Annotated in this window: 49 protein-coding genes and 3 pseudogenes (1 of these 52 cut by a window edge); 27 read left to right on the plus strand and 25 right to left on the minus strand. The window is 71.1% G+C overall.

Features of this window, described 5'->3' with window-relative positions:
• Positions 1–288 precede the first annotated feature (288 nt).
• The 3 genes from modB to ACYVMZ_RS34260 all read right to left on the minus strand — a co-directional run bounded on the left by modB (position 289) and on the right by ACYVMZ_RS34260 (position 2,526).
• Positions 289–1,134, minus strand: a complete 846-nt coding sequence (gene modB / locus ACYVMZ_RS34250; RefSeq protein WP_461086744.1) for a molybdate ABC transporter permease subunit — start codon at positions 1,132–1,134, stop codon at positions 289–291.
• Complete coding sequence (gene modA / locus ACYVMZ_RS34255) at positions 1,131–1,940, minus strand: molybdate ABC transporter substrate-binding protein (protein WP_461086746.1); 810 nt, start codon at positions 1,938–1,940, stop codon at positions 1,131–1,133. The genes modB and modA overlap by 4 nt, the downstream gene beginning before the upstream one ends.
• 190 nt (positions 1,941–2,130) lie before the next feature.
• Entirely contained in the window at positions 2,131–2,526 is a 396-nt protein-coding gene (locus tag ACYVMZ_RS34260) for a TOBE domain-containing protein (RefSeq protein ID WP_461086748.1), read from the minus strand.
• A 145-nt stretch (positions 2,527–2,671) separates the two neighbouring features.
• On the opposite strand from ACYVMZ_RS34260, the gene ACYVMZ_RS34265 reads away from it, so the two are divergent.
• Positions 2,672–3,274, plus strand: coding sequence for a DUF1707 SHOCT-like domain-containing protein (locus ACYVMZ_RS34265; RefSeq protein WP_461086750.1), 603 nt, complete (start codon positions 2,672–2,674; stop codon positions 3,272–3,274).
• Positions 3,275–3,368: 94 nt separating this feature from the next.
• Here ACYVMZ_RS34265 and ACYVMZ_RS34270 read toward each other — a convergent pair whose 3' ends face one another.
• Complete coding sequence (locus ACYVMZ_RS34270) at positions 3,369–5,321, minus strand: APC family permease (RefSeq protein ID WP_461086752.1); 1,953 nt, start codon at positions 5,319–5,321, stop codon at positions 3,369–3,371.
• Positions 5,322–5,763: 442 nt separating this feature from the next.
• On the opposite strand from ACYVMZ_RS34270, the gene ACYVMZ_RS34275 reads away from it, so the two are divergent.
• The 5 genes and pseudogenes from ACYVMZ_RS34275 to ACYVMZ_RS34295 all read left to right on the plus strand — a co-directional run bounded on the left by ACYVMZ_RS34275 (position 5,764) and on the right by ACYVMZ_RS34295 (position 11,771).
• Entirely contained in the window at positions 5,764–7,278 is a 1,515-nt protein-coding gene (locus ACYVMZ_RS34275; protein WP_461086754.1) for a glycoside hydrolase family 43 protein, read from the plus strand.
• A 217-nt stretch (positions 7,279–7,495) separates the two neighbouring features.
• A pseudogene (locus ACYVMZ_RS34280) lies at positions 7,496–8,787 on the plus strand (extracellular solute-binding protein).
• A gap of 6 nt (positions 8,788–8,793) precedes the next feature.
• Positions 8,794–9,792 (plus strand): carbohydrate ABC transporter permease, encoded by a 999-nt coding sequence (locus ACYVMZ_RS34285; protein ID WP_461086756.1) that lies wholly within the window; start codon positions 8,794–8,796, stop codon positions 9,790–9,792.
• A gap of 98 nt (positions 9,793–9,890) precedes the next feature.
• Positions 9,891–10,655 (plus strand): carbohydrate ABC transporter permease, encoded by a 765-nt coding sequence (locus tag ACYVMZ_RS34290; RefSeq protein WP_461086848.1) that lies wholly within the window; start codon positions 9,891–9,893, stop codon positions 10,653–10,655.
• A gap of 54 nt (positions 10,656–10,709) precedes the next feature.
• Positions 10,710–11,771 carry an endo-1,4-beta-xylanase gene (locus ACYVMZ_RS34295; RefSeq protein WP_461086758.1) on the plus strand — a complete coding sequence of 354 codons (1,062 nt, stop codon included), beginning with the start codon at positions 10,710–10,712 and terminating at the stop codon, positions 11,769–11,771.
• A gap of 10 nt (positions 11,772–11,781) precedes the next feature.
• On the opposite strand, the gene ACYVMZ_RS34300 is transcribed toward ACYVMZ_RS34295, so the two are convergent.
• The 3 genes from ACYVMZ_RS34300 to ACYVMZ_RS34310 all read right to left on the minus strand — a co-directional run bounded on the left by ACYVMZ_RS34300 (position 11,782) and on the right by ACYVMZ_RS34310 (position 14,296).
• Positions 11,782–12,831, minus strand: coding sequence for a LacI family DNA-binding transcriptional regulator (locus tag ACYVMZ_RS34300; RefSeq protein WP_461086760.1), 1,050 nt, complete (start codon positions 12,829–12,831; stop codon positions 11,782–11,784).
• A gap of 212 nt (positions 12,832–13,043) precedes the next feature.
• The gene (locus ACYVMZ_RS34305) at positions 13,044–13,250 is read right to left on the minus strand and encodes a DUF5999 family protein (protein WP_461086762.1); all 207 of its coding nucleotides are present in this window, start codon (positions 13,248–13,250) and stop codon (positions 13,044–13,046) included.
• Between the two features lie 458 nt (positions 13,251–13,708).
• Entirely contained in the window at positions 13,709–14,296 is a 588-nt protein-coding gene (locus tag ACYVMZ_RS34310; RefSeq protein ID WP_461086764.1) for a hypothetical protein, read from the minus strand.
• 551 nt (positions 14,297–14,847) lie between these two features.
• Here ACYVMZ_RS34310 and ACYVMZ_RS34315 point away from each other — a divergent pair.
• Positions 14,848–16,365, plus strand: a complete 1,518-nt coding sequence (locus ACYVMZ_RS34315) for a glutamate-cysteine ligase family protein (RefSeq protein WP_461086766.1) — start codon at positions 14,848–14,850, stop codon at positions 16,363–16,365.
• A 68-nt stretch (positions 16,366–16,433) separates the two neighbouring features.
• Positions 16,434–17,246, plus strand: a complete 813-nt coding sequence (locus ACYVMZ_RS34320) for a CPBP family intramembrane glutamic endopeptidase (protein ID WP_461086768.1) — start codon at positions 16,434–16,436, stop codon at positions 17,244–17,246.
• A gap of 83 nt (positions 17,247–17,329) precedes the next feature.
• On the opposite strand, the gene ACYVMZ_RS34325 is transcribed toward ACYVMZ_RS34320, so the two are convergent.
• Positions 17,330–18,148, minus strand: a complete 819-nt coding sequence (locus tag ACYVMZ_RS34325) for a PhzF family phenazine biosynthesis protein (protein ID WP_461086770.1) — start codon at positions 18,146–18,148, stop codon at positions 17,330–17,332.
• A gap of 161 nt (positions 18,149–18,309) precedes the next feature.
• Positions 18,310–19,089 carry an SDR family NAD(P)-dependent oxidoreductase gene (locus tag ACYVMZ_RS34330; RefSeq protein ID WP_461086772.1) on the minus strand — a complete coding sequence of 260 codons (780 nt, stop codon included), beginning with the start codon at positions 19,087–19,089 and terminating at the stop codon, positions 18,310–18,312.
• Positions 19,090–19,157: 68 nt separating this feature from the next.
• Between ACYVMZ_RS34330 and ACYVMZ_RS34335 the strand changes: the two are divergent.
• From ACYVMZ_RS34335 to ACYVMZ_RS34345, 3 genes and pseudogenes are all read left to right on the plus strand, one after another.
• Positions 19,158–19,369, plus strand: a pseudogene (locus tag ACYVMZ_RS34335) (integrase); the annotation flags it as partial.
• Between the two features lie 106 nt (positions 19,370–19,475).
• A complete protein-coding gene (locus ACYVMZ_RS34340; protein WP_461086774.1) occupies positions 19,476–20,144 on the plus strand; it encodes a HEAT repeat domain-containing protein in 669 nt (222 codons plus the stop codon).
• Positions 20,145–20,150: 6 nt separating this feature from the next.
• Positions 20,151–21,155, plus strand: a complete 1,005-nt coding sequence (locus tag ACYVMZ_RS34345) for a HEAT repeat domain-containing protein (RefSeq protein ID WP_461086776.1) — start codon at positions 20,151–20,153, stop codon at positions 21,153–21,155.
• Between the two features lie 233 nt (positions 21,156–21,388).
• Here the strand turns inward: ACYVMZ_RS34345 and ACYVMZ_RS34350 are convergent, their stop codons facing one another.
• Complete coding sequence (locus ACYVMZ_RS34350) at positions 21,389–21,817, minus strand: VOC family protein (RefSeq protein WP_461086778.1); 429 nt, start codon at positions 21,815–21,817, stop codon at positions 21,389–21,391.
• A gap of 273 nt (positions 21,818–22,090) precedes the next feature.
• Between ACYVMZ_RS34350 and ACYVMZ_RS34355 the strand changes: the two genes are divergently transcribed.
• From ACYVMZ_RS34355 to ACYVMZ_RS34370, 4 genes are all read left to right on the plus strand, one after another.
• Positions 22,091–22,705, plus strand: a complete 615-nt coding sequence (locus tag ACYVMZ_RS34355; RefSeq protein ID WP_461086780.1) for a PadR family transcriptional regulator — start codon at positions 22,091–22,093, stop codon at positions 22,703–22,705.
• 278 nt (positions 22,706–22,983) lie between these two features.
• Positions 22,984–23,535 (plus strand): Clp protease N-terminal domain-containing protein, encoded by a 552-nt coding sequence (locus tag ACYVMZ_RS34360; RefSeq protein ID WP_461086782.1) that lies wholly within the window; start codon positions 22,984–22,986, stop codon positions 23,533–23,535.
• An 81-nt stretch (positions 23,536–23,616) separates the two neighbouring features.
• Positions 23,617–24,621: an EamA family transporter gene (locus ACYVMZ_RS34365; RefSeq protein WP_461086784.1), complete on the plus strand. Its 1,005-nt coding sequence runs from the start codon at positions 23,617–23,619 to the stop codon at positions 24,619–24,621.
• A gap of 209 nt (positions 24,622–24,830) precedes the next feature.
• The gene (locus ACYVMZ_RS34370) at positions 24,831–25,781 is read left to right on the plus strand and encodes a DMT family transporter (protein WP_461086786.1); all 951 of its coding nucleotides are present in this window, start codon (positions 24,831–24,833) and stop codon (positions 25,779–25,781) included.
• A gap of 50 nt (positions 25,782–25,831) precedes the next feature.
• Here ACYVMZ_RS34370 and ACYVMZ_RS34375 read toward each other — a convergent pair whose 3' ends face one another.
• Both ACYVMZ_RS34375 and ACYVMZ_RS34380 read right to left on the minus strand, forming a co-directional pair.
• Positions 25,832–26,464: an FMN-binding negative transcriptional regulator gene (locus ACYVMZ_RS34375; RefSeq protein WP_461086788.1), complete on the minus strand. Its 633-nt coding sequence runs from the start codon at positions 26,462–26,464 to the stop codon at positions 25,832–25,834.
• Entirely contained in the window at positions 26,464–27,150 is a 687-nt protein-coding gene (locus ACYVMZ_RS34380; RefSeq protein ID WP_461086790.1) for a pyridoxamine 5'-phosphate oxidase family protein, read from the minus strand. Before ACYVMZ_RS34380 ends, ACYVMZ_RS34375 begins: the two co-directional genes overlap by 1 nt.
• Before the next feature lie 35 nt (positions 27,151–27,185).
• Here ACYVMZ_RS34380 and ACYVMZ_RS34385 point away from each other — a divergent pair, with 35 nt between their 5' ends.
• Entirely contained in the window at positions 27,186–28,517 is a 1,332-nt protein-coding gene (locus ACYVMZ_RS34385) for an aminotransferase class I/II-fold pyridoxal phosphate-dependent enzyme (protein WP_461086792.1), read from the plus strand.
• Between the two features lie 62 nt (positions 28,518–28,579).
• The gene (locus ACYVMZ_RS34390) at positions 28,580–28,912 is read left to right on the plus strand and encodes a glyoxalase superfamily protein (RefSeq protein ID WP_461086794.1); all 333 of its coding nucleotides are present in this window, start codon (positions 28,580–28,582) and stop codon (positions 28,910–28,912) included.
• A 30-nt stretch (positions 28,913–28,942) separates the two neighbouring features.
• Here ACYVMZ_RS34390 and ACYVMZ_RS34395 read toward each other — a convergent pair whose 3' ends face one another.
• The gene (locus ACYVMZ_RS34395) at positions 28,943–29,875 is read right to left on the minus strand and encodes a DMT family transporter (RefSeq protein ID WP_461086796.1); all 933 of its coding nucleotides are present in this window, start codon (positions 29,873–29,875) and stop codon (positions 28,943–28,945) included.
• A 74-nt stretch (positions 29,876–29,949) separates the two neighbouring features.
• On the opposite strand from ACYVMZ_RS34395, the gene ACYVMZ_RS34400 reads away from it, so the two are divergent.
• On the plus strand, positions 29,950–30,852 hold the full coding sequence (locus tag ACYVMZ_RS34400) for a LysR family transcriptional regulator (RefSeq protein ID WP_461086798.1): 903 nt from the start codon (positions 29,950–29,952) through the stop codon (positions 30,850–30,852).
• 2 nt (positions 30,853–30,854) lie between these two features.
• On the opposite strand, the gene ACYVMZ_RS34405 is transcribed toward ACYVMZ_RS34400, so the two are convergent.
• Positions 30,855–31,322 (minus strand): pyridoxamine 5'-phosphate oxidase family protein, encoded by a 468-nt coding sequence (locus tag ACYVMZ_RS34405; protein WP_461086849.1) that lies wholly within the window; start codon positions 31,320–31,322, stop codon positions 30,855–30,857.
• 177 nt (positions 31,323–31,499) lie between these two features.
• On the opposite strand from ACYVMZ_RS34405, the gene ACYVMZ_RS34410 reads away from it, so the two are divergent.
• The gene (locus ACYVMZ_RS34410; RefSeq protein WP_461086800.1) at positions 31,500–32,153 is read left to right on the plus strand and encodes a cysteine hydrolase family protein; all 654 of its coding nucleotides are present in this window, start codon (positions 31,500–31,502) and stop codon (positions 32,151–32,153) included.
• Here the strand turns inward: ACYVMZ_RS34410 and ACYVMZ_RS34415 are convergent.
• The 3 genes from ACYVMZ_RS34415 to ACYVMZ_RS34425 all read right to left on the minus strand — a co-directional run bounded on the left by ACYVMZ_RS34415 (position 32,140) and on the right by ACYVMZ_RS34425 (position 34,615).
• Positions 32,140–32,640, minus strand: a complete 501-nt coding sequence (locus ACYVMZ_RS34415; protein ID WP_461086802.1) for a Rieske (2Fe-2S) protein — start codon at positions 32,638–32,640, stop codon at positions 32,140–32,142. The genes ACYVMZ_RS34410 and ACYVMZ_RS34415 overlap by 14 nt on opposite strands.
• 404 nt (positions 32,641–33,044) lie before the next feature.
• Positions 33,045–33,668, minus strand: coding sequence for a TetR family transcriptional regulator (locus ACYVMZ_RS34420; protein ID WP_461086804.1), 624 nt, complete (start codon positions 33,666–33,668; stop codon positions 33,045–33,047).
• A 461-nt stretch (positions 33,669–34,129) separates the two neighbouring features.
• A complete protein-coding gene (locus tag ACYVMZ_RS34425) occupies positions 34,130–34,615 on the minus strand; it encodes an SDR family NAD(P)-dependent oxidoreductase (RefSeq protein ID WP_461086806.1) in 486 nt (161 codons plus the stop codon).
• Positions 34,616–34,752: 137 nt separating this feature from the next.
• Between ACYVMZ_RS34425 and ACYVMZ_RS34430 the strand changes: the two genes are divergently transcribed.
• Positions 34,753–35,727 carry a helix-turn-helix domain-containing protein gene (locus ACYVMZ_RS34430; RefSeq protein ID WP_461086808.1) on the plus strand — a complete coding sequence of 325 codons (975 nt, stop codon included), beginning with the start codon at positions 34,753–34,755 and terminating at the stop codon, positions 35,725–35,727.
• 52 nt (positions 35,728–35,779) lie between these two features.
• On the opposite strand, the gene ACYVMZ_RS34435 is transcribed toward ACYVMZ_RS34430, so the two are convergent.
• The 7 genes and pseudogenes from ACYVMZ_RS34435 to ACYVMZ_RS34465 form a co-directional block, all read right to left on the minus strand.
• Positions 35,780–36,934: an XdhC family protein gene (locus tag ACYVMZ_RS34435; RefSeq protein WP_461086810.1), complete on the minus strand. Its 1,155-nt coding sequence runs from the start codon at positions 36,932–36,934 to the stop codon at positions 35,780–35,782.
• Between the two features lie 135 nt (positions 36,935–37,069).
• Positions 37,070–39,313, minus strand: coding sequence for a xanthine dehydrogenase family protein molybdopterin-binding subunit (locus ACYVMZ_RS34440; RefSeq protein WP_461086812.1), 2,244 nt, complete (start codon positions 39,311–39,313; stop codon positions 37,070–37,072).
• A complete protein-coding gene (locus ACYVMZ_RS34445) occupies positions 39,310–40,290 on the minus strand; it encodes an FAD binding domain-containing protein (RefSeq protein ID WP_461086814.1) in 981 nt (326 codons plus the stop codon). The genes ACYVMZ_RS34440 and ACYVMZ_RS34445 overlap by 4 nt, the downstream gene beginning before the upstream one ends.
• Positions 40,291–40,302: 12 nt before the next feature.
• The gene (locus ACYVMZ_RS34450; protein ID WP_461086816.1) at positions 40,303–40,953 is read right to left on the minus strand and encodes a (2Fe-2S)-binding protein; all 651 of its coding nucleotides are present in this window, start codon (positions 40,951–40,953) and stop codon (positions 40,303–40,305) included.
• A gap of 218 nt (positions 40,954–41,171) precedes the next feature.
• A pseudogene (locus tag ACYVMZ_RS34455) lies at positions 41,172–41,261 on the minus strand (flavodoxin); the annotation flags it as partial.
• A 979-nt stretch (positions 41,262–42,240) separates the two neighbouring features.
• Positions 42,241–44,706, minus strand: coding sequence for a SpoIIE family protein phosphatase (locus ACYVMZ_RS34460; protein WP_461086818.1), 2,466 nt, complete (start codon positions 44,704–44,706; stop codon positions 42,241–42,243).
• A 73-nt stretch (positions 44,707–44,779) separates the two neighbouring features.
• Positions 44,780–49,051, minus strand: a complete 4,272-nt coding sequence (locus ACYVMZ_RS34465; protein WP_461086820.1) for a HAMP domain-containing protein — start codon at positions 49,049–49,051, stop codon at positions 44,780–44,782.
• 470 nt (positions 49,052–49,521) lie between these two features.
• Here ACYVMZ_RS34465 and ACYVMZ_RS34470 point away from each other — a divergent pair, with 470 nt between their 5' ends.
• Complete coding sequence (locus ACYVMZ_RS34470) at positions 49,522–50,277, plus strand: HipA family kinase (RefSeq protein WP_461086822.1); 756 nt, start codon at positions 49,522–49,524, stop codon at positions 50,275–50,277.
• Positions 50,274–50,690, plus strand: a complete 417-nt coding sequence (locus ACYVMZ_RS34475) for a DUF3037 domain-containing protein (protein ID WP_461086824.1) — start codon at positions 50,274–50,276, stop codon at positions 50,688–50,690. The genes ACYVMZ_RS34470 and ACYVMZ_RS34475 overlap by 4 nt, the downstream gene beginning before the upstream one ends.
• 63 nt (positions 50,691–50,753) lie before the next feature.
• Here the strand turns inward: ACYVMZ_RS34475 and ACYVMZ_RS34480 are convergent, their stop codons facing one another.
• Positions 50,754–51,257 carry an excalibur calcium-binding protein gene (locus ACYVMZ_RS34480; protein ID WP_461086826.1) on the minus strand — a complete coding sequence of 168 codons (504 nt, stop codon included), beginning with the start codon at positions 51,255–51,257 and terminating at the stop codon, positions 50,754–50,756.
• Positions 51,258–51,551: 294 nt separating this feature from the next.
• Between ACYVMZ_RS34480 and fabG the strand changes: the two genes are divergently transcribed.
• From fabG to ACYVMZ_RS34505, 5 genes are all read left to right on the plus strand, one after another.
• Positions 51,552–52,313, plus strand: a complete 762-nt coding sequence (fabG, locus tag ACYVMZ_RS34485; protein ID WP_461086828.1) for a 3-oxoacyl-ACP reductase FabG — start codon at positions 51,552–51,554, stop codon at positions 52,311–52,313.
• 11 nt (positions 52,314–52,324) lie between these two features.
• Positions 52,325–53,092 (plus strand): SDR family oxidoreductase, encoded by a 768-nt coding sequence (locus tag ACYVMZ_RS34490; RefSeq protein WP_461086829.1) that lies wholly within the window; start codon positions 52,325–52,327, stop codon positions 53,090–53,092.
• Between the two features lie 188 nt (positions 53,093–53,280).
• Entirely contained in the window at positions 53,281–54,867 is a 1,587-nt protein-coding gene (locus ACYVMZ_RS34495; protein WP_461086830.1) for an ABC transporter substrate-binding protein, read from the plus strand.
• A gap of 91 nt (positions 54,868–54,958) precedes the next feature.
• On the plus strand, positions 54,959–55,642 hold the full coding sequence (gene ung / locus ACYVMZ_RS34500) for a uracil-DNA glycosylase (protein WP_461086831.1): 684 nt from the start codon (positions 54,959–54,961) through the stop codon (positions 55,640–55,642).
• A 112-nt stretch (positions 55,643–55,754) separates the two neighbouring features.
• Positions 55,755–56,119 carry the 5' portion of a hypothetical protein gene (locus tag ACYVMZ_RS34505; RefSeq protein WP_461086832.1) on the plus strand. It continues 148 nt past the right edge of the window, so only the first 365 of its 513 coding nucleotides appear in the window; it begins with the start codon at positions 55,755–55,757; its stop codon lies off the right edge, out of view.

Below are 56,119 nucleotides of genomic sequence, written 5' to 3' on the forward strand. Positions count from 1 at the left end.
ACCACCCCCCAGGTCATCCGTTCGACAGGGGGGAACAGTCATGCCGGGCCCGGAGGCCAGCGGCCCTCTTGCAGGACCGCGAAGAACATAACGGGGGCTGTGGGTGAGGGTGGCGGTGAGGGTTTGGGTGCGGGTGCCGGTGCGTGTGCGGGTGAGTGGGGGGACCCGGCCTTCGGCCGGGTTTGGTTCCCACCTGCACCACCCGTGCGGCTTTCGTTGTCGGGTGCGGGTGGCCCCTGTGGGGGCTGAGCGCCGTCATGGCGGGTGCGGGGGTTCGAGGGTGCGGTGTCATGAGGGCCTCATCCAACGGTCCCGCAGCCCCGCCAGGACCGCGATCGACACCGCCAGCAGCACCAGGCTGAGGGCGATCGCCGCCGCCGGGTCGTTCTGCAGGGCCAGGTAGACCGCGAGCGGCATGGTCTGCGTACGGCCGGGGAAGTTGCCCGCGAAGGTGATCGTCGCGCCGAACTCCCCCAGGGCACGGGCCCAGGCCAGGACCGAGCCGGCCGCGATGCCCGGGGCGATCAGCGGTAGCGTCACCCGGCGGAACGCGGTGAAACGGGAGGCGCCCAGGGTGGTCGCCGCCTCCTCGAAGCGCGGGTCGGCGGCCCGCAGGGTGCCCTCCACGCTGATGACGAGGAACGGCATCGCCACGAACGTCTCGGCGAGGATGACACCCCACGTCGTGAAGGGCAGCGTGATCCCGAACCAGGAGTCCAGCCACCGCCCGACCACGCCGTTGCGGCCCAGGGCGAGCAACAGGGCCACACCGCCCACCACCGGCGGCAGCACCAGGGGCAACGTCACCAGGGCGCGGACGAGACCGCGGCCGGGGAACTCCGTGCGGGCCAGGAGCCAGGCCAGGGGAACGCCGATGACCAGGCTCAGCGCCGTCGCCGCCGTGGCGCAGACGAGCGACAGGCGCAGCGCCTGCCACACCTCCGCGCTGGTCAGCTGCTCGGGGAGGGTGCTCCACGGAGTCCTCACGAGCAGAGCGATCAAGGGCAGCAGGAGGAACGCCAGGCCGAGGAGGGCGGGCAGCAGCAGGGGGATGGGGACCAGGCGGGTTCCCCTGCCGGGGCGGGTGCGCCGGGGGCCGCCCGTCACGGTGTCGGTCTTGGCGGGCCGGGTCACGGCTTCAGGAACCCTGCCTCGGCCAGCACCTTCTGGCCCTCGGCGGACCTGACCAGGGCGATGAACGCCTTGGCCGCCGACGGGTTGGGAGCGTCCTTGAGGAGGGCGATCGGGTAGTCGTTGACGGCCTGGGCCGACTCGGGGAACTCCACGCCCTCCACCTTGTCACCCGCCGCCTTCACGTCGGTCTTGTACACGACGGCGGCGTCGGCCTCCCTGAGCTCGACCTTCGTCAGGGCGCTCTTGACGTCCTGCTCGTACGAGACCGGCGTGAGCCGGAGGCCGCTCGCCTTCAGGGCCTGCTGGGCCGCCGCGCCGCAGGGCACGGACCTGTCGCACAGCACGACCTTCAGGCCGGACTTCGTCAGGTCCTTCAGGGAGGTGATCCTGTGGGGGTTGCCGGGGAGGGTGGCGATCTCCAGCTGGTTGCGGACGAAGGTGGCGGGGCTGGTGGCGGTGTCGTCCTGGTCCGTCACGATCTTCATCGTCCTGGGGCTGGCGGCGGCGAAGACATCGGCCGGGGCACCGCCCGTGATGCCGGCGGCGAGGCTGTCGCTGCCGCCGAAGTTGAAGGTCACCTTCGTGCCCGGGTGCTTCTCCTCGAACCGCAGGCCCAAGGTCGTGAAGCTCTCCTCGAGGGAAGCGGCGGCGAAGACGGTGACCGTGCCCGAGACTTTCGACGACGAGGACGCCGAGGAGTCCGAGCCCGGGCCCGTGGAGGAGCAGGCGCTCACGGCCAGCAGCGCGGCGGCGGACGCGCCGGCGACCTGAAGGGCCCAGCGCGTCCGGTGCGCGGAACGGATCATCTCGGGGCCACTCCCTCTGTGTGCCGGAGGAAGAGTTCGCCGGACTCTTCCGATACGCCGATCATAGTGGCGCAGATGCGAGGCAGAAGTCTCCTGTCGCATCGCATGAGCCGGGGTGAGGGGGAGCAGGGGTGGGTATGTGCGTTTCTACGGGAGGAGGCGCGCAGGTGCGGTCGATGGGAGGAGCCGCTCAGGTGCGGTCGATGTGTACGTTCGTCGACTTCACGCGGGCGGTGGCCTCCATCCCCACTTCGAGGCCGAGCTCCTCGACGGCCTCACGGGTCAGCAGGGAGACGAGCCGGTGCGGGCCGGCCTGGATCTCGACCTGGGCGGCGACGTCACCGAGCTTGATGGCGGTGACGATGCCGGGAAAGGCGTTGCGGGCGGAGGTGTACGGGGTGTCCTGCTCGTCCGTGCCGGACCTGGCGAGTTCGACCGAGAAGGCGGCCAGGTCCCGGCCGTCGATGAGCCGCCGTCCGCTCGCGTCGCGGTGGGTGGCGATCCGGCCCGCGTCGGCCCAGCGGCGGGCGGTGTCCGGGCTCACGCCGAGCAGCCGCGCTGCCTGACCGATCGTGTAGGACTGCATGGCGGTCACGATAGGGCGGCGGGCGGGGAACGGTGGACGCGGGGTTGGCCGTTGGGTATAACGCGATATAGCGTTTGTTCGTCGAGCGGGTGGGTGTCGGTGCCGTGCCCGGGGAGATCGGGGTGAAGTGATGGTGGGGGAGCAAGTGCGCACCGATGGTCCGGCCGGGTTGCGGGCCTCGCACGCGGAGCGGGACCGGGTCGTGGACGTGCTGACGGTCGCCGCGGGGGACGGGAGGCTGACGCCCGAGGAGCTCGACGAGCGGGTGGAGGCCGCGCTGACCGCCCGCACGATGGGGGAGCTGGCCGCGCTGACGGCGGACCTGCCGACCGGGTCGGGCGACAGGTCCGTCGAGGCCAAGGACGTCGTCCGGATCGAGCAGGTGTGTGCCTCGACGCGGCGCGGCGAGGGCTGGGTGGTGCCCCGCAGCATGGAGATCCACTCGGAGTGGGGCGAGGTGACCCTCGACTTCACCCAGGCGGTGATCACGCACGACACCCTGCGCATCGACCTCGACATGCGCGGCGGTGTCCTGAGACTGGTGACCCGCCCGGAGGTCGTGGTGGACACCGACTCCCTCGCGGCCGACTACTCCACGATCAAGACCAGCAGGTTCACGACGCGTCGGTCCGTCATGACCGACGCACCTGTGGTCCTGCGGGTGGAGATCGCCGGTGCGATCAGCTTCGGGCAGGTCGTGGTGCGGCCGCCGCGGCGGGGGTTCGGCAGAAGGGCGTCCAGGGGCTGAGCACCTCGCGATCCAGCGGTGCGGGATCGACGGGAAGGCGCCCAGGAGCTGAGTGTCCGGTGACAGGGCTGCCCGAGGCCCGGCTCCTCCCGTCTCAGCCCACGTGCACCCTCGGCCGCCGCTGCCGGTCGGGTTCGGCTTCGCGCAGGACCTCCCGGGTCACGGGGGCGACCTCGCCCTGGCCGAAGAGGAAGAAGCGCAGGAAGTTGGCGAAGGGGTTGCCCTCGGTCCACTCGAAGTAGACGTGGGGGATGCGGCCGGTGGCGTCGCGGACGTGAAGGAGAAGGGCGGCCAGGGCGTTGGGGATGGAGGAGGACTCCAGCGTCAGGACGCGGTAGCGGTCGTGCAGGACTTCGCCGCGGACGGTCAGGCCGGCCTCGAACTCCGACGGGTCGGTGACGGTGACCTCCACGAAGACGAAGTCCTCCTGGACGGAGACGTCGTTGTCGTGGCGTATCTGCTCGATCTTGTCGCGGTACTCGGCCTTGTCGCGCCGATCGGGTTCGTTGGCGATGAAGCGGATCGTGCGGCTGGCCATGTCGCGGATGAAGCGTTCCGCCATCGGGTCCAGGGTGACGCTGGTGACGCGGAGCTCGAAGGCGCGGGCCAGCCGGGACACGAGGGAGAGCAGGATGATGCCGGCGATGAAGCAGGCGCCGATCTTCACACCGTCCGGGCGTTCGATGACATTGGCGACCGTGGTGTAGAGGAACACCGCCGAGATCACCGCGAAGACGAGCGTCCAGTTGCGCTGGCGGGCCTTGCGCGCGGCGATGGTCACCGCGATCGCGGCGGAGCTGATCAGCACCAGGACACCGGTGGCGTAGGCGCCGCCCTGGGCGTCGACGTCGGCGTCGAAGATCCAGGTGACCAGGAAGGCGACGAGCGTGAAGACGATGACCATCGGGCGTACGGCGCGGGCCCAGTGCGGGGCCATGCCGTAGCGGGGCAGGTAGCGCGGCATCAGGTTGAGCAGCCCGGCCATGGCGGAGGCGCCGGCGAACCACAGGATGCCGATGGTCGCCACGTCGTAGAGGGTGCCGAAGGCGCTGCCCAGGTAGTTGTGCGCCAGATAGGCCAGGGCGCGGCCGTTGGCCTGTCCGCCGTCCTCGAACTCCTTCTCCGGGATGAGCAGGGTGGTGATGAAGCTGGTGGTGATCAGGAAGACGCTCATGATCAGCGCGGCCGCCGTGAGCAGCTTCTTGGTGCCCCGGATCCGGCCCGCCGGGTCCTCCTCGGTGTCGGTGTCGTCGCCCTTGACGTGAGGCATGACGGCGACGCCGGTCTCGAAACCGGACAGGCCGAGCGCGAGCTTGGGAAAGACCAGCAGGGCCACGCCGACCATGGCCAGGACGTTGCCGTGCTCCGTGGTCAGGGCAATGGACCAGTCGGTGACCACATGGCCGGCGGTCATCACGTGCCACAGCCCGACGATGACGATGACGGCGTTCAGCGCCAGGTAGACGCCCACCAGCACCACCGCCACGCCGATGGCCTCCAGGAAGCCCTTGAGGAACACCGCGCCGAGCAGGGCGACCAGCAGCAGGGTGATGAGCATCCGCTGGTCGTGCAGCACGCTGTTCAGGTGGGGGTTCTCCACCAGGTGGGTGGAGGCGTCGGCGGCCGACAGGGTGATGGTGATCAGGAAGTCGGTGGCGGCGAAGCCGAGCAGGGTCAGGACGAACAGCTTGCCCTGCCAGAACGACAGCAGCCGTTCCAGCATGGCGATGGAGCCCTCGCCGTGGGGGCTCTCCTCGGCCACCCGGCGGTAGACGGGCAGGGCACCGGCCAGGGTGACGAGCACCAGCACGATGGTGGCGACGGGGGAGAGCAGCCCGGCCGCCAAGGCGGCGATGCCGGGCTGGTAGCCCAGGGTGGAGAAGTAGTCGACACCGGTCAGGCACATGACCCGGTACCAGGGCTGGCCCTGGTGCGGGGGTTCGGGTTCGGCGTGCGGCCCGGTGTGGCCGCCGCTCCTGCCCATGTCGGACAGGCCTTCCAGCATCCAGCTCCGCAGGCGACTGGGCGGTTGTTCGATGGTGGCCATACGAGGTGCTCTCCTGCGGTGCGGCTCAGCCCGGGGTGCTCGCCCCGACGCGGACGGCGGCGACCAGCGTAAGCAGAGAGTGACGTGCAGGCCCACGGATGAGCGGGCGGAGCGCGTCAAGCTTCCGTTAAGAGTGGGCGCGCGAATGCCCACAGCCCTCGAGGGAAGCGTCAGCGCATCGCAAAAGCGCAGCTGACGGGCGGGTGGAGGGCGGTCCCCGCCGGAGGGGACCGACGCGACCGGGTCGCACACGGGTGGACACCCTGCGTCACATACTGCAGACGGCGAGTCGGCATCGGCCCGGCCGCAGCACGAGGTACGCCGTCTTGTCCCTGAGTCGGGGGCCACCTAGAGTTCAGCGACGTAACGTTCGCCAGATCATCCGAAAGTTTCGCCTCGGCCGACACCGCCGAGGACGTGACGCTCGAAGGGACTGACGCACATGCGGACGTACGACAACCCCGTGATCGGCGGCTTCCATCCCGACCCCAGTGTCTGCCGGGTGGGCGAGGACCACTATCTGGTGTGCTCCAGCTTCGAGTACGTCCCCGGCGTCCCGCTCTTCCACAGCCGTGACCTCGTGCACTGGCGGCAGATCGGCAACGTCCTGGACCCGGGGCAGTTGGCGTTCCCGGACGACCTGCCGGCCTCCGCCGGCATCTACGCCCCCACCCTCCGGTACCACGACGGCCGCTTCTACATGATCACCACCACCGTGGGTGCGGGCGGCAACTTCCTCGTCACCAGCGACCGTCCCGAGGGGCCGTGGTCGGATCCGGTCTGGATCGACCTGCCCGGGATCGACCCCGATCTCGCCTGGGACGAGGACGGCTCCTGCTGGTGCGCCGTCTCGGGGGTACGCGTGGCGCGCATCGACACGGCGACGGGCAAGGTGCTCGAAGGCCCGTTGCCGGTGTGGTCGGGGACGGGAATGCAGCATCCGGAGGCCCCGCACCTGTACCGCGTCGGCGACTGGTGGTACCTGATGCTGGCGGAGGGCGGTACGGCCCACGGCCACAGCGTGTCGATCGCACGCGCCCGCTCCCCGCGGGGGCCGTTCGAACCCGCGCCGGCCAACCCGATACTGTCCCACCGCAGCACCGACCTGCCCATCCAGTGCACCGGCCACGCCGACCTGGTCCAGGCGGCCGACGGCACCTGGTGGATGCTCCTGCTCGGCACCCGCCCCCGCGGCTGGTTCCCGGGCTTCCACGTCCTCGGCCGCGAGACCTTCCTGACCCCGGTGGAGTGGGTGGACGGCTGGCCGCGCGTCGGCCCGGTGCGCGAATGGCATCCGGCGCCCGCGGCCTGGCACCCCGTCGAACCCGAGCCGGTGCGGGACGGCTTCGACACCGCGCACCTCGCGCCGTACTGGATCTCCCCGCGGCGCAGGCCCGAGGGCTCCTGGTCGCTGACCGACCGGCCCGGATGGCTGACGCTGACCGCGACGGGCGACAGCCTGGACCGGCCGGGCCACACCTTCGTCGGCCGCCGCCAGCGGCATCCGGACTGCCGGGTCACGGCCCGCCTGGAACCCGGAACGGCTCGCGCCGGACTCTCCGTGCGCATGGACGAAGCCCACCACTACGACCTGGAGGTCGCCGGGGGAGAGGCGAGCGTGATCGCCCGGATCGGCCCGGTGCGGCAGGTCCTCGCCCGGCGCCCGGTGCCGCCCGGACCGGTCACGCTGGTCGTCGAGGCCCGTACGGCGTCCGTCGTACCGCCCACGGTGTCCACCCCCGGCCAGGAGGCACCCGGCCTCCGGGCCGGCGGCCCCGACACGCTGGCCTTCTCGCTCGACGACGGCACCCCGCTGGCCGAACTCGACGGCCGCTACCTCTCCACCCAGGTCGCCGGCGGCTTCACCGGGCGGGTGATCGGCATGTACGTCACCGAGGGCAGCGCGGCGTTCGACTGGTTCGAGTACGTCCCCGGAGGCGTTGCCGCGTCCCGGTGACTTTCCGGAAGGCGCCGGAAAGTGTCGGTCCGCACGTCGGGGCGCCAAGCGCCCCGAACGCCGTGCGAGTCGGCGTCAGATTCACCGCGTACAAGGGGTTGCCACCGTTTGGCGGCTGTCTCTAGGGTGCGGCAACAACGCAGCTTTCTGGATCTATTCCGAAAGTTTCGAACCAGGGCGGACGTGAAAGCGCCGTCCCGTACCCAAGGAGCGCATGATGGGCGACCCGGCACTGTCCCGCCGCGGCTTCCTGGCGGCCTCCGCCGCGGCCGGTCTGGGCATGACGGCACTGAGCGGTTGCGGCGGAGACTCGGACGGAGGGTCGTCGGGGACGACCACGATCGAATGGTGGAACATCTCCACCACCGAGCCCGCCAAGACCGTCTGGGCGGGCCTCGCCCGCAAGTTCGAGGCGCAGAACCCCAAGGTCAAGATAAAGATCGTCCAGCTGGAGAACGACGCCTACAAGTCGAAGATGACGGCCCTGACCGCCTCCGGGAAGCTCCCGGACATCTTCCACACCTGGGGCGGCGGCGTGCTCAGGCAGCAGGTCGACGCCGGGCTCGTCGAGGACCTCACGGACCGGACCCAGGACTTCGCCGACGGCCTGCTGCCGGTCGCGAAGGAGCCGTACATCTTCGACGAGCAGGTGTACGGCATCCCGTTCGACATCGGCATGATCGGCTTCTGGTACAACAAGGCGCTCTTCAAGAAGGCCGGGATCAGCACGCCCCCGACCACCTGGGGCGGCTTCCTCGACGCCGTGGAGAAACTGAAGTCGGCCGGCGTCACCCCGCTCGCCCTGGCCGGCAAGGAGAAGTGGCCCGGCATGTACTACTGGGCCTACCTCGCGATGCGCACCGCCGGCGCCGACGCGCTGCAGAAGGCGTACGACGACAAGGACTTCACCGACGCCCCGTTCGTCGAGGCCGGACGGCACCTGAAGGAACTCGCAGACCTCCAGCCGTTCCAGAAGGGCTTCCTCGGCGCCGCCTACTCCACGCCCACCGGCCAGGCCGCCACCGTCGGCAACGGCAGGGCGGCGATGGAACTCATGGGCCAGTGGGCCCCGGTCGTCCAGGCCGACGCGGGCAAGGGCCTCGGCAAGGACCTCGGCTTCTTCCCGTTCCCCACGGTGGAGGGCGGCAAGGGCGCCCTGACCGAGGTGTTCGGCGGAGGCGGCGGGCACGCCCTGCGCCGGGGCGCCCCGCAGGCGGCCGTCGACTTCCTGAAGTTCTTCGCCTCGGAGGCCACCGACAAGGAACTGGTGAAGAAGACCGGTGTCATCCCGGTCGTCCCGGCTGCCGAGAGCGCCCTGACCGACCCAACCTCCAAGCGGTGCAGAAGCAGTTGAAGGCCGCCACCGGATTCCAGCTCTACCTCGACCAGGCGTACGCGCCCGCCGTCGGCCAGGAGGTCAACGACAGCGTCGCCGCGCTCATCGCCGGCTCGAAGTCCCCTGAGCAGGTCACCGAGTCGATCACGAAGACCGCGAAGGAAGAGCAGTAGCCGGCGATGACCTCCACGTTCCTGCCGGACAAGCGGACCGGCCCCGACGTCGGCCTGCCGCCCCCGTCCGCCGAGCGGGCCCGGGGACGCAGGCGCCGACGCACGCTCAACTGGCTCACCGCCGTCGGCTTCCAGCTGCCCGCCCTGGTGTTGTTCGGCGTGCTGGTGCTGCTGCCGATCCTGTTCGCCCTCTACGCCGCCTTCTTCCGCTGGGGCGGCTTCGGCATGCCCTCCGACTACGTCGGCGCCGACAACTTCACCCGGCTCTTCCAGGACCCGGTGTTTCTCGGCGACCTGTGGCGCTGCCTCGTCCTGGTCGTCCTGTCCCTGGCCATCCAGCTGCCGTTCGCGCTCGCCATGGCCGTCCTGCTCAACCAGCGGCTGCGCGGCCGGGCCGTGTACCGGATGCTGTTCTTCGCGCCGTACGTGCTGTCGGAGGCCATCACCGGTGTGCTGTTCAGCATGATCTTCGCGCCGGACGACGGCCTCGCCGACCAGATCCTGGGCAGTGTGGGCCTCGACGGGCTGGGCGGGGAGTGGTTCGCCGACCCGTCCATGGTCATGGCGACCCTGTTCCTGGTCATGATCTGGAAGTACTTCGGCTTCCACATGATGCTCTACCTGGCCGGACTCCAGTCGATTCCGCGGGAGTTGACGGAGGCCGCGCTCATCGACGGCGCCGGGCCCTGGCAGCGCTTCCGCAGCGTGACCCTGCCGCTGCTCGCGCCCACCCTGCGCATCAGCGTCTTCCTGTCCGTCATCGGGTCGATCCAGCTGTTCGACCTGGTGTGGGTGGTCACCCAGGGCGGGCCCGACCACCACTCCGAGACGATGGCCGTGACCATGTTCCAGTACGGCTTCAAGCGCTACCAGGTCGGCTACGCCAGCGCGATCAGCGTGGCCATGTTCGGCATCAGCCTCGTCTTCGCCCTCGCCTACCAGCGGTTCGTGCTCCGCCGCGACCTGCAGGGCGCCACCACGACGATGAGGGGGGACGGCAAGTGACGGTCAATTCCCGCAGGAACACCGGGAACACCGGGAAGACCCCCAAGACCGGGAAGACCCTGCCCCTGCACGTGATCCTCGTCCTCGTCGGCGCGGTGATGGCCGCGCCGCTGCTGTACGCCGTGCTGTCCGGCTTCAAGTCCACCGACGAGCTGTCCCGCAACCCGGTCGGTCTGCCCGAGTCGTGGGTGGCCTCCAACTACACCGGCATCCTCGGCTCCGGCGACTTCTGGCGGCTGGTCGGCAACAGCACGCTGATCGCGGTGGCCACGACCGTCCTCGTGGTCGCGGTGTCCGCGCTCGCCGCGTTCTCCTTCGCCCGGTTCGCCTTCCGCGGGCGGGAGGCGCTGTTCACGCTGTTCACGATGGGTTTGATGTTCCCCTTCGCGGTGGCCGCGCTGCCGCTGTTCCTGCTGCTGCGCTCCATGGGGCTGCTGGACAACCCGCTGGGCGTGATCCTGCCGCAGGCCGCCTTCGGACTGCCGATGACCATCATCATCCTGCGCGGCTTCTTCCGGGAGATCCCCGGGGAACTGGAGGAGGCGGCCACGCTCGACGGCTGCGGCCCGCTCGCCTTCTTCTGGCGGGTGCTGGTGCCCATGGCCCGGCCCGCGCTGGGCACGGTCTCGGTCCTGGCCGTCGTCACCAGCTGGAACAACTTCTTCCTGCCGCTGCTGGTGTTCACCGAGGACACGTGGTGGACCATCCCCATCGGCGTCCAGCAGTTTCAGGGCCAGTACGCCACGGAATACGCCCGCGTGTTCGCCTACCTGGTCCTGGCGATGGTCCCCGCCCTCGCCTTCTACTCGGTCGCCGAGCGCCAGCTCGTCGGCGGCCTCACCGCCGGCGCCACGAAGGGATGACACGCGCCCGCGGACGTACGGCTCACCCACCACCCAACCGTGAGGAGTCGCACCATGCGCAGTACGACCATCCGCTCCCGCACCCGGCTCAGACTGGCCGGGGCGCTGGCCGCCGTGCTGGTCGCCGCCGGTGTCGCCACCGGCCCGGCCGCCCAGGCGAAGGAGGACCCGCCCACCCTCGCCGACCTCGCCCAGCGCCACGGCCGCTACTTCGGCAGCGCCACCGACAACCCCGAACTCAGCGACGAGCCCTACAAGGCCATCCTCGGCAGCGAGTTCGACCAGATCACCCCCGGCAACGGCATGAAGTGGTACGCCACCGAGCCCCAGCAGGGCGTGTTCGACTTCTCCAAGGGCGACGAGATCGTCAACCTCGCCCGCGCCAACCACCAGAAGGTACGCGGCCACACCCTCGTCTGGCACAGCCAGCTGCCCGGCTGGCTCACGAGCCGTGAGTGGACGGCCGCCGAGCTGAGGGCCGTACTGAAGAAGCACGTCCAGACGGAGGTACGGCACTACCGGGGCAAGGTGTTCGCCTGGGACGTCGTCAACGAGGCGTTCAACGAGGACGGCACCTACCGGGAGAGCATCTTCTACAAGACGCTCGGCCCCGGTTACATCGCCGACGCGTTGCGCTGGGCGCACCAGGCCGACCCGCGCGTCAAGCTGTACCTCAACGACTACAACATCGAGGCGATCGGCCCGAAGAGCGACGCCTACTACCGGCTGGCCAAGGAGCTGAAGGCGAAGGGCGTGCCCCTGCACGGGATCGGCTTCCAGGCCCATCTCGCCCTGCAGTACGGCTATCCGGACACGCTGGAGGACAATCTGCGCCGTTTCTCCCGGCTGGGTCTCGACACCTCTCTGACCGAGGTCGACGTGCGCATGCAGTTGCCCGCGACCGAGGAGAAGCTGGCCCAGCAGGCCGAGTGGTACCGGGAGCTGACCGAGGCGTGTCTGGCCGTACGCCGGTGCGTGGGGATCACCCTCTGGGACTACACCGACAGGTACTCGTGGATCCCGGGGTTCTTCCCCGGCGAGGGCGCGGCGCTGCCGTGGGACGAGCAGTTGCGGCCCAAGCCGGCGTACTACGCGATCCGCGAGGCGTTGTCGTAACCGACCGTCCTCACACGGCCGCTGGTGGTGCGGTGCTCGCCCGCACCACCAGTTCGGTGCCGAGTTCCACCCGCGGCGAGTCCGGCTGCTCGTCGCGGGCCAGCCGCAGCACCGTGCGGACCGCGAGCTTGCCCATGTCGGTGAGCGGCTGGCGGACGGTGGTCAGGGGCGGAGCCGACCAGCGGACTTCCGGAAGGTCGTCGAAACCGACCACGCTCATGTCCTCCGGCACCCTCAGCCCCCGGCGGCGCAGCGCCTCGATCGCGCCGAGGGCCATCTGGTCGCTGGCCGCGAACACCGCGGTCGGCGGCTCGGGCAGGTCCAGTAGGGTGGTGCAGCCGGTGAAGCCGGACTCGGGGCGGAAGTCGCCGGGGACGATCAGGGATTCGTCGAGAGCGATGCCGGAGCCTTCCAGCGCCGCGCGGTAACCGTCGAGCCGGGCGCGCGAGCACAGCAGCCGGGGCGGACCGGCGATCAGGCCGATCCTGCGGTGGCCGAGGGACAGCAGATGCTCGGTGGCCGTCATGCCGCCCGACCAGTTCGCCGCGCCGATGGTGGGCACGTCCAGGGCCGGGGAGCCCGCCGGGTCGACGACCACCAGCGGCACGCCGAGGATCCGCAACTCCTCGTGCAGCGTCGGTTCCAGGGCCGAGGTGACGAGGATGACGCCGTCGGAGGCGCGGGCCCGCAGGTTGCGCATCCACTCGCGGGCGTCGCCGGAGCGCCCGTGGAGCGCCGACACCACGGTGCCGACCCCGGCCGCGTGCGCCACCTCCTCGACGCCGCGGATGATCTCCACCGCCCAGGGACTGTCGAGGTCGTTGAAGACCAGGTCGAGCAGGGCGGCGCGGGTGCCGGAGGCGGCGGGGCGTTTGTGGTAGCCGTGCCGCAGCAGCAGGTCCTCGACCCGGGCCCGGGTCTGGGGTGACACGTCGGAGCGGCCGTTGACGACCCGTGACACGGTCGGCACGGAGACCCCGGCCTGCCGGGCGATCTCCGTGATCGTGACCCTGCCCCGGTCCTCGGAAGCCGCCTCGGCGTCGGCCTCACGTGCTGCCACTTCCCCCACCTCCGTCGACGGGTACGGCGAAACTTCCAGGAGTCTTCCGGAAAACGGGCGTTCCCGGGAAGCCGTACGGGCACGCGCACCTCGCTCGCACGGAGGACCACGGTGAGTGACCGCTCCTGGACGCGCGTCGGGGCCGGTGCGCAGGGAGTCCTGCGGGCCGGCCCCTCATGTCTGGGCGGGGTGTCGCTCCGCCCGGTGGTGCCCTAGGCGGCGGTCATGACCCGGCTGCTGTCCAGCGGACGGTGCGGGGCGATGATCCGGCCGTCCGGCAGGAGCTCACCGGTGTCCTCGAAAAGGACCACGCCGTTGCACAGCAGGCTCCATCCCTGCTCCGGGTGGTGCGCCACGAGACGGGCGGATTCCCGGTCGGCGGAGTCGGCTGAAGGGCACGGTGGCTGATGCTGGCACATGGGTGGGATCTTTCGCTCTGTCGTGATGGGTGAGATGGCTGTCGTGTCTGTTCCGCGGCTCGGAGCCTCGTTCATGGCCGCCCCCCGTTGTGTAAGTGGTCGGAACCCAGTGTTGCCCCACGGGCGTCGATCCGCAGGGATTTCGCAGCACCGCTTCTCACAGGTTGATGACGCATCACCCGCGCGGACGGTTCATCCCAACTGGACTGTCCCTTTGGGTGGTTCGCGGTGGCCGGATGGGGCTAGTCCGGCCGGGGCGGCGGGTCTTGACGGCTCTTCCGAGCGGTTTCCGGCTCTTTCGAGCGGTTCTGCGGCTCGTAAGAGCGCCTAATTGCTCGTGTGAGTGAATAGGGAGAATAGGGAGTGGTCGAGGGGCGCCGGAAACAATGTCGTACCCCGTCGCCCGGGATTTCGGCGACGGGGTACGCGGGTCTTCCGGCTGCCGGGCTTGGCGCGCGTCAGGCGGGTGAGCCGAGCAGGGGGGTGGGGGGAGTTCCCCGGTGGGTCAGCACCGGGAGCAGTTCCTCGACCCGGTGCGGGCGGTGGGCCGCGATGCCGGGTGGCGCGGGCGCCAGCGGGACGAGCAGGTCGGTGGCGGCGGGATGGCCGGAGGCGGCGTCCGCGGTGCAGTCGCCGTGCAACCAGAGCGTCAGCATGTACAGGCCGGGTACCGACAGCAGGCGGGGCTGGTACGGCTGGGTCACCGACTCGGCCTGGCGCAGCGCCCGCTCGGTGGAGGCGATGTAGGGGCCCTCGAAGAAGTGCGAGAAGGCCCAGCCGTCGGGGGTCAGCATCGTCTCCGCCGCGGCCACCGCGCGGTCGCCGCAGCGGATCAGGAAGCGCCAGCCCGTCAGCCGGGTGGCGGCGACGCCCTCGGGGGTGATCCGGTCGAGGACGTGGACGGGCAGCGGGAGCTCGGGTGTGGCGGGTCCCTGGGCGCCGAGCAGGGAGGGAGTTCGGGCCTCGCGGACGGCGGTGGGGGAGGAGAGCGCAGTCAGGACGGAACGCAGTGCGGGCGCGGGAGCCGGGGGGACATGCAGCGGCATGGTGGGTCGCCTCTCATTCGAAGGCATGGTGGCGCGAGGGCGTGGCGGACGGCGCTGTCTGCTCGCGAGAGGTCAGAGAGGCGGGGGCCGGGGTCTGAGAACGAGAGGTGAGGGTGAGGTCTGCCGCACGACACCTCGTCGACAGGATCCGTGACCGTGGGCGCCAACCTTCTGCCTTGTTCGCGGAGTTTATACGACACGTGTTCAGCCTGTGTTTCATCTAGCCGTTTCCGGCGAGTAGAACAAGGGTACATTCGGTCGGAGATATGCGGGAATCATCCCGATTCCAGGCGGGGTGCGCGGCGATGACCTCGGAAAATGTGCGCGAAGCGGTCGGCCTATTCTCATCGGCGTTTTTCACGACTTCGCGGGCGCCCGAAACTGCGCAGTGCGCCATGCCCGGTGAATGTGCCACCGGTCACGATCGACCAGCGTAGCGTGCGGCGGGGCCGCGCGGGACGTTATCGATCGCTTCGGCTGGGCATCATCACTGCTGACCGGGACGCCCGTGGCCGGATCGTCGGCCCGCCCAACCGAGGAGGGATGCTGCGATGGGGGAGAAGGTCGTGGCAGGTCACTTCGACCTGTCCGATCGCCAGCTCTACCGCGACAAGCTCCGCCGGTGCCTGACGGGCCTGGAGCGGCTCCTGGCTCAGAAGCGGTTCGATCGCCCGAAGAACCTCATGGGGCTGGAGATCGAATTGAATCTCACGGGCGCCGACGGCATGCCGAAAATGTTGAACGCGCAAGTCCTCGAGCGCATCGCGAGCCGCGATTTCCAAACAGAACTCGCCATGTTCAATCTGGAAGTCAACATAGCCCCACACCGCCTGGGTGGGAGGGTATTCGACCGGCTCGCCGAGGAACTCCGCACCTCGCTGGCATATGCCGAGCGGAAAGCGGGAGAGGTCGACGCGGGAATCGTGATGATCGGTATTCTGCCGACGCTCGACCGTGACGACCTGGTCTCCTCCAACCTCTCCGACGTCGACCGCTACACGCTGCTCAACGACCAGATCGTGGCCGCCCGGGGCGAGGACTTCACGCTCGACATCGACGGGGTCGAGCACCTCACCTGCACGTCGAAGTCGATCGCGCCCGAGGCCGCCTGCACCTCCGTGCAACTGCACCTCCAGGTCACCCCGGCCCGCTTCGCCGACGTGTGGAACGCGGCCCAGGCGGTCGCCGCCGCCCAGATCGCCGTCGGCGCCAACTCGCCGTTCCTGTTCGGCCGGGAGCTGTGGCGCGAGTCCCGGCCGCCGCTGTTCCAGCAGTCCACCGACACCCGCCCGCCCGAACTCCAGGCGCAGGGTGTGCGGCCGCGCACCTGGTTCGGGGAGCGGTGGATTTCCTCGGCGTACGACCTGTTCGAGGAGAACCTGCGCTACTTCCCGGCGCTGCTGCCGATCCGCGACGACGAGGACCCCCTGGAGGTGCTGGACCAGGGCGGTATACCCAAGCTCGCCGAACTCGTCCTGCACAACGGCACGGTCTACCGCTGGAACCGCCCGGTCTACGGCATCGCCGACGGCGTCCCCCACCTGCGCGTCGAGAACCGGGTGCTGCCCGCCGGGCCCACCATCACCGACGTCATCGCCAACGCGGCCTTCTACTACGGCGTCGTCCGCGCCCTCGCCGAGGACGCCCGGCCGGTGTGGACCCGGCTGCCCTTCGAGGCGGCCGCCGCCAACTTCGACGCCGCCTGCAAGCACGGCATCGACGCCCGCCTCGTCTGGCCCCGGCGCGGCCGCTACGGCGGTACGGCCGAGGTCGACGCCGTCAGCCTGGTACGCGACGAACTGCTGCCGCTGGCCGAGGCCGGCCTGGACGCGTGGGGCGTCGAGCCCGCCGACCGGGACCTGTACCTGGGCGTCATCGAGGAGCGGTGCCGGCGCCGGGTGAACGGTGCGACCTGGCAGGCCGCGACCTTCCACCGGGCCCTGGAGCAGGGGCTCTCGCGTGAGGCGGCGCTGGCCGCGACGACCCGGCGCTACCGCGAGCTGATGCACAAGGGCGACCCGGTGCACACCTGGCCCGTGGGGCTGCCGGAGCCGGTGCCGCTGGGCTGACGCGCCGCCGGGGTGACATCCTGCTGCCCCCATACTGATCCGAACGGATCGGTGAAGTGGAGGCAGGTGTGCAGGCGGAGGCGGGCCCGGGGGCCGAATCGTTTCCCGAATCTTTCCCCCAGCAGCGGCTCTCGCGGCGGATGCTCCGCAACGAGACGCTGCTCGTGCTCGGGCTGTCGCTCGGCGCGAGCGGCGTGTCCGCGCTAATCAGCTTCATCGGATCGGTCACCAAACCGGGCGGCCTCAAGGACCAGGCCGCCACCCTCAACGCCTCCGCCGCGCCCGGCCGGCCCTGGCTGGACCTCGCCTGGCAGCTCTTCGGGATCGCCACGGCACTCGTGCCCGTGGCGCTCGTCGCCCACTTCCTGCTGCGCGAGCGCGAGAGCCTGCGCACCCTGGGCTTCGACCGCACCCGGCCCTGGCCGGACCTCGGCCGCGGCGCCGCGATCGCCGCGGTCATCGGCAGTACCGGCATCGCCTTCTACCTGGCCGCCCGCGGCCTCGGCTTCAACCTCACCGTGGTGCCCGAGGCACTGCCCGACGTGTGGTGGAAGTACCCCGTGCTGGTCATGTCGGCGATCCAGAACGCGGTCCTGGAGGAAGTGATCGTCGTCGGCTACCTGCTGCGCCGGCTCGGCCAGCTGGGCTGGACCCCGGGCACCGCGCTGGTGGCCAGCTCCGTGCTGCGCGGCTCGTACCACCTCTACCAGGGCATCGGCGGCTTCATCGGCAACGTGGTCATGGGCGTGGTCTTCGTCTACCTGTACCGGCGCTGGGGGCGGGTGGGCCCCCTGGTGGTGGCGCACTCGCTGCTCGACATCGGGGCGTTCGTGGGGTACGCGCTGCTGGCGGGCAAGGTGGGGTGGCTGCCGACGCCATGAGCGGCTGAGGGAGGGGCGTACGGGCTTTCCGTACGCCCCTTCTGTTCGTATGCGCCTTCCGTTCGTACGGTCCTGCCGTGCCGCTACGCCAGGAGCTCGCCCTCGATGACGGTGACGGCCCGTCCGCTCAGCAGGGTGCGGTCGCCGCGCAGCTGCGTGCGGACGCGGCCGGAGCGGGGTGAGGCCTGCAGGCCGGTGAGGTCGGGGCTGCCGAGGCGCTCGGCCCAGTAGGGGGCGAGGGCGGTGTGGGCGCTGCCGGTGACCGGGTCCTCGTCGATGCCGACGTTCGGGAAGAAGCAGCGGGAGACGTAGTCGTAGCCCCGGGCGGGGTCCTCGGCGCGGGCGGTGGCGATGATGCCGCGCTCGGAGTGGGCGGCGAGGGCCTTGAGGTCGGGGGCGAGGCCGTGCACCGTCTTCTCGTCGGCGACCTCCAGGAGCAGGTCGCCGATGTTCGGACCCGTGTCGAAGGCGGCGCGCGGCTCGGCGCCGAGGGCCTCGGTGACCCCGTCGGGGAGGTCGACCGGGGTGAGCGGGGCGGTCGGGAAGTCCAGTGTGATGGAGCCGTCCTCGGCGGGCGTGGCGATCAGGACGCCGCTGCGGGTGGCGAACCGCACCGGGCCCTGGTGGGCGCCGGTGGTGTGCAGGACATGGGCGGTGGCGAGGGTCGCGTGGCCGCACATCGCGACCTCCGTGGCGGGCGTGAACCAGCGCAGCGCCCAGTCGGCCTCGCCGCCCTCGGGCAGGGGGTGGGCGAAGGCCGTCTCGGCGTGGTTGACCTCCAGGGCGACGTTCTGGAGCCAGGTCTCGTCCGGGAAGGCGTCCGTGTCGTCCAGGAGCAGGACGCCGGCCGGGTTGCCGGCGAAGGGGCGGTCGGTGAAGGCGTCGACGATTCGAATCCGCATGCCCCGACGCTAGACGCTGTGCGAAGGCACAGCCCAAGGCCAATTCAGGAGTGCTGGACCGGTTTTCCCCCGCGGTCACGCCCGTCTCGGCGACGCCTTACGGTCGTTCGGGTTTCCGCGCCAGAGGGGTGCCGTCCTTCCTCTTCGCGCCCTCGTCGGGCTCAGTGAACGGAGAACCCGCCGTCGACGAAGATCGCCTGCCCGGTGATGTAGCCGGAGGCGCGGCCGGCCAGGAACACCGCCGCTCCGGCGAAGTCCTCGGCCAGACCGTTGCGCCCGATCATCGTGCGTGCGGCCAGCGCCGCCACCTTCTCCGGCTCGGACGACAACCGCCTGTTGAGCGGGGTCATGACGAAGCCGGGCACCAGCGTGTTGCAGGTGACGCCGTACGGCGACCAGGCCTCGGCCTGTGAGCGGGCCAGCGACTCCAGCGCGCCCTTGGAGACGCCGTAGGCGCCGCTCTGGACGAACGCCCGGTGTGCCTGCTGGGAGGTGATGTGGATGATCCGTCCGAAGCCCCGCTCGGCCATGCCGGGCCCGAACCGCTGGCCCAGCAGGTAGGGCGCCTCCAGGTTCACCGCCATCGTGGTGTCCCACACGTCCTCGCCCAGCTCGCTCAGTGGCGGGCGCAGGTTGATCCCGGCACTGTTGACGAGGATGTCGGGCTCGCCGAAGACCTCGGCCGCCTGCTCCGCCGCCGCGCGCACCCCGTCGCGGGTACTGAGGTCGGCGCTCACCCACGCCGCGCGGCATCCGTCCGCCGCCAGCTCGTCGACCGTGGCGGCCAGTTCCGGCTCTTTGCGCGCCACGATCACCACGCTCGCCCCCGCTCGCGCGAGAGCCCCGGCGATGGCCCGGCCGATGCCGGAGCTGCCGCCCGTCACCACGGCGACCCGGCCGTCCAGCGAGAACAGTTCGGAGAGGTAGCTCTGCGAGGTCATGTCCGCACCCTAGACGGGGCGTGGGCGGCGACAGCGCCCGGGAACGCCTCGCCGCGACCGGGGCGCCCACCGCGGCGGTGCTCAGGCCCTCGACGAAGTCAGCCGACGCGAGCGTGCCGCCGGTCCGCACGGCCGCACCGGAGCTGATGCGCCGGGCTGGGCCGATGCGCTGAAGATGTCTCGCTCGGTGCTGCCGCACCGGCCGTTGCTGACCCTCGACGAGCGTCTCGAACGCGCCGCCGCCCAGCCGGTGATCGTCCCGGAGATGATCGTCTGCGAGCTTCCGCCGCCCTCAAGGGCAGGGATGCCTGGCCATCTCTCGGCGTGGCTCCGCTTGACCTTGACACAGTGACAAGAGCTTCACTGTGGCCAAGGAGGTGGTCCCGATGGCCATGCCGAAACAGGACACGAACACGATGCGAGTTCTCCAGGGGCTGGAGAACAGCAGCTCGTCGGCCCGGCTGCGGGCAGCGCTGGCGGTCGGCACGACCCCGGATCCGCGGTTCATCGACAAGCTCATCGAACGATGCGCGATCGAGCCCGAATTCCACGTGCGCGAAATGCTTACGTGGGCACTCACCCGCCACTCATCATCAACGACGGTCCCACAGCTCATCGATGAACTCCGCTCGCAGCGTGCGCAGGCACGAAGCCAGGCGTTGCACACACTGTCCAAGATCGGGGATCGGCAAGCGTGGCCGGCGATCACACGGGCGCTTCTGGCCGACGCCGACGACGAGGTGGCGCGGAGCGCCTGGCGAGCAGCGGTCGTACTCGTGCCCGAAGGTGAAGAACCCCAGTTGGCCGGAGCGTTGGCGACACAGCTCGGGCGCGGCGAGCGTGAGACGCAGTTGAGCCTCAGCCGGGCGCTGATCGCGCTCGGTGAGGTGATCATGCCGACCCTGCGCGCCGCGATGACGGATCTCGACCCTCGCGTGCGTCAGCACGCGATCGCCACGGAACGGCTGTTGCGCAACCCGGAGGCCGGATTCGAGTTCGCGATCGAGGAGGCGAAGCGCATCGTAGCCCTCGGCACGACCCGCCAGGAGGGGTGATAGGCAGTGTTGATCGGTGATGTGGCACGACGGTCCGGGGTCAGCGCCCGCATGCTCAGGCATTACGAGTCGCTCGGCCTGGTGCGGCCAACGGGTCGTACCGACGCCGGTTATCGGGAGTACTCCAGCGAGGACATCCGGCGAATCTTCCATATCGAGAGCCTGCGGTCATTGGGGCTGTCGCTGCGTGAAGTCGGGCGCGCGCTGGATGATCCCGGCTTCCGGCCCTCGGAGCTCGTCGACGACCTCATCCGCCAGACACGAGAGCGCATCGCGCGTGAGACGGAACTGCTCACGCGACTCCGCCGGATCGGTGCCGCGGAACCTGCCGGCTGGGAGGAGGTGCTCCAGATCGTCGCACTCCTCCAGGCGTTGGGGTCACAGAGCGCTGGGACGCGCCAACGCGCGGCCTTGTCCTCAGCCGAAGAGGTTCCGGTGCCAGTGGAAGCACTGGTCGAGGCAGCGCTGAGCGAGACGGACCCGAACGTCGCTGGGGCCCTTCGATGGGCTTTGGCGCAATGGGGCGTTGGCGGATTGGCCCTGCTCGCGGAGGGCCTCGGCTCACCGGTGGCCGAGGTCCGGAAACGTGCCGCGCAGTCCATCGTCGAGATTCCGAACGGGGAGGCGACCGCACTGCTGCGGGACGCTCTCGCGAATCCCGACCTCGTGGTCCGCAGGTACGCAGCTCTGGCGCTCGGGGCACGTGGAGTAGCCGACGCGGTCCCGACGCTCATCGACATGGTCGTCGAGGAGGCGAATGACGTCGATGCGGCCGATGCGCTGAGCGTGCTGGCGAGTGATCCCGCGCTGGCGGAGCAGATCGCCACCAGGCTCGTTGACTGCCTCGCCCACGGCACCGTTGAATCGTCTGCACGTCGACGACTGACACAGGCGCTCGCGGATATCCCGGGAACCACATCGTCACGTGCCCTGGCGGATCTGTCTCATGACGAAGACCGTGCCGTTGCGCTCACTGCCGCATACATTCTCGGGATACGCAGCGCACGCTAACCGATCCTTTCTCTGGGGTGCTGTGTGCGTGGGGCCCAGTTGTTGCTGGTGAATCTTTCTGCGGCACCTGTTCTGCGGCTCTCGACCGGCGGGGCGGCGGCTGCGGTCGCCCTCGCGGCTTGCGCCTCCAGCACGGCGGCTGACTTCAGTGGATCGCGCCGGTGGTCTGCGGCGCGCCAGATTCAATGAGACGCAGACCATCACGCACGTCTCGAGGACACGTTCGCGGCCCCTCAGTCGATACAGAACTCGTTGCCCTCGATGTCCAGCATCGGGATGCACGAATCAGTGCCGTCATACAGCGTTCGCACGTGTACCGCGCCGAGCGGGACCAGTCGTGCGCATTCGGCCTCAAGCGCGGCGAGGCGCTCTTCACCCACGAGTCCGGTGCCGACCCGCACGTCAAGATGCACCCGGTTCTTGGCGGCCTTCCCTTCGGGGACACGCTGGAAGTACAGTCGCGGGCCCACACCTGAGGGATCAATGCAGGCGAACCATGAATCCCGCTGCTCGGGTGGCTGCGAGCGCTTGAAGTCGTCCCACGTGGCAAACCCCTCCGGTGGCGGCGGTACGACGTACCCCAACACCTCGCACCAGAAGCGAGCGAGGCGCTCAGGTTCTGCGCAGTCGAAGGTGACTTGGAACTTCTTGATCGAGGTCATCGGTCCAGCATATTGACGCGTGCTGTTCACCGAGATCCCGGGGTTTCATCGCCGTGCGGGTCGAGGTCTCGCGTGACATGAGAAGCCCTCCCACCCCGCCAACGGACCAGATCACCTGAGACGACGAGCGCGTCGTGCCAGATCACCTGGGACAGGGGCCAATGCGCATGAGACGGGACACCGGCCGCGCCGACAGACGCTTGCCGGTCGAACTGTTCCGATATATCGTTGAAGCATCGTGATGGATCAACGATGGAATGGAGAGTGGTTGTGATGCGTACCCACGGATTCGAGCACGGGCATCGGCAGGACGGCCCCCGGCGCGGCCGGGGCGGCTTCGACGGAGTGCGTGCGGCCTTCGGTCCCTTCGGGCCGGGCGGCCCCGGCTTCGGACCGGGTTTCGGTTCCGGTCCCTGGGGCGGCCGAGGGCGCGGCGGGCCCAGGGGGAGGGCGCGGCGCGGTGACGTACGAGCCTCGATCCTGGCCCTGCTCAAGGACCGGCCCATGCACGGCTACGAGATGATCCAGGAGATCGCCGAGCGCAGCGGCGGGGCGTGGAAGCCCAGCCCCGGCTCGGTGTACCCCACCCTTCAGCTGCTGGAGGACGAGGGCCTGATCGCCAGTGAGTCCGAGGGCGGCAAGAAGCTGTTCTCGCTCACCGAGGCGGGCCGTGCCGCCGCCGACGAGGGTCCCGAGGCGCCCTGGGAGGAGGCCTCGCGCGGGGTCGACTGGGAGGCCCTCGGCGAGATCCGCCAGGCCGGTTTCGGGCTGATGGAGGCCTTCGGGCAGGTCTGGAAGACCGGCAGCAAGGAGCAGCGGGACAAGGCGCTCGGCGTCATCAACGAAGCCCGCAAGAAGCTGTACCTGATCCTGGCCGACGAGGACTGAGGACCTCCCGGGCTTCCCGGCCGGTGGCAGGCGCCCCGTGGAGTGATCCACGGGGCGCCGTTGTGGTGAGCCGCCTCCGATGAACTGCCTGGGTGCGTACACGGCGCTTCGGTTGCCTCCGGGGCGCCGGGCAAGACGGCGCGCGCCCCTGCGGGAAAAACGACGGGATCTCCTCCGTAGGGAGGAGATTCCGGTCGGTCGGATCCACTCCCCGTGGGACGCGAAGATGCTTCCCGCCGGGGATGACCCGGCCTCGCGGGACTGATGGGGTAAGGGGCGTGCAACCCCGTATCCCCCGGCAGTCGGCCCACGAGCAGGGCATCCACCGCGCGGAGAACGATGCCAGGCTCAGCGCAGAGCTGGCAGCGGTGCTCGTCGGTGCCCGGCGCAGGGCGGTCAGGGACGGGGACCGCCAGATCGACACCGCTCATCTGCTGCACTCGCTCCTGGAGTCCGACCCCGAGGTGCGTGCCGTCTTCGGTGATCCGGCGCAGATCGCCCGGCTGCTCGGCTATCTCGTCCAGCGCAGTATCGGCTACGGCCTGCGCTGGCAGAGCGGCGTCGAGGACTCCCGGGCCGTTCCCGTCGTGACGGAGAGCGCCGGTTTCTCGCCGCTGGCCGCGGCCTCGAAGGAGTACGCCTGCGAGCGCGCGGCGCGGCGTGACGCGGGACCGGCCCGCGGTGTCGACCTGCTCGCGGCGATCGTCGTGGACCCGCAGGCGCGGGCCGTAGAGGTGCTGGAACACGCCGGCGTCGACGCGCGCGAGGTGTTCGCACGGCTCGCGGACTGGTCCGAGGAGTACGTCGGGGGCGGCGAGACCACGTACTGAGAAACCTGAGGAACGGTCTTGTGTTCACCTCGTGAGACAGGTGTCATAGGGGATGACGCTCCTGTCGTCGCCTGTCATCATGTGCCGGTGCGTACGTATGACAGCAGCCGGAGCGGCCATGGAAAGGGCGTCGGGCTCGGGCTCGCGCTCGCGTCCGCGGTCGCCTTCGGCGGATCCGGTGTGGCGGCCAAGCCGCTGATCGAGGCGGGCCTCGACCCGCTGCACGTGGTGTGGCTGCGCGTGGCGGGCGCGGCGCTGGTGATGCTGCCGCTGGCCGTGCGCCACCGCGCGCTGCTGCGCCGCCGCCCCGGGCTGCTCGCGGGGTTCGGGCTGCTGGCGGTGGCCGGGGTGCAGGCCTGCTACTTCGCCGCGATCTCCCGTATCCCGGTCGGTGTCGCCCTCCTCGTCGAGTACCTGGCGCCCGCGCTCGTCCTCGGCTGGGTCCGGTTCGTGCAGCGGCGGCCCGTGACACGCGCCGCCGCCCTCGGTGTGGTCCTGGCGGTCGGCGGACTCGCCTGCGTCGTCGAGGTCTGGTCGGGCCTGAGCTTCGACGCCCTCGGGCTGCTCCTCGCGCTCGGCGCCGCCTGCTGCCAGGTGGGCTACTTCGTCCTGTCCGACCAGGGCAGCGACGCCGGCGACGAGGCACCCGACCCGCTCGGCGTCATCGCGTACGGCCTGCTCGTCGGCGCCGCCGTGCTGACGGTCGTCGCCCGCCCCTGGGCCATGGAATGGTCCGTGCTCACGGACGACGCGTCCATGGACGGCACTCCCGTGGCCGCCGCCCTGCTCCTGGGCTGGATCGTCCTCGTGGCCACCGTCCTCGCCTACGTCACCGGAGTGCTGGCGGTGCGCCGGCTCTCGCCGCAGGTCGCGGGCGTCGTGGCCTGCCTCGAAGCCGTCATCGCGACCGTCCTGGCCTGGGTGCTGCTCGGCGAGCACCTGTCGGCGCCGCAGATCGTGGGCGGCGCCATCGTGCTGGTGGGGGCGTTCATCGCCCAGTCGTCCGCACCCGCCAAGGGCTCCGGTGGGCCGGTGGCCAGCGGCGGCCCGGAAAGGGAGTTGTCCACGCCCGGAACGGCCGCATAGGGTGCCGGTCATGCATTCGGACGCACGCGTTCTTCCGCCCCCGGCCGCCTGAGGCGGGCCCTCCGGAAACCACGCCCGGCACGTCGCCGGGCGGAACGGTGCTGCCCGCAGACGAAGTCCACGGACCCCGCTGAGCCGGGGCCCATCCCCGAACTTCTGCGCACCTCGCGGAGCTTCCCGCGTGGGTCGCGCGTCTGCGGAGAGAACACGTGTCGAATGCTGTCTCCGGCCTGCCCGTCGGGCGAGGCCTCCTCTATCTGATCGTCGCCGGTGCCGCCTGGGGCACCGCGGGCGCGGCCGCCTCCCTGGTCTACCGGGCCAGTGACATGGGGCCCGTCGCCCTGTCGTTCTGGCGCTGCGCGGCCGGGCTCGTGCTGCTGCTCGCCGCCCGACTGCTGCGTCCGCGCGGCAGGACCGCCGCTGCGGAGCCGCTGCGCCGCAGGGCGCTGCGGGCCGGGGTCACCGGTCTCGGTCTCGCGGTGTTCCAGACCGCCTACTTCGCCGCCGTGGAGTCCACCGGGCTCGCCGTCGCCACCGTCGTCACGCTGGGCGCCGGGCCCGTGCTCATCGCGCTCGGCGCGCGGCTGACCCTCGGGGAGCGGCTCGGCCGCGGCGGGGCCGCCGCCGTCGCCGGTGCGCTCGCCGGACTCGCCGTCCTGGTCCTCGGCGGCGGGGGAGCGACCGTACGGCCGTGGGGGGTCGGGCTCGCGCTGCTGTCGGCGGCCGGCTACAGCGTGATGACCCTGCTCACCCGCCGGTGGGGCCGCGACGGCGGGGCGGACGCCGCCGCCACGTCCGTCGGGGCGTTCGCCGTCACGAGCCTGTGCCTGCTGCCGTTCGCCCTGGCCGAGGGACTGGTGCCGCACACCACCGAACCGGTCCTGCTGCTGTGGCTGCTGGCGTATGTCGCCGCGATCCCCACGGCCCTCGCCTACGGCCTCTACTTCGCGGGCGCGGCCGTCGTACGGTCCGCCACCGTGTCCGTGATCATGCTGCTGGAACCGGTGAGCGCGGCCGTGCTCGCCGTGGTCCTGCTCGGCGAGCACCTCACGGCGGCCACCGTGGCCGGCACCCTGCTGATGCTCGGCTCGGTCGCGGGACTCGCGGTGGCGGAGGCGCGGGGTGCGCGGCCTCGGAAGGAGGAGCCGGTGTTGGTGTGATGCCCGGGCAGACCCCGTATCGGCGCAGTCGATGCGGGGTTGACGCCGGGTCAGGCTCCGCGTGCGCGCAGCAGGAGTTCACGCGCCGCCGCGTCGCGCGGACCGCCCCGCCCGGCCAGCCCGGCCGCGATCCGGTCCTGGACCTGGGCGGGCTTGCTGCCGGCGTACTTGAACTTCGCTCGTACGCCGGTGACTCGGAGCCGCAGCCCGCGGATCCCGGACAGCATCCTGCCGTACGGCGCCTGGCCCACCGCAGCCCGCGCGGAGCCGCCCTCCGGCTGGAAGTGGCCGACCTGGCGGTTGAGGAGCGCGGCCTTCTCGGCCGGATCGTCCACGACATGGGCGGTGCAACGGAGTTGGACGGCCGCGTAGAAGCTGGTCGGGACGCCGTGCTCGGCCGGGACGTCCGGCGCGGCCTGCCACGGGCCGGGGACGTACACGTAGTCGTCGACCACGCTCAGCAGCACCTCCGGGTTCGCCTCCAGGGCGGGCCACAGCGGGTTGGGCCGGGCGAGGTGGGTGACGGCCTCGCCGCGCTCGGCGTCGTACGCGAAGTGCAGGGGCTGGACGTGGGGCGGCTCGCCCGGTGGGCCGTTGACGGCGAGCTGCCCGAAGTCGTGGCCGGCCAGCCACTGTTGCCACTCGGCGTCGTCGCGGGGCGCGTCCCAGGGGTGGATCAGCATCACAGGGCCGTCAGGTAGCCGGGCAGTTCGGTGCCGGGCGCGAGCGCGGAGTCGGCGAGCGGGGTGTCGTAACCCTTGCGCAGCGGCAGGAGACCGGCCCAGTGGGGGAGGGCGAGGTCCTCCGGCTCGTCGTTGACGCCGCCGGCGCGGACCTTGGCGGAGACCTCGTTCAGGTCGAGGCGGATCACGGCGGTGGCGGCCAGCTCCTTCTTGTCGGCCGGCCGGCAGTCGCGGGAGCGGCCCGGGACGACGTGGTCGACCAGCGCGTCCAGGGCCTCCTTCTTCTCCTGCGGGTCGGTCACCTGGTGGGCGGTGCCGTGCACCACCACGGAGCGGTAGTTGATCGAGTGGTGGAAGGCCGAGCGGGCCAGGACCAGCGCGTCCACGTGGGTGACCGTCAGGCAGACCGGGAGGCCGGGGTCGGCCTGGCCCGCCGCGCGCAGCGGGCGTGAACCCGTCGAGCCGTGCACGTAGAGCCGCTCACCGACCCGGCCGTACAACGTGGGCAGCACCACCGGCGCGCCGTCGCGCACGAAGCCGAGATGGCAGACGTAGCCCTCGTCGAGTATCGCGTGCACCAGTTCCCTGTCGTACGAGGCCCGCTCCGGGGAGCGCGTGGGGACGGTGCGGTCGGTCGGGGTGTAGGCGGCGGCGGGCTGCGGCGGCGTCTGCGCGGTTCCCTGCATTGCGCTCTCCATTGCACTAGTGCATACTGGGCTTTGTGCTAGGAGACTATCCGATCCAGGGTCGGCGTGCAGCGGAGATTTCCGCGAGCGTCGAGCGCGCGGTGGGGTCCGGCGAGCTGCGGCCGGGCCAACTGCTCCCACCCATGCGGGAGTTGGCGGCCCATCTCGGCGTGAATCCCAACACCGTGGCGGCCGCGTACCGGACCCTGCGCGAGCGCGGGGTCATCGAGACCGCCGGGCGACGGGGCAGCCGGGTGCGGTCCGCGCCGGCCACCACCGGGCGGGACCACATCCGGGTGGACGTGCCCGAGGGCGTGCGGGACGTGTCGAGCGGCAATCCGGACCCGGCGCTGCTGCCCTCGCTGGCGCCGGCCTTCGCGGCGGCGGCCGAGGAGGGCGATCGGGATCCGGTGCTGTACGGAGAGGCTCCCGTGGAACCGGAGCTGGCGCGGCTCGCCCGGGCCGATCTCGCCGCCGACGGGGTACCCGAAGGGCCGCTCGCCGTGGTCTGCGGATCGCTCGACGGCGTGGAGCGGGTGCTCGCGGTCCATCTCAAGCCCGGGGACACCGTCGCCGTCGAGGACCCCGGCTGGGGCAGGACCCTCGACCTCGTTCCGGCGCTCGGCCTGCGTACCGTCCCCGTCGGCGTCGACGACGAGGGGCCGCGCGCCGACGACGTGCGCCGCGCCCTGGAGGGCGGTGCCCGTGCGCTGATCGTCACGGACCGGGCGCAGAACCCGACGGGCGCCGCCGTGAGCGCCACGCGTGCGCGTGCCCTGCGGTCCGTGCTGCGGGAGCATCCGGAGACCCTGCTCGTCGAGGACGACCACGGCCACGGGATCGTCGAGCTCCCCCTGCACCCGCTCGCCGGAACCACCCGGCACTGGGCCTTCGTGCGCTCGGTCGCCAAGGCCTACGGCCCCGATCTGCGGCTCGCCGTGCTCACCGGCGACGCCGTCACCGTCGACCGGGTGCGCGGGCGGCAGCGGCTCGGGCCCGGCTGGGTGAGCCGGCTGACGCAGCGCGCCGTGGTGCGGCTGTGGGTCGACGGCGCCGTGGACGGGCGGGCGGTCGCGGCGGCGTACGGGCGGCGCCGGGACGCGCTGATCGACGCGCTCGCCCGGCGGGGGGTCCAGGCGCACGGGCGCAGCGGCATGAACGTGTGGGTGCCCGTACCCGACGAGACCGGCGCCGTCGCCCGGCTGCTGCACGCGGGCTGGGCCGTCGCACCGGGCGCCCGCTTCCGCATGAGCGCGCCGCCCGGCATCCGGGTCACCGTCTCGACGCTCACCGAGCAGGAGACCGGCCCGCTGGCGGACGCGATCGCCGCGGCCGTGGGACCGGCGCCGGCACGGGCGTACGTCTGAAATCGGCGGGATCCGCAACAGGCCCGTCCGATGCGGGAATCGGCGTCTGGGAACATGCCGCCATGGATGAAGAAGTGATCCCGGTGCTGCGCGTGGCCGACGCCTCGGCGGCCGTCCACTGGTACGAGCGACTCGGTTTCGCGAAGCAGTGGGAGCACCGCTTCGAGCCGGACCTGCCGGCCTTCGTCGAGGTCGCGCGCGGGCGGGTACGGCTGTTCCTGTCGGAGCACACCGGGGACGCCCGGCCGGACACGCTGGTGTACCTGCGGGTGGCCGATGTCGACGCCGTCGCCGCCGAGTTCGGCGTGCCGGTCCAGGACGCCCCCTGGGCACGGGAGATCGAGCTGCGCGACCCCGACGGCAACCGGCTGAGGATCGGCACGCCGACCCAGTGACCCCTCCGGGGTGGGCTCGCACCGGGCGGATCAGCGCTTTTGCCGCGCCTGCGTCAGCGCCGCCCCCGCCAGGACGATCACCGCACCGACCGGCGTCGACCAGGTCAGCGACTCGCCGAGGAGCGCGACGCCCGCGGCCGTGGCGATGACGGGGATGAAGTACGTGACCATCTGGGCCGTCGTCGGACCGACCTCGGCGACCAGGCCGTACTGGAGGAGCACGGCCAGCCCGGTGCCCAGCGCCCCCAGGGCCGCGACCGCCAGCAGCGGCACGACGGGGAAGCCGGTCGGCAGCGCCGTGAACAGCGGGGTGACGACGGCCAGTTGGACGGTGGCGAGGAGCAACTGCGCGCCGGTCATGGACAGGTTCGAATGGCCGGTGCCGGCCAGGGTGCGCCGGACGTAGATCCAGCCGATGGGGTAGCTGAGCGAGGCCAGCAGCGCCATCGCCGTGCCCGTGGCGTCCAGGCCGTCAAAGCCCTGCCAGGCGCCCAGCACGGTGAGCACCCCGAGGAAGCCCAGGCCGAGCCCCGCGACGCGCAGCCGGGTCGGGCGGTCCTCGGACAGGGCGACCAGCGACAGCGCCATGCCCCACAGCGGTGAGGTCGCGTTGCAGATGCCCGCCAGTGTGGACGGGATGGTCAGCTCGGCGTACGCGAACAGCGAGAACGGCAGGGCGTTGAGCAGGAACGCGGCCACCGTCAGATGCGCCCAGGTACGGGCGCCGCGCGGCAGCCGCTCCCGCCGCACCGCCATCGCGGCGGCGAGCACCGCCGTGCCGAACACCAGCCGGCCCAGCGTGACTTGGAAGGGGGCGTAGCCGTGCGTGCCGACCTTGATGAGGAGGAAGCTGAAGCCCCAGATCAGGGACAGGACGCCGAAACGGAGCCGCCAGTGGAGGCGGGGACGGGGACGGGCGGAGATGCGGGCCCGGTCGCGGGTGGTGGCGGTGACGGTGGTCATGGACGCCACGATGCTGAAGACGATCTCGTAGCACAATCGAGATTTCGCGTGCGCTATCTCGTAGCATTGCTTACATGTTGAACCTGGAGCGCCTGCGCACCCTCGACGCCCTCGCCCGGCACGGCTCGGTCAGCGGTGCGGCCCAGGCGCTGCACATCACGACGTCGGCGGTCTCGCAGCAGATGTCCAAGCTGGAGCGGGAGGTCGGCCAGCAGCTCCTCGCCAAGAACGGCCGGGGCGTGCGGCTCACGGACGCCGGACGGCTGCTGTCCGAGCACGCGGCGCGCATCCTGTCGCAGGTCGAACTCGCCCAGTCCGACCTGGAGGCGCATCGGGGGCAGGTGGTGGGCGAGCTGCGGCTGACCGGGTTCCCGACGGCCGTGCGGGGTCTGTTCCCGGTGGTGCTGAGCAGGTTGCGGGCCGACCATCCCACACTGCGGGTGCGCTCCTGGGAGCTGGAGCCCGAGTTCGGGGTCAGTGCGGTGCTGCGGGGCGACGCCGACCTCGCCGTCGTCCTGGACTGGTACAACAAGCCCCTGCCCATGCCCGAAGGGCTGGCCAAGGCCGCGATCCTGGACGACCCCGTGGACGTCGCGCTGCCCGAGGGACACCCCCTCGCCGACCGGGACGAGGTCGGCCTGGAGGACCTCGCGGAGGCCGAGTGGGTCTCCTGGAACGAGGGCGAGTTCTGCCACGAGTGGCTGCTGTACACGCTGCGCGGCAAAGGCATCGAGCCCCGCATCGCCCACCGCGCGGGCGAGCACCACACTCAGCTCGCCCTGGTCGCCGCGGGCCTGGGCGTGTGCATCGCGCCCCGGCTCGGGCGCGGTCCCCTGTCGGCGGGAGTCCGGCCCGTGCCGGTCCGGCACGGCGTCCACCGGTACGTGTACGCCGTGTGGCGCGCGGACGCCGACCGCCGCCCGTCGATCCGGGCGGCGGTCAAGGCGCTGCGAGCCGCCGGGGAGAAGATCGGCTGACGCTAGGCAGACCCCAGCTTGCGGAAGTCCCAGGAGACGACCTTCTCCGGCGTCAGCCGCAGCCAGGCGTGCCGGCCGTCGTGCGGCATCTCCTCCAGGCCGAAGTTCTTGCGGGCGAACAGCGTCTCGGGGACGTCGAGTTCGGCGCGCAGCTCGCCGGTGCGGGGAATCTCCCCCACGAACTCGACGCGGCCGGACAGCTCCACGCCGCGCAGCTCGTCGTACTCCTCGCCGGTGTCGACCACGATCGCCACCCGCGGGTCGCGGCGCAGATCCGCCCAGCGCTTGCTGCGCACGACGGAGTACAGCCACATCGAGGTGCCGTCCCAGGCGAACCAGAGCGTGCTCACGTGCGGGGCGCCGTCCGCCGACACCGTGGCGACCCGGCAGGTGCGCTGCGTGGTGAGGAACTCGTCCAGCTCACCGGGCGTCATCATGATCTTCCGGCCCCGGCGCTGAGTGACGGTCATGCGGCCCCCCTCTGTCACGGTCATGCGGCCCCTCCATCTCCCACGTCGTGCCAGAGGAGAATCTCCGTGGATTCCCTGATCCTCTGACACCGCGTCAGAAAAGGATGGGTCGTCTTCCCTCCGCACGCAACGGTGGCTACGCTCGCCCGCTCCAGCCGTCGCCGATCAGGGGGTGCCGTGCCGTCGTACGAAGAGCTCAGCGAACTCCTCGACCCGCGCACCACCGTGCTGCTCACCGTCGAGTGCCAGGAGGGCGTCGTCGGAACGGACAGCGCCCTGCCCGAACTCGCCAAGGCCGCACGCTCCTCGGGCGCCCTCGCCCGCATCGCCCGGCTGGTGGCCGCCGCGCACGAGAGCGGGATCCAGGTGATCCACGCCCTCGCCGAACGCCGCCCCGACGGCCGGGGCGCCAGCCGCAACGCCCGGCTGTTCCGCGCCGCCGAACGGCTGGCCGTCCAGCAGTTCGCGGGCACCACCGCCGTCCGCGTGGCCGCCCCGATCGAGGTCACCGAGGAGGACCTCGTCGTACGACGGCTGCACGGGCTGTCACCGATCCACGGCACCGAGGTCGACGCACTGCTGCGCAATCTCGGCTGCCGCACGCTGGTCCTGACCGGTGTCTCGGCCAACGTGGCGATCCCCAACGCCGTGTTCGACGCCGTGAACCTCGGCTACACCGTCGTCGTCCCGGCGGACGCCATCGCGGGGGTGCCCTCCGACTACACCCCCGCGATGATCCGCCACACCCTCGCACTGGTCGCCACGGTCGCGACCACCGACGAGGTGCTGGCCTGCCTCCGGCGTGCGCCTGGAGCGGTCAGGCGAGCGTGATCGAGTCCCCGCTGACGGTGATCTGCCTCTCCGGCAGCGGCTTGGTCGCGGGGCCGCTCTTCACACTGCCGTCGGTGATCGAGAAGTTGCTATTGTGACAGGGGCAGTTGATGACGCCGTTCGCGATGCTCTTCACCGCGCACCCCTGATGGGTGCAGGTGGCCGAGAAGGCCTTGAACTCGCCGGCCGTCGGCTGCGTGACCACCACCTTCTCGGCCGCGAACACCTTCCCGCCGCCCTCGGGGATGTCCGTGGTCTTCGCGAGCGCGGCCCCCGCCGCGGCGTCGCCGCCGCCCGAGGCCTCACTGCTCGCGCCGGCGCTGTCCTGGGGGGTGCTGGACGAACCGGGGTCGACGGAGGAGCTCGACGAGTCGTCGTCCGAGCCCCCGCACGCGGTCAGCGCGACGGCGAGCCCCGCCGCTCCGGCCGCCGCCACGACGGTACGACGGGCCGGTCCTGACGTGGGCCTGAACGATGCGCTGGTCATGCTGGCGTTCCCTTCGGGGAGGTTGCGTGGATCTGCCGAGAGGTACGGTCCCGGCGAACCGCCTGTTCAGACGATGCCGAAATCCTGACCCGCTCGAGATCGGATGTGGGTAAAGCGGAGCTGTCGGTTCGCTGTCGCGGGTGGCGCACCGCGCGCGGGGCTTTCAGCTGTGTGACGTCCGTGCCCGTGAGCGGTTGCGTGGCTGGTGAGCCAGGAGGAGTATCCGCACCGTCGGCAGCGGGAGTCGAACACCTCGCTGGCCGTGTCCTTCGAGCGGTCCTGCGCGGACGCCGTACACCTGATGCGCGGGGCAGCCGAATCCGTCGCAGCGGTCGGTGGCGGAGAAACTCTCCGCTGCTGCCGGTACGGAAGCCCGAATGGGGGAGGCGGCGGGCGGCGCTACGTCACTGCGTCAACGCGCCCATCGCCCGGTCGAGCAGTTCGGCCAGCGGCACGGTGCCCTCACAGGCCACCCATCCTGTGGCGGCCACGTCCAGGCAGGCGAGCGCGGCGGCGGCCAGTGCGCTCGGCCTGGTGTCCTCGGGCCGGTCGGGGCTGACCCCCAGCCGCCGGGCGATCTCCGGCACCAGCAGCCCCCGCCAGCCCAGCTGCTTCTCGTAGTGCCGGGCGCGCAGTGACGGGGTCTCCTGGAGCATGCGCAGATAGCTGAGCGCCTGCTCGGGTGCCTGCTCGTTCATCCGCGTCAGGACGTCGAAGGATCGGCGCAGCGCCTCCCAGGGCTGCTCGTCGTCGGGCCGGGCGGCGAGCGCCTCCGCGATCTGGCGGCCGGATTCCTCCAGGCGTCCCAAGACGATGTCTTCCTTGGTGCCGAAGTACCGGAACAGGCTGGCGCGCGACAGGCCCACCTCGGCGGCGATCTGGTCGACGGTCGTGCGGTCGAACCCCTGCTCGGTGAAGAGGCGGTGCGCGACCTCGACCACCTCCGCCCGAACCGCCGCACGCATGCGCTCACGCAAGCCGGGCGGCTTGCCTGCGGACTGGGCGGAGGTACGGGCGGTTTCGGTCATACAGGGAGGGTACTGCAACGACTCAATTTGATACCGAGTATCAGGCTTACGGGCTCCAACGCCATGCAGGTGGGAGCCGGCGGGCGCGGCGGTGCGGCGGGATCGGCCGATCGGCCGAGAGACCCGCGTGGTCGGCCACGGGCTCCGGCCGTATGGCCGAGGCGCACGCCGACGCCCCACGACACCTCCCGGGTCGGCCGTTCGACGCGGCGGCGGGCCGACTCCAGCGCCTCGGCCGTTCGACGCCTCGGCCGGGCGAGGCCGTGGTCGCCCGGGGCGGGACTGCGCACCCTGACCGGCGCTGTTGGCGTGCGGTTAGGCGGCGTCGCCCTGGGCCTGCGTGGCGACGTCGGCCCATTCCTCCCAGGTCTTCAGCCGCTCGGCGTAGACCTGTGGGACGAGGCGGAGCGAGGAGGCGCCGAAGAAGACCCGCAGGGGCGGGTTGTCGGCGTCAATGACCTTCAGCAGGGCCGCGCCGGTGGGGGTGGGGTCACCGCGCTCGATGTCGCCCCAGTGCGCGGCGACGGCAGCACGCAGGTCGTCGTAGGCGGGCAGTTGCTCGGGGAAGGTGGCGGAGGAGCCTGCCCAGTCGGTGGCGCCTGGGCGAGGGCCCCGCTCAGGCTCTCCAGGGCCCACTTGGAGGCGTTGTAGACAGCGAGGTTGGGGAAGGCGGTGACACCGCCGACGCTGGAGATCTGCACGATGTGGCCGCTGCCCTGGGCGCGCGGCAGGGGCAGGGCGGCCTGGGTGACCCACAGGGCGCCGTAGAAGTTGGTCACGTCCAGGGTCAGGGGAAGGATCGCCTCGCCGTGGGCGGCCACCAGGCCCGCGAGGGAGTCGGCGGTGCGGGCGGTCGCCGCGACCTTGTCGCCGCGCCCCAGGGCCGCCTGGACGAACTGGCGGCCGAAACCGCGCGAGGAGCCGGTGATGAACCAGATCTTGCTCACGAGAACACACCTGTTCGAAATGAGTCTTATAAAGAGGCTCTGCATCGCTCTGATACTCGGTATCAAAGTGAGGCGCGGGGTCGGTGCTGTACGCTGCCCCGCATCAGCGAGGCACGTCTGACAACAGGAGGACAGAGATGTCTTCACAAGTGGCGCCCGGTGACCAAGTGACGTCCGGACTGGACCGGCGTGCCGAGCTGAGGGAGTTCCTGCGTTCACGCAGGGCCCGGCTCAGGCCCGAGGACGTGGACCTGCCCTCGCACGGGCGGCGGCGGGTTCCCGGGTTGCGGCGCGAGGAGCTGGCGCAGTTGGCGGGGGTGTCGTACGCCTACTACGCGCGCCTGGAGCAGGGATACGGCGACACCATGTCGGCCGAGGTGCTGGACGCCGTCGCCCGCGCCCTGCGCCTGACCGAGGAGGAGCGTGAGCATCTGATCCGGCTGGCCCAGCCCGAGCGGCAGAGCGCGAGGCAGGCCGCGCCCCCGCCGCAGCGGCTGCGGCCCAGCGTCCAGCACCTGCTCGACGGGCTCGGCGTGCCCGCCTACGTCGTCGGCCGCCGCCTGGACATCCTGGGCTGGAACCGGCTCGCCGCCGCCGTCTTCGGGGACTGGGGCCAGTTGCCGCCCGAGAAGCGCAACGTGGCCCGGCTGATCTTCCTCTCGCCCGAGATGCGCGACCGGTTCGCCGAACCGGACCGCACGGCGCAGAGGATCGCCGGCGTTCTGCGCATGAACGCGGGCAAGAGCCCCGGGGATTCCTACCTCTCTTCGCTGATCGAGGAGTTGTCGCAGAAGAGCGAGGAGTTCCGGCGGTTGTGGGCACGGCACGAGGTGAGCTGCGGGACCATCGGCGACACCGTGCGGATGCGGCACCCGCTGGTGGGAGAGTTCGACCTCGTTCACGAACCCATGGCGCTGCCCGGGGGCGCCCCTATGCGGCTGGTCACCTACCACGCCGAGCCGGGCTCCCGATCAGAGGAAGCTCTGCGGACGCTGGCCCAGTTGGGAGATGGAGCCGCTGCGCTGAGTGAGCAGGTCGGGCTCGGCCAGCCACCGCAGGCCCTTTTCGGGCATGCAGTACGCGCAGCGCAGATGGCAGCGGTCGGTCAGTGAGACCCTCAGGTCGGTGGCCACCCGGCCGTGGGTGTCGATGAGCATGTGGGCCTCATGCGGCCAGGAGCGCGGCTGGTGATGACATCTGGGCCACGGGGACGGAGCCGTGGATGGGACCGGGGACGCGGGACAGGGGCAGGCCCGTGCCGTTGTTGATGTGGGCGATGATCTCGGCGGTGATGGAGATCGCTGTCTCCTCGGGGGTGTGGGCGCCGAGGTCGAGGCCGATCGGTGAGTGCAGGAGCGTGAGGTGCTCCTCGGGCACGCCGGCCTCACGCAGCCGTTCCAGGCGGTGTGCGTGGGTGCGGCGGGAGCCCATCGCGCCGATGTAGCCGACCGGGAGGCCGAGGGCCAGGCGGAGCAGAGGGATGTCGAACTTGGCGTCGTGGGTGAGGACGCAGATCGCGGTGCGGGCGTCGACCTCGGCGCGCTCCAGGTAGCGGTGCGGCCAGTCGGCGACGACCTCGTCGGCGTACGGGAAGCGGGCCGGGGTGGCGAAGACGGGGCGGGCGTCGCAGACGGTGACCCGGTAGCCGAGGAAGCGTCCGGCCTGGCTGAGGGCGGCGGCGAAGTCGACGGCGCCGAAGATCAGCATGCGGGGCGGCGGCACCTGGGTGTGGACGAGGAGCGTCAGCTTCTCCGGGCAGGTGTCGGCGTCCCCGCCGACCTCGACGCGGGCGGTCCGGCCCGCTCGCAGCAGCGCGCGGACCTGGGTGGCCACCGCCCGGTCCGCCTGCCGGCTGCCCAGGGTCCCGTCGTACGCGCTGCCGCCCCGGAAAACGGACAGGGTGCGGCCGAGAAGGCGCTGCGGCCCGTCGATCACCTGTGCCACGGCGACGGGCACACCGGCCGACGCCTGTTCCAGGGCGGTGGCGAGGTGGGGCTGGTCGGCGGGGTCGACCCGCTGGACCAGGACCTCCAGCTCGCCGCCGCAGGTCAGGCCCACGGCGAAGGCGTCGTCGTCGGAGTAGCCGAACGAGGCCCGTATCGGGGGTTCGCCCGACTCCAGCACCTGCCGGCACAGCTCGTAGACGGCGCCTTCGACACAGCCTCCGGAGATGCTGCCGACCGCTTCGCCCTCGGCGTCCACGGCCAGTGCGGTGCCCGGTGGCAGGGGTGCGCTGCCGCTGACCCGGATCACGGTGGCCAGGGCGAAGGGGCGGTCCTCGCGGCACCAGCGGTACAGCGTGTCCGTGATGTTCAGCATGAGAGGTGTCCTTCGATGGGTGGTTGGGGAAGCCCGCCGCCGCGCCGATGGGGGACGCCGAGGCGCGGCGGCGGGCCGACCGGATCGGTTCCGGGGCTCCCCCGGGGGAGGAGGCGAGGCCCGGCCGTCCGGGGTTCAGAGCAGGGCTTCGGCGGTGATGGGCAGTTCGCGGACGCGTCGTCCGGTGGCGTGGAAGACGGCGTTGGCGATGGCGGGGCCCACGCCGATCTGCACGATCTCGCCGAGGCCCTTGACGCCGATGGGGTCGGCGTGGTTGTCCTCCCCGTCCAGATAGACCGCCCGCAGGTCGGGGATGTCGGCGTTGACGGGCACGAGGTAGTCGGCGAGGTTGGCGTTGACGATCCGGCCGTCGCGGTGGTCGGTGACCGTGTGCTCCAGCAGGGCCCCGCCGATGCCGCCCACCATTCCGCCGAGGGCCTGGCTGTCGGCGAGCTTGGGGCTGATGATCCGTCCGACGTCGTAGACGCCGAGCATCCTCCGCATCCGCACCAGGCCCAGCCGTCGGTCGACGGCCACTTCGGCGAACACCGCGCTGTAGGCGTACATGGAGAACCGGTCGTCCCCGGTCGGGGCGAAGTTTCCGAGTGTCTCCAGGTGCGTACGGCCATGGCGGGCCAGCAGCTGCCGGTAGGTCTCGCCGCGCGCGGGGTCGCCCTGCACGTGCAGCCGTCCGCCGCGGACGACGACGTCGTCGGCGGCGACGCCGTGCAGCGGCGACCGCTCGTCCTCGACGGCGAGCTTGATCGCCTCCTGCCGCAGCTTGTCGCAACCGTCCTGGACCGCTGAGCCGACGCCGGCCATGGTCTGCGAGCCACCGTGCGGCGGGGACGGTGCGAAGGTGGAGTCGCCGAGTTCGCAGCGGACGGTGCGCATGGTCAGGCCGAGGGCGTCGGCGGCGAGCTGGGTCATGGAGGTGTAGGTGCCGGGACCCATGTCGCTGGTCGACGCCTGGACCAGGGCGGTGCCGTCGGCGTCCAGCCTGACGCGGGCCTGTGACCGCATGCGCAGGGTGTCGTAGACGCCACTGGCCATGCCCATGCCGACGAGCCAGTCGCCGTCCCGCCGGGAGCGCGGCCTGGGGTTGCGCCGGTGCCAGCCGAACTCGCGGGCGCCGACCCGCAGGCACTCGCGCAGCCGCCGGGTGGAGAACGGCAGCCCGTTCGACGGGTCTTCCGCCGGTTCGTTGCGCAGCCGCAGTTCGATGGGGTCGACGCCGAGCTCGTGGGCGAGTTCGTCCAGAGCCGACTCCATGGCGAAGACGGCGGTGGAGTAGCCGGGGCCCCGCATGAACGTCGGTGTGTTCAGGTCCAGCGGCACGGTCCGGTACGCCTGGCGTACGTGGGGCGTGGCGTAGTGCATCTGTCCCGGGACCATCACGCCCTCGGTGAAGTGCTCGTACCTCGACGTCTCGCCCCGCACGCGGTGAACCGCCACGGTCAGGCGTCCGCTCCGGGTGCTGCCCAACTGCAGCCCGTACTCGTAGGCGGGCCGGAAACCCACCCCGTAGTACAGCTGCTCGCGGTTCAGGACGAGCTTGACCGGGCGGCCGATCTCACGGGCGGCGAGGGCCGCGAGGGTGGAGTGCGGCCAGGTGCGCAGCGCGTTGCCGAACGCGCCGCCGACGAACGGCGAGATGACGCGCACGTTCTCCGGTGGAATACCGAACACGGCAGCGAGTTCGCCCTGCGCTCCCAGCGTCCACTGGGTCTTGTCCCACACGGTGAGCTTCTCGCCGTCCCAGCGGGCGATGGTGGCGTGCGGCTCCATCGCGTTGTGGTGGTTGCGCGCGAGCCGGTAGGTGCCCTCCAACCTCACCTCCGCCGAGACCAACGCCTCTTCGGGGTTGCCGCGCGTGTAGTTCTGCGGGGGCAGGGGGTCGTTCTCGGGCGCGCCGGTCAGGTCGGTGGCGGGCTTCTCGGCGTCGTAGGAGACCTTCACCAGGTCAGCGGCGTGCTGGGCGGCCTCCAGTGTGCGGGCGACGACCACGGCGACGGGCTGTCCGAAGAAGCGGACCTTGTCGTCCTGGAAGACGTGCAGCCGTTCGCCGACGAAGGGGTCCAGCCAGGCCCCCGGGTTGTCGCGGTAGGCCAGCCTGGGGGTGTCGAGGTGGCTGATGACGCCCAGGATTCCACGCAGCGCATCGGCGGCGCGGGTGTCGATACCGGTGATACGTCCGCGCGCGATAGTGCTGTCGACGATGACGGCGTGGACGACGCCGTCGATGACGGGGGTCCCCCCGCGCGAGGTCGTTCGAGCGTGGGGGAGGTCGGCGGTGTACCTGGCCTGGCCGGTGACCTTCAGTCGTCCGTCGACCCGGGACAGCGGTGCTCCGACGGCTGCCTGCGGCTGCGGGCTCACTTGCCACCTCCTACGACGTGCAGTTGGCGCTCGACGGTCCGTTTGAGCAACTCGACCTTGAAGCGGTTGTGTTCGAGGGGCCGGGCCCCGTCCGCCGCCCGTTCGGCGGCGGCTGTCCACAGGGCGTCGGACGGCCGCCGCCCGATGAGCTGTCGCTCGACGGCGGGCAGTTTCCAGGGGATGGTGCCCACGCCTCCGGCGGCGACCTTGGCCTCGCGGATCACTCCGCCGCTGATGTGCAGGGCGACGGCCGCCGAGGTGAGCGCGAACTCGTAGGACTGCCGGTCGCGTACCTTCAGATAGCCCGACCTGAGCGGGCGAGGATGGGCCGGTATCTCGACAGCGGTGATCAACTCGCCCTGGCCCAAGGCCTGTTCGTGGTGAGGTGTGCTGCCCGGTCTGAGCAGGAAGTCGGCGAAGGGCACGGTGCGCTCGCCGTCCGGGCCCAGCACGACCACGGTCGCCTCCAGCGCCGCGAAGGCCACGGCAACGTCGGAGGGGTGGGTGGCCACGCAGTCTTCGGAGGTGCCGAGGATGGCGTGGGTGCGGTTGACGCCATGCAGGGCCGCGCAGCCGGAGCCGGGTTCGCGCTTGTTGCAGGCGGCGGTCACGTCGCGGAAGTAGGTGCAGCGGGTGCGCTGCATGATGTTGCCGCCGATGGTGGCCATGTTGCGCAGCTGCGCCGACGCGCTCAGTTCCAGCGCCTGCGAGATGACCGGGTACAGGGCGCGTGCGCCCCGGTGGGCGGCGGCCTCGGACATCCGTACCAGCGCGCCGATGCGCAGGCCCCCGTGCCGGGTGACCATGATCTCGCGCAGTGGCAGGGTGCTGATGTCGACCAGTGTGCGGGGGCGTTCGACGGTCTCGCGCATCAGGTCGACGAGGGTGGTGCCGCCGGCGATGTAGCGGCCGCCGTTGCGGCCCGCGTCGAGGGCCTGCCGGGTGTCGGCGGCCCTGGTGTAGGAGAAGGGATACATGGGGACCGTGCCTCATTTCCCGTGCGCGGCCTGCTCGACCGCCCGCACGATCTTCACGTAGCAGCCGCAGCGGCAGATGTTGCCGCTCATGAACTCCCGGATCTCTTCCGGTGAGCCGGTGTGACCCTCGTCCATGCAGCCGACGCCGGACATGATCTGGCCGGGGGTGCAGAAGCCGCACTGGAAGGCGTCCTGGTCGATGAACGCCTGCTGCAGCGGGTGCAGCCGTTCGCCCTTCGAAAGGCCCTCGATGGTGGTGACTTCGGCGCCGTCCAGCCGGATGGCGAGTGTCAGGCAGGAGTTGACCCGGCGGCCGTCGACCAGGACGGTGCAGGCGCCGCAGGCACCGGCGTTGCAGCCCTTCTTCGAGCCGGTCAGGTCGAGGTGTTCGCGCAGCAGATCCAGCAGCGAGGTCCGGTTGTCGACCGTGACGGTGTGCCGCATGCCGTTGACGGTCAGGGATACGCGGGTGCTGGGCGACGCCGTGGCGGCGCCCGCGGGCTCGGCGCCGAACACGGACGGCCCGGCTGTCAGGCCGCCCGCCACGACCGCACCGCCGACGGCGGTGGTCGCGATGAACGTGCGCCGGGAAGGGGCGGACGCAGATCCCTCGGGAGAGCCCTCGGGGGGAGAGACAGTTGCCTCGGGGGGTTCGGTGGACATGCTCACTCTCTCGGTCGACGGAAGACGGGTGGCGGTACCGGACACCGTCATGTGCACGAATCGGCGCGAGTACGAGACATCACGGCTTCTCTCAGGCGGGCGTGACAGCGCACATGCGGGTGAGGGCGTGGTGGCGCCGCAAGACGGTTGTGCGGCGGATTTCATGTCGGACCCGGGACGTGTGCGGCCGCCCGGGAAGCGGACGGGCGGCGCGTCCTGGGCAGCTGTGCGGCGGCCCGGCGCGCGAGCAACTCGGTGTTCCCGTTGCTGCGGTGGCTGCCGAGGAGGAAGAGGAAACGGCGGGACACTGAGGGATCTCCTTGGGCGGCGCGGGGACGACTGCTGCGGGTGAGCAGTCCCGCCGGGTGGCGTCGGGGTCTGCGTCTCCCGGCGGTGCCGGTGGGGTCGGCGGGGTCGTGGGGTCGGCGTCTGGGGACACGGTTCACGCCGCGGCTCATGAGGCGGGCCGTCGGCCCAGGAGAAGTGCGGCGGCCCGGGGTGAACAGGTTCGGCGGCCGCCTGACCAGGCCATCGGTGCGGCACGGCATCCACTGTGCGGCACGCGGCGCGATCCAACGAGCAGAGACTTTTGGGACGACTCCCGTGAGTACCACTGCAGTTGGTACGTCTGGCAGTAGCACCCAGAGCGGTCCGACCGTCGGCGGTGGCCGTCATGCCGTCCTGTCAGGGCCGGGGCGCCTGTCCAGGCGGGCTGGCCCACGACGACCAGGACCGTTCCCGACTTCGCGGCCAGCTTGTCGAACACGGCCCGCAGCTTGGGCGAGCAGCCGCGCCTCGTACCGCCCGAGCGCCTCCTCGGCGGAGTAGCCCTACAGCTCCTCGGCCTGCGGGCTCCACAGCACGACCCGCCCGTCGGCGTCCGACGGCATCGCCGCCACACCGAGGCGATCCATCAGCCCGCTCGGCTGCGACGGCTCGCACGTGGTCCCTCGGAGTGGCCGGGTCACACACGCCCGGAAGGGGCGAAGGCCGTACTCACACTGAGGCGTGGGAGGGCGGACGTCTCCTCAGGGGCGCGTCGGGGGACCGGTGGGGCGTACCTCGTTGGCCCGAGTGGAGCCGCACGACCGGGACGCCCCGGTATGACGAAGGCTCACAGAACGTCTCGCCAAAGAGCGACCAGCCTTCACTGCCTGTCCTCAGTCGGAATCCCGGCCGGCGGCATGGCCGAGCCCAGCCGGCTGCCCGGCTCTCCCCTGCCCGTTGGCACACCGGTCGTCAGAGCGGGCATCCGGAGCCCTGCGTTCCCTCGCGTCACCGCGTTCCTCACCCGACCCGGATGCCCACGATGCACGTGTCGTCGTCGGTGTCCGACTTGCTGTAGGTCAGCAGGCGGTCCAGCTGCTGGTCGAGTGTGCTGGCCGCTGTGCGGGCGGTGGTGAGCAGATGGGTCAGGGACTCCTCCATGGACCGGTCGCGGCGCTCGATCAGACCGTCCGTGTACATCAACAGGGTGTCATCGGCGGCCAGTTGGGCCTCGGCCTCCTCGTACGCGGCCTCGGGCAGCGCTCCGAGCAGCATCCCCTTGACCCAGGGCAGGGGAGTGGCCTCGTTGTCCCGGACGAGCACGGGCGGCAGGTGGCCCGCCCTGGCCCAGCGGAGCGTCCGCCGGGCCGGGTCGTACAGGCCGCACACCGCCGTCGCGGTGACGGCGCCCGTCAGGTGGTGGGCCACGATGTTCAGCCAGGACAGCAGCTGGCCGGGCCCGGCGCCGGTCACCGCGAGGCCGCGCAGCGCGTTGCGCAGGACGACCATGCTGGTCGCGGCCTCGATGCCGTGGCCGGCCACGTCCCCCACGCACAGCAGCACCAGCCGGGACGGCAGGACGACCGCGTCGTACCAGTCGCCGCCCACCAACTGCTCCGTCTCCGCGGGCCGGTAGCGGACGGCCACCTGGAGGCCGGGCACCTGCAACGGTGCCTGCGTGGGCGGCATGATGGCGTGCTGCAACTGGAGGGTCAGCCGGTTGCGTTCGGTGGCCTGCTGCTCGGTGTGCGCCAGCTGGTCGCGGGTGGCGGCGAGCGCCACCTCGGTCCAGTGCTGGGCCGAGATGTCCTGACAGGCGCCGCGGACGAGGAACAGCCGGCCATCGGTGTCGAGGACCGGTTCGGCGACGACCCGGATGTGGCGAGTCACCCCGTCCGGCCGCTGCAGCCGGAAGTCCACGGAGGCCGGCCGCCGGTGGTGCAGGAGCGTGCGCAGGAAGCGACGGATGGCGACGCCGTCGTCCGGGTGCGCATGGGCCGCCAGCTTCTCCAGAGGCACCGGGGTGCTCGACTGCGGGAGCCCGTAGAGGTCGAACAGCTGCCCGTTCCAGGTGATGTCGCCGGTCAGCACGTTCTCCTCGAAGCCGCCGATGCGGCCGAGGCGCTGGGCATGCTGGAGCAGGCTCGCCAGCCGCGCCGTCTCGTCCTCGATGCGCCAGATGAGGAGGACGGCGGTGCCGTGCCGGCTGATGCTGATGTCCGCCACCGCCGAGAGGGGGACCTGGTCGACGAGGGCGGTGAGGTTCATCCGGCGGGCCCTGAAAGGCTCGCCGGTGGCGTACACGCGCTCGATGCGCTGGAACAGCTCGCTGTCCCCGGCGGCCATCGGGTAGGCCTCCAGCAGCAGCGCGCCGTTCACGACCGTACGCGGCCGGCCGGCCGGGTCCAGGAAGCGGCTGTTGACGTGCTGGATGCGGAAGTCCACCAGGTTCCCGGCGCCGTCGAGGTGGGGCACCAGGACCAGGGCGGGGTCGTGCAGCCCGTCGGCCAGGTCCATCAGCTCCGCGGCGTCCGGCAGGACGCGCGGCTCCTGGACGGGGCCGTGCAGCAGCGTGTACGTCTCCAGCGTGTGGGCGCACAGCTCGGCCAGGGCCTCCACCTGGCGGACTATCTGTGGGGACTGTGACGCCAGGGGCGTCGGCCAGGCGATCTCCAGCACGCCGTGGAGGCGTCCTCCGGTGCCGGCGGGCAGGGCGGCCCTGCCGCCGTCCGGATGGTGGTGCAGGCCGATGCTGGGCAGTCCGGTCTCCGCGAGGGACGTGATCCACTGTCCCTCGCGCTCGGTGAGGCTGCGCCGCGCCACCGTCACCACGTCCGGTGGGACGTAACGCCAGCGGGCGGCCTCGGCCGGGGAGAACCCGGCGCTGCCCGCCAGGGTGAGTGAACCGTCGGAATCCGCGGCCCAGACGGCCACGGCCACCGCGCCGAGAGGCCGTAGCGCCTGCTCCAACAGGGCGTCGGCGACGGTCTGGGTGTCATTCGCCGCCAGCGCGCTGCTTTCGGCCGCGCGCAGGCGTACGCCGGCCGGCTCGGCCTCTGGTTCGTCGGCGGCCCTGGTGGCGGCGAGGAAGGCCTCCGTCACTTCCGACATCCGGTCGCGCGCGGCCTGGTTGATGATGTCGACCGCGAGTTCCAGGGGGGTGACCCGAGCCTGCTCGGCCAGCTCGGCGAGCTGGCGAGCGGCCTGGGCAGGCCCGCACCCCAGCCGTTCGATCAGAATGCCCTTGGCGAGCTCGATCAGGGCACGCCCCTCGGCCTCCGCCTGGGCGGCCCGCACCTCCCGGCTGAGCCGTTCCACGGTGGCCGCCAGTCTGCCCACCGGTGAGACGGGCGGGACCTTCACGAGATCCGCGGGCGCTGTGTCGGCGGAGGTCACCGACAGCGAGGAGGACGCCGGGGCGGCGGCGGATTCGAGCTCCGGCTCATCGCCCGGGCCCGGTTCGCGCGGATGCTCGGACATGCTCACGGTGCGGATGCTCCTCGGCTGGAGCGCCCTGGGGCGCGGAACAGGAGACGCTGCGGGACGGGCACCGGCGTACTCATGCGGGCAGCCAGCGCCGGACACAGGCGATGAGGTCGCGCGTGTCGACGGGCTTGGTGACGTAGTCGCTGGCGCCAGAGGCGAGGCTCTTCTCCCGGTCGCCGGGCATCGCCTTCGCCGTGACAGCGATGATGGGCAGCTCGGCGTACTGAGGCATCCTGCGGATCTCGGCCGTCGCGGTGTAGCCGTCCATCTCCGGCATCATCACGTCCATCAGTACGAGCGCGACGTCAGGGTTCGTGACCAGCGTCTCGATGCCCTTGCGCCCGTTTTCGGCGTGCAGGACCCGGAAACCGTGGAGTTCCAGGATCCCGCTGAGCGCGAACAGGTTCCGCGCGTCGTCGTCGACGACGAGGACGGTGTGGCCGGCAGGCTCATCGTCAACGGGGTGCGGCGTCAGACGCTGGGGTTCCTCGGGCCGGACCAGGGCCAGTACCTCCCCGGGTTCCTCGGCGGACAGGTGCAGGGCGATGCGCTCGCGCAGTTCGTCGAGGCTGGACAGGAACTCCAGTGCCCCGCCGGACGAGCGGGACCGCAGTGTCTCTTCCACGGACATGTCCGTGGGGTGACTGCTGTGCACCAGCACCGGCACGCTCGCCAGCGCCGAGTCACCCTCCAGGGCCTGAAGGAACCGCGACGCCTCGCCGTCCTGCATGCCCAGCTCCAGGACGACGCAGTGGCACGGTTCGGCCGCGAGGGCGCCCGCCGCCTCCTGCGCCCCGACGGCGGTGATGATGTCGACCGAGGGCCGCTGCCCACCGTCTTCCCGGCCGAGCGTCAGGTCCGCGACCACGCTCTCCGCGACGAGGGTGAGCAGACCGCGCGGCCGCTCCTCCACTACAAGCAGGCGCCGGGGCCGCGTTTCGGGCCCGAGCTGGGGCATCGGGGCCGGGCGGGACAGTCCCCCGGGGAGGGGCTCGGCCGAGGCCCGCTCCGGGGTCCCGCCGTGGCCGAGCAGTTCCTCGAAGTCTGCACGGGCCACGGGCAGGAAGAGCGTGAACGTACTGCCCTGGCCGGGCGTGCTGTCCACTGTTACGACACCCCCGAGCAGATGGGCGATCTCCCGGGTGATGGACAGGCCGAGACCGGTGCCGCCGTACTTGCGGCTCGTCGTGCCGTCCGCCTGCTGGAAGGCGCCGAAGATCGTCTCCAGCTGCTGCTCCGGGATGCCGATGCCGGTGTCCTTCACGCGGAACGCCACCACGGCGCCACCGCGGAGCACGCCCTCGGGCACCTCGTCGTCCGCCGCCGGCTCGATGCTCAGCTCCACACGGCCCCGCTCGGTGAACTTCACGGCGTTCGACAGGAGGTTGCGCAACACCTGACGCAGCCGGGAGTCGTCCGTGAGCAGGTCCGCGGGCGCGCCGGGAGCGGTCGTCACCGCGAACTCCAGGCCCTTCTGCGTCGTCATGGGCCGGAAGGTGGCCTCGACGTAGTCGATGAGCTGCCGCAGCGCCACCCGCTCGGGCGCGACGTCCATCTTCCCGGCCTCGACCTTCGACAGGTCGAGGATGTCGTTGATCAGCTGCAGCAGGTCCGAGCCGGCGGAGTGGATGATCTGCGCGTACTCGACCTGCTTGTGAGTGAGGTTGCGGGACGGGTTCTGGGCCAGCAACTGGGCGAGGATGAGCAGGCTGTTGAGCGGGGTGCGCAGCTCGTGGCTCATGTTCGCCAGGAACTCCGACTTGTACTTCGAGGCCAGCGACAGCTGCTGGGCACGGGCCTCCAGTTCCTGCCGCGCCTGCTCGATCTGCAGGTTCTTGGCCTCGATGTCCCGGTTCTGTGCCGCCAGCAGCGACGCCTTCTCCTCCAGTTCGGCGTTGGAGCGCTGCAGCTCCTCCTGCTGTACCTGCAACTCCGCCGAGCGGGCCTGGAGTTCGGCCGTCAGACGCTGCGACTCCACCAGGAGCTCGTCGGTACGGGCGTTGGCCACGATCGTGTTGAGGTTGACGCCGATGGTCTCCATCAGCTGGGCCAGGAAGTCCTGGTGGATCTGTGTGAAGGGGGTGACCGACGCCAGTTCGATGACGCCGAGGACCTGCCCCTCGACCACGATGGGCAGCAGGACCAGCGCGGTCGGCACCACTTGGCCGAGCCCCGAGGAGATGGTCACGTAGCCGGGTGGCAACTCGTCCACCGTGATGGTGCGCCGACTGCGTGCGGCCTGGCCGACCAGGGTGCGACCGAAGGCGATGCGGGTGGGCCGGCTGCTGTCATCGGGGTAGCCGTAGGAGCCGACGAGCCGCAGTTCGGGCCCGTCGTCGCCGTCCTCGGCCAGGTAGAAGGCACCGTACTGGGCCGACACCAGGGGGACCAGCTCGTCCATGATCAGCTCGGCCACGACGGGCAGATCGCGGTGGCCCTGCATCAGGCTCGAGATACGGGCGAGGTTGGTCTTGAGCCAGTCCTGTTCCTGGTTGGCCCGGGTGGTCTCGCGCAGGGACTCCACCATGGAGTTGATGTTGTCCTTGAGCTCGGCGACCTCGCCGGACGCCTCCACGGTGATCGACCGCGTCAGGTCGCCCTCGGCGACGGCGCTCGCGACCTCGGCGATGGCGCGGACCTGCCGGGTCAGGTTGCCCGCCAGCTCGTTGACGTTCTCCGTGAGGCGTTTCCAGGTGCCCGAGACGCCCTCCACCTCGGCCTGTCCGCCGAGGCGTCCCTCGGTGCCGACCTCGCGGGCGACACGCGTCACCTCGTCGGCGAAGGCGGAGAGCTGGTCGACCATCGTGTTGATCGTCGTCTTGAGCTCGAGGATCTCGCCGCGGGCGTCGACGTCGATCTTCTTCGACAGGTCGCCCTTGGCCACCGCGGTCGTCACCAGCGCGATGTTCCGCACCTGGCCGGTGAGGTTGTTGGCCATCGAGTTGACGTTGTCGGTGAGGTCCTTCCAGGTGCCGGCGACGTTCGGCACGTGCGCCTGTCCGCCGAGGCGGCCTTCGGTGCCGACTTCGCGGGCGACGCGGGTGACCTCGTCGGCGAAGGCGGACAGCGTGTCGACCATCGTGTTGATGACGTCCGCCAGCGCCGCGACCTCGCCCTTGGCCTCGACCGTGATCCGCTGCGACAGGTCGCCGCGCGCCACGGCGGTGGCGACCTGGGCGATGGAGCGGACCTGGCCGGTCAGGTTGGAGGCCATCACGTTGACGTTGTCGGTGAGGTCCTTCCAGGTTCCCGACACGCCGCGTACCTGGGCCTGTCCGCCGAGGCGGCCTTCGGTGCCGACTTCGCGGGCGACGCGGGTGACCTCGTCGGCGAAGGCGGACAGCTGGTCGACCATCGTGTTGATGGTGTTCTTCAGTTCGAGGATCTCGCCGCGGGCGTCGACGGTGATCTTCTGGGAGAGGTCGCCCTTGGCCACCGCGGTCGCGACCAGCGCGATGTTGCGGACCTGGCCGGTGAGGTTGCCCGCCATGAAGTTCACGGAGTCGGTCAGGTCGCGCCAGGTGCCCTTGACGCCCTTGACATCGGCCTGTCCGCCCAGGCGGCCTTCGGTGCCGACTTCGCGGGCGACGCGGGTGACCTCGTCGGCGAAGGCGGAGAGCTGGTCGACCATCGTGTTGATGGTGCTCTTGAGCTCCAGGATCTCGCCGCGGGCGTCGACGGTGATCTTCTGGGAGAGGTCGCCCTGTGCCACCGCCGTGGTCACCTGTGCGATGGAGCGGACCTGGCTCGTGAGGTTGCCCGCCATGTGGTTCACGGAGTCGGTCAGGTCGCGCCAGACGCCGGCCACACCCGGCACCTGGGCCTGTCCGCCGAGCCGCCCCTCGCTGCCGACCTCGCGGGCGACGCGGGTGACCTCGTCGGCGAAGGCGGACAGCTGGTCGACCATCGTGTTGACGGTCTCCTTCAGCTGCAGGATCTCGCCGCGAGCGGGCACGTCGATCTTCTGGGAGAGGTCGCCCTTGGCCACCGCCGTGGCCACCTGGGCGATGTCGCGGACCTGTGTGGTCAGGTTGCCCGCCATGGCGTTCACCGAGTCCGTCAGGTTGGCCCAGGTGCCGGAGACGCCCGGCACCTCCGCCTGCCCGCCGAGCGTTCCCTCGGTGCCGACCTCGCGGGCCACACGGGTGACTTCGGAGGTGAACACGGACAGCTGGTCCACCATGCCGTTGAAGACCTTGGCGATGTCGCCCATGAGGCCGTCGGCGTCATCCGGCAGGCGGGTGCCGAAGTCCCCGTCCCGTACGGCCGTCAGGCCGGCCAGGAGCCACCGCAACTCCTCATCGCCCGGGACGGCATCGGCGCTCCCGGTACTGTTCTTGGTCATACGCACCCTTGTTCCGCTCCCCAGGAGTCCTGCGCATTGAGGACTCCGAACCCCTCCGGACCGATCGGCGGCCCGCGCTGTCGTGCGTGCATTTCCGCAGTTCACGGATCTGCGCGATGAGGAAATACGCCGAAGGCTAACCCATGTTCCGGACGCCGAACAAAGTCTGGGGCCAAGTCGGGAGGAAGGGCCTCCGAACAAGGGCGGAGCGTGCATGCCCGTGAGAAACAGGGGTACCGAAAAAAGTTTTGAGCCGTCCTCCATTCCGGAGGCGGTTGTCGATGACAAGCGGCTTGCCAGGAAGAAGCCGGAGGGGCAGGGAGGAAGTTCTCCCTGCCGCGGTGGCTCGGGCGCTCCTCGCCCGCGATCACCCTCGGTTACTATGCTCACTTCGTGCCGGAGGCCGGAAGCAAGGGGCGCCTCCGAAGCTGGTCGTGGAATGCAAGCCTGAACAGACGGGTGGCCCGGGAATGTTGAAAGAGGTCACCGCGACCCGCTACATCACGCCGCTGCGCGAGGGCGGCTCTCTGCCGGGACTCGTCGAGGCCGACGACTTCGGGACGTACGTCATGAAGTTCACCGGCGCGGGACAGGGCCGCAAGACGCTCGTAGCCGAGGTCGTCTGCGGGGCACTCGCCCGCCGCCTGGGCCTGCGGGTGCCGCGGCTGGTGACGATCGAGCTCGACCCGGTGCTGGCGCTCGCCGAGCCCGACCAGGAGGTGCAGGAACTCCTCAGGTCGAGCGGAGGGCGCAACCTCGGCATGGACTTCCTCTCCGGCGCGCTCGGCTTCGACCCCCTCGCCTTCGAGGTGAGCTCCGAGGAGGCCGGGCGGATCGTCTGGTTCGACGCCCTGGTCAACAACGTCGACCGCTCCTGGCGCAACCCCAACCTGCTGGTGCGGCGGGGCGAACTGTGGCTCATCGACCACGGCGCGACCATGATCTGGCACCACAACTGGCCCGGCGCCGCAGCCTCCGCCGCCCGCCCGTACGACGCCTCCGACCACGCGCTGCGGCCCTTCGCACCGGACGTCGCCGCTGCCGCCGCCGCGCTGGCACCCCTGGTCACCGAGGAACTGCTGGCCGAGGTCACCGCCGAGATCCCCGACGCCTGGCTCGTCGGCGAACCCGGCTTCGACACGGCGGACGACCTGAGGCGGGTCTACGCGCGGCCGCTGCTCGCGCGCGCCGCCGTCATCCACGAACGCATCCAGGGGGTCACGTGAGCGAGCGCCACATCATCAGGGCCGGCCAGGGCGGCGGCCGGGACCTGTTCGAGTACGCCCTCCTGAGGATCGTCCCGCGCGTCGAGCGCGGCGAGTGCATCAACGCCGGGGTGCTCGTGTACTGCCGCGCCCAGGCGTACGTCGGGGCGCGCACCCACCTCGACGAGGCCAGGCTGCTCGCCCTCGACCCGGACGCGGACGTCGCCGGCGTACGGGCCGCGCTGCGTGCCGTGGAGGGGGTGTGCGCCGGGGGAGCGGCGGCCGGACAGGCCGCGGGGGACGACGCCGGGCGGCGCTTCCGCTGGCTGATCGCGCCCCGCTCCACGATCGTCCAGCCCGGCCCCGTGCACACGGGTCTCACCACCGATCCGGCGGCCGAGGCGGAGCGGCTGCTGGAGTTGCTGGTGCGGTGACCGACCCTCCGCTCGGGAGCGCATGCCCGGCGGCGCATGCCCGGCAGGCATGCCCGGAAGAGGTCAACTCCTGCGGCGTTTCACCAGGTAACCGGCCGTCAGCGCGCCGCCCGTGACGAAGGCCAGGCCGATGGCGATGTCCCAGTCACTCGGCCCGCTGGTCGACGCGCCGCCCAGCCCGCCCCGCACGCCACGGGCCGGGGTGGCGGTGTGGGCAGGTGTGGCGGTACGTGTGGCGGTCGGCGTAACGGTAGGTGTGGCGGTCGGCGTAACAGTAGGTGTGGCGGTAGGCGTGACGGCGGGAGTCGCGGGCCTCATGGGACGGGACGTGGAGGAGGTGAGACCGTCGCCGCGGCGCGGCAGCACCTCGCAGGCGATGCCGTCGTCCGGGCCCTGATCCTCGTCGAGTCGGTGGGGGTCGTTCGGGTCCGCGTCGAAGACGGCCTGCGCGTCCTCCTGGAAGGTGAAGTCGCGGCAGTCGAGATCCTGAGCGTGAGCGGGGTCGGCCAACGGCACTATCGCGGCGATCGCGAACAGCGTGCCGACGGCACCGGTGCGACGGCGCATGGAGCGCCTCCTTTCCGGCCACGGGTGGCTCGCGCTTCGACGCTAGGGGCCGTGCGGGGCGGCGGCGCGCAGCCGTAGGCCGATCGGGTGCCGGGGCGGGCGTCATCGCGCGAGGATGAGGGAGGCGCGCGTCCGCCGTGCGTCGGTCCGGCAAGGAATGGATCACACGCACCCGGTCGGCCGTTGACACCGGGTGCCAGGGCTTCTAGCGTCACGTCTGCTGAAGGTACTAAGCGGTCGCTCACCGATGAGCGGTCCGCAGGAGCCGCATCCCAAGGGCGAGGAGAAGCAGCAATGTCCACCACTGAGCAGCGGGTCGCCGTAGTCACCGGTGCCGCGCGCGGCATCGGCGCCGCCACCGCCGTACGACTGGCCGCCGAGGGCCGCGCGGTCGCCGTGCTCGACCTCGACGAGGCCGCGTGCAAGGACACCGTCGAGAAGATCACCGCCGCCGGCGGCAGGGCCATCGCGGTCGGCTGCGACGTCTCCGACGAGGCCCAGGTCGAGGCGGCCGTCGCCCGCGTCGCCGAGGAACTCGGCGCGCCGACGATCCTCGTCAACAACGCGGGCGTGCTGCGCGACAACCTGCTGTTCAAGATGAGCGTCTCCGACTGGGACACGGTCATGAACGTGCACCTGCGCGGCGCCTTCCTGATGTCGAAGGCCTGCCAGAAGCACATGGTCGACGCGGGCTTCGGCCGGATCGTCAACCTGTCCTCGTCCTCCGCGCTCGGCAACCGCGGCCAGGTCAACTACTCGGCCGCCAAGGCGGGCCTGCAGGGCTTCACCAAGACCCTCGCCAAGGAGCTCGGCAAGTTCGGCGTCACCGCCAACGCCGTCGCCCCCGGCTTCATCGTCACCGAGATGACCAAGGCCACCGCCGAGCGCGTCGGCATGGGCTTCGAGGACTTCAAGGCCGCCGCCGCGAGCCAGATCCCGGTGCAGCGCGTGGGCGAGCCGGAGGACATCGCCAACGCCATCGCCTTCTTCACCGGCGACGCGGCCGGCTTCGTCTCCGGCCAGGTGCTGTACGTCGCCGGCGGACCGCTCAACTGAGGGGCAGGGACATGACTTCCACGGAACTCCCCGAGCCGTCGGGCAAGGTCGCGCTCGTCACGGGCGCCAGCCGCGGCATCGGCTACGGCGTCGCCGAGGCGCTGATCGCGCGCGGCGACCGCGTGTGCATCACCGGCCGCAACGAGGAGGCCCTGAAGGAGGCCGTCGAGAAGCTCGGCGCCGACCGCGTCATCGGCGTCGCCGGCAAGGCCCACGACGAGGCCCACCAGGCGATCGCCGTCGAGCGCACGATGGAGGCCTTCGGCCGCGTCGACTTCCTGGTCAACAACGCCGGGACGAACCCGGTGTTCGGGCCGATCGCCGACCTCGACCTGAACGTGGCGCGCAAGGTGTTCGAGACCAACGTGATCTCGGCGCTCGGCTTCGCCCAGAAGACCTGGCACGCCTGGCAGAAGGACAACGGCGGCGCGATCGTCAACATCGCCTCCGTCGCGGGCCTCGCGCCCTCGCCGTTCATCGGCGCGTACGGCGTCAGCAAGGCCGCCATGATCAACCTGACCGTGCAGCTGGCGCACGAGTTCGCGCCCAAGGTGCGGGTCAACGCGATCGCCCCGGCCGTCGTGAAGACCAAGTTCGCCCAGGCCCTGTACGAGGGCCGGGAGGCGGAGGCCGCCGCGGCCTACCCGTTGGGCCGGCTCGGCGTGCCCTCCGACATCGGCGGCGCCGCCGCCTTCCTCACCTCGGAGCAGTCCGACTGGGTCACCGGCCAGACGCTGGTGGTCGACGGCGGCATCTTCCTGAACGCCGGCGTGGCCTGACACGCACCGCTTCGGCACGGGCGCCCGGTGACGCAAGGGCGCCCGTGCCGGCGTCCAGGCGGTGACAACGTCGTCATGGACGTCGGCCCGGTGCCCCGGTCTCAAGAACCGGTACGGGGAGGGCCGACGGGCGGGACGCTGCGGTATGGTCTGCCGACCCTTGGTATGGCAGATCGAGGAGCGTGCGCGTGTTCAACCGGAACCGATGCCTGCGGCGGGTGGCGGCCATCGCGTCCATATGGTCCCTGGTGACCGGGTGCGGCGTCCTGTCGTCCGACACCCCGGACGACGAGGGACCGATCGTCCTGGGCACCACCAGTGCCCCGAGCACGCTGGACCCTGCCGCCTCCTGGGACAGCTCCTGGGAGCTGTTCCGCAACATCTACCAGACGCTGCTCAGCTACCCGGTCGGGGCGACCACGCCCCAGCCCGACGCCGCCGAGAAGTGCGGCTTCTCCGACAGCTCGAACCAGGTGTACCGCTGCGAACTGCGCAAGGGCCTGACCTTCTCCAACGGCGATCCGCTCGACGCGCAGGCGGTCAAGCACTCCATCGACCGGATCCGGAAGATCAACGTCAACGGCGGGCCCGCCGGTCTGCTGGGCAGCCTCGAGCGGGTCCAGGCGCCGAGCGAGCGGGAGGTCGTCTTCCGTCTGAACAAGCCGGACGCCACCTTCCCGTTCGTGCTCGCCACGCCCGCCATGTCGATCGTCGCGCCCGACGACTACCCCGCGAACGCGCTGCGCGAGGACGGCGACATCGTGGGTTCCGGGCCGTACACCCTCCGGTCGTACGAGGACGGCAAGCAGGCCGAGCTCGTGAAGAACGACCGCTACAAGGGCTACGCGGAGCACCGGAACAACGCGGTGACCGTCCGCTACTTCCAGGACTCCGCCGCCATGGTCAAGGCGCTGCGGGACAAGGAGATCGACCTGACCTACCGCGGTCTGGCCGCGGGCGACGTCATCGAGCTGCAGAGCAGGACCTCCAGGTACCAGGACATCCAGCTGATCGACGGCACCGGCACCGACATCAACTACCTGGTGTTCAACCCGAAGGACCCGTGGGCGAGCAAGAAGCCCGTACGCCAGGCCGTCGCCCAGGTCGTCGACCGGGCGGCGATCGCCCACAAGGTCTACAAGGACACCGTCGACCCGCTGTACTCCATGGTCCCCAAGGGCCTGACGGGCCACACCACGGGCTTCTTCGACGACTACGGCGACCCCAGCGTCGCCAGGGCGCGCAAGATCCTCACCGACGCGGGCATCACCCAGCCCGTGCCGCTCACCCTCTGGTACACCTCCGACCGCTACGGCTCGGAGACCGCCCTGGAGTTCAAGGAGCTCGAGCGCCAGCTCGAGGACTCCGGCCTGTTCACGATCACCCTCAAGAGCCGTCCCTGGAAGACCTACGTCGAGGGCTACCAGAAGGGCGAGTACCCGGTGTTCGGCCGTGGCTGGTTCCCCGACTTCCCGGACGCCGACAACTTCATCGCCCCGTTCGTCGGCGAGCAGAACGCGCTCGGAACGCCCTACCCGGCGCCGCGCATCACCAACGACCTGCTGCCCCGGTCGCGCCGGGAGAGCGACCGCGCGAACGTGGTGAAGGAGTTCGAGGAGGCGCAGCGGATCCTGGTGGACGACGCGCGGCTGCTGCCGCTGTGGCAGGGCCGGCAGTACGTGGCCGCGAGCCGGGACATCTCGGGCGCGGAGCGGGCCCTGGACCCGTCGACGATCATGATGACGTGGGAGCTGTCCCGGAAGACCAGCTGGTAGACCGGGACAGGGCCCGTCCGCGGGGCCGGTTGTCAGTGGTCGCCGGTAGGTTCTGTGGCCGGGAAGTGACCACACACGTGAGGACGTTGACGTGACCGACATCGCCATGCTGCCCGAGTCCTGGCGCGGGGTTCTGGGTGACGAGCTGCAGCAGCCCTACTTCAAGGAGCTGACCGAGTTCGTCGAGGAGGAGCGGGCGAAGGGTCCCGTCTACCCGCCGCGCGAGGAGGTCTTCGCCGCCCTGGACGCGACGCCGTACGACCGGGTGAAAGTGCTGATCCTCGGCCAGGACCCTTACCACGGCGAGGGTCAGGGGCACGGCCTGTGCTTCTCCGTCCGGCCCGGGGTGAAGATCCCGCCGTCCCTGCGGAACATCTACAAGGAGATGCACGAGGAGCTGGGCACGCCCATCCCGGACAACGGCTATCTGATGCCGTGGGCCCGGCAGGGCGTCCTGCTGCTCAACGCGGTGCTCACGGTCCGCGGCGGCGAGGCGAACTCGCACAAGGGCCGGGGCTGGGAGAAGTTCACCGACGCGGTGATCCGCGCGGTGGCCGAGCGGCCCGACCCGGCGGTGTTCGTGCTGTGGGGCAACTACGCGCAGAAGAAGCTCCCGCTGATCGACGAGACCCGGCACGTGGTCGTCAAGGGCGCCCACCCCTCGCCGCTGTCGGCGAAGAAGTTCTTCGGCTCCCGGCCGTTCACGCAGATCAACGAGGCCGTGGCCCGGCAGGGGCACGAGCCGATCGACTGGACCATCCCGAACCTGGGCTGAGCGCCACCGGGCCGGTCCTCCGCCGGACCGGCCCGGTGCCGCCTGACCGGGATCGTCCGCGCCTGCGGTTAGCGTCGGGGCAGGACAGCCGGCGAGTGGTGCGGAGGGCGCGGTGGCGGAGCGACAGGGGCAGGCGGCGCCGGACGCCGTGCTGACGCGGATCGGGCAGGTCGTCCTGCTGCATCACGCCGGGGACCGCGAGGAGGCCCGGCACCGCTTCCTGGACCTGTGGGCGGAGATCGGCGAGCACGGCGATCCGCTGCACCGCTGCACGCTGGCCCACTACCTGGCCGACACCCAGGACGATCCCGCGGACGAACTGGCGTGGGATCTGCGGGCGTTGACGGCCGCGGAGGAGGCCGGTGGCGACCGGCCGGCCGAGGCAGCGGTCGCGGTCCGCGCGTTGTACCCGTCGCTGCATCTGAATCTGGCCGCGGACTACGTCAAGCTCGGCCGTCGCGAGGCCGCCCGCACCCA

This window comes from Streptomyces deserti (genome assembly GCF_054782695.1).

What these genes read in the sequence shown, in the direction of transcription:
- ACYVMZ_RS34420 (WP_461086804.1), bottom strand. Translation starts at nt 33,668, where the DNA reads ATGACCGAAACCGCCCGTACCTCCGCCCAGTCCGCAGGCAAGCCGCCC.
- ACYVMZ_RS34405 (WP_461086849.1), bottom strand. Translation starts at nt 31,322, where the DNA reads ATGACCGTCACTCAGCGCCGGGGCCGGAAGATCATGATGACGCCCGGT.
- ACYVMZ_RS34325 (WP_461086770.1), bottom strand. Translation starts at nt 18,148, where the DNA reads ATGCGGATTCGAATCGTCGACGCCTTCACCGACCGCCCCTTCGCCGGC.
- modA (WP_461086746.1), bottom strand. Translation starts at nt 1,940, where the DNA reads ATGATCCGTTCCGCGCACCGGACGCGCTGGGCCCTTCAGGTCGCCGGC.
- ACYVMZ_RS34275 (WP_461086754.1), top strand. Translation starts at nt 5,764, where the DNA reads ATGCGGACGTACGACAACCCCGTGATCGGCGGCTTCCATCCCGACCCC.
- ACYVMZ_RS34380 (WP_461086790.1), bottom strand. Translation starts at nt 27,150, where the DNA reads ATGCAGGGAACCGCGCAGACGCCGCCGCAGCCCGCCGCCGCCTACACC.
- ACYVMZ_RS34340 (WP_461086774.1), top strand. Translation starts at nt 19,476, where the DNA reads ATGGCCATGCCGAAACAGGACACGAACACGATGCGAGTTCTCCAGGGG.
- fabG (WP_461086828.1), top strand. Translation starts at nt 51,552, where the DNA reads ATGTCCACCACTGAGCAGCGGGTCGCCGTAGTCACCGGTGCCGCGCGC.
- ACYVMZ_RS34260 (WP_461086748.1), bottom strand. Translation starts at nt 2,526, where the DNA reads ATGCAGTCCTACACGATCGGTCAGGCAGCGCGGCTGCTCGGCGTGAGC.
- ACYVMZ_RS34295 (WP_461086758.1), top strand. Translation starts at nt 10,710, where the DNA reads ATGCGCAGTACGACCATCCGCTCCCGCACCCGGCTCAGACTGGCCGGG.
- ACYVMZ_RS34395 (WP_461086796.1), bottom strand. Translation starts at nt 29,875, where the DNA reads ATGACCACCGTCACCGCCACCACCCGCGACCGGGCCCGCATCTCCGCC.
- ACYVMZ_RS34285 (WP_461086756.1), top strand. Translation starts at nt 8,794, where the DNA reads ATGACCTCCACGTTCCTGCCGGACAAGCGGACCGGCCCCGACGTCGGC.
- ACYVMZ_RS34305 (WP_461086762.1), bottom strand. Translation starts at nt 13,250, where the DNA reads ATGTGCCAGCATCAGCCACCGTGCCCTTCAGCCGACTCCGCCGACCGG.
- ACYVMZ_RS34350 (WP_461086778.1), bottom strand. Translation starts at nt 21,817, where the DNA reads ATGACCTCGATCAAGAAGTTCCAAGTCACCTTCGACTGCGCAGAACCT.
- ACYVMZ_RS34330 (WP_461086772.1), bottom strand. Translation starts at nt 19,089, where the DNA reads ATGACCTCGCAGAGCTACCTCTCCGAACTGTTCTCGCTGGACGGCCGG.
- ACYVMZ_RS34310 (WP_461086764.1), bottom strand. Translation starts at nt 14,296, where the DNA reads ATGCCGCTGCATGTCCCCCCGGCTCCCGCGCCCGCACTGCGTTCCGTC.
- ACYVMZ_RS34290 (WP_461086848.1), top strand. Translation starts at nt 9,891, where the DNA reads ATGGCCGCGCCGCTGCTGTACGCCGTGCTGTCCGGCTTCAAGTCCACC.
- ACYVMZ_RS34435 (WP_461086810.1), bottom strand. Translation starts at nt 36,934, where the DNA reads ATGCTGAACATCACGGACACGCTGTACCGCTGGTGCCGCGAGGACCGC.
- ACYVMZ_RS34445 (WP_461086814.1), bottom strand. Translation starts at nt 40,290, where the DNA reads ATGTATCCCTTCTCCTACACCAGGGCCGCCGACACCCGGCAGGCCCTC.
- ACYVMZ_RS34465 (WP_461086820.1), bottom strand. Translation starts at nt 49,051, where the DNA reads ATGACCAAGAACAGTACCGGGAGCGCCGATGCCGTCCCGGGCGATGAG.
- ACYVMZ_RS34450 (WP_461086816.1), bottom strand. Translation starts at nt 40,953, where the DNA reads ATGTCCACCGAACCCCCCGAGGCAACTGTCTCTCCCCCCGAGGGCTCT.
- ACYVMZ_RS34400 (WP_461086798.1), top strand. Translation starts at nt 29,950, where the DNA reads ATGTTGAACCTGGAGCGCCTGCGCACCCTCGACGCCCTCGCCCGGCAC.
- ACYVMZ_RS34430 (WP_461086808.1), top strand. Translation starts at nt 34,753, where the DNA reads ATGTCTTCACAAGTGGCGCCCGGTGACCAAGTGACGTCCGGACTGGAC.
- ACYVMZ_RS34480 (WP_461086826.1), bottom strand. Translation starts at nt 51,257, where the DNA reads ATGCGCCGTCGCACCGGTGCCGTCGGCACGCTGTTCGCGATCGCCGCG.
- ACYVMZ_RS34415 (WP_461086802.1), bottom strand. Translation starts at nt 32,640, where the DNA reads ATGACCAGCGCATCGTTCAGGCCCACGTCAGGACCGGCCCGTCGTACC.
- ACYVMZ_RS34355 (WP_461086780.1), top strand. Translation starts at nt 22,091, where the DNA reads ATGCGTACCCACGGATTCGAGCACGGGCATCGGCAGGACGGCCCCCGG.
- ACYVMZ_RS34390 (WP_461086794.1), top strand. Translation starts at nt 28,580, where the DNA reads ATGGATGAAGAAGTGATCCCGGTGCTGCGCGTGGCCGACGCCTCGGCG.
- ACYVMZ_RS34470 (WP_461086822.1), top strand. Translation starts at nt 49,522, where the DNA reads ATGTTGAAAGAGGTCACCGCGACCCGCTACATCACGCCGCTGCGCGAG.
- ACYVMZ_RS34490 (WP_461086829.1), top strand. Translation starts at nt 52,325, where the DNA reads ATGACTTCCACGGAACTCCCCGAGCCGTCGGGCAAGGTCGCGCTCGTC.
- ACYVMZ_RS34315 (WP_461086766.1), top strand. Translation starts at nt 14,848, where the DNA reads ATGGGGGAGAAGGTCGTGGCAGGTCACTTCGACCTGTCCGATCGCCAG.
- ACYVMZ_RS34270 (WP_461086752.1), bottom strand. Translation starts at nt 5,321, where the DNA reads ATGGCCACCATCGAACAACCGCCCAGTCGCCTGCGGAGCTGGATGCTG.
- ACYVMZ_RS34375 (WP_461086788.1), bottom strand. Translation starts at nt 26,464, where the DNA reads ATGCTGATCCACCCCTGGGACGCGCCCCGCGACGACGCCGAGTGGCAA.